At 64.6% G+C, this 54,497-nt stretch carries 60 protein-coding genes (1 of these 60 running past the window's edge); 33 read left to right on the top strand and 27 right to left on the bottom strand.

What is annotated here, in order from left to right; all coding sequences use genetic code 11:
- The 3 genes from PU724_RS04755 to PU724_RS04745 all read right to left on the bottom strand — a co-directional run.
- Positions 1-210: the start of a bifunctional diguanylate cyclase/phosphodiesterase gene (locus PU724_RS04755; RefSeq protein ID WP_354420568.1), read on the bottom strand. The gene continues 2,418 nt to the left of window position 1, outside the view; the window shows 210 of its 2,628 coding nt (coding positions 1-210); its start codon is at positions 208-210; its stop codon lies off the left edge, out of view.
- Between the two features lie 168 nt (positions 211-378).
- Entirely contained in the window at positions 379-1,272 is an 894-nt protein-coding gene (locus tag PU724_RS04750) for a hypothetical protein (protein WP_354420567.1), read from the bottom strand.
- A 94-nt stretch (positions 1,273-1,366) separates the two neighbouring features.
- Positions 1,367-3,019: an acyl-CoA synthetase gene (locus PU724_RS04745; protein ID WP_354420566.1), complete on the bottom strand. Its 1,653-nt coding sequence runs from the start codon at positions 3,017-3,019 to the stop codon at positions 1,367-1,369.
- 284 nt (positions 3,020-3,303) lie between these two features.
- Between PU724_RS04745 and PU724_RS04740 the strand changes: the two genes are divergently transcribed.
- Positions 3,304-4,860: a serine hydrolase gene (locus PU724_RS04740; protein ID WP_354420565.1), complete on the top strand. Its 1,557-nt coding sequence runs from the start codon at positions 3,304-3,306 to the stop codon at positions 4,858-4,860.
- A 170-nt stretch (positions 4,861-5,030) separates the two neighbouring features.
- A complete protein-coding gene (locus tag PU724_RS04735; RefSeq protein ID WP_354420564.1) occupies positions 5,031-6,098 on the top strand; it encodes a cyclic nucleotide-gated potassium channel in 1,068 nt (355 codons plus the stop codon).
- A 122-nt stretch (positions 6,099-6,220) separates the two neighbouring features.
- Here PU724_RS04735 and PU724_RS04730 read toward each other — a convergent pair whose 3' ends face one another.
- Together PU724_RS04730 and PU724_RS04725 are read right to left on the bottom strand one after the other, a co-directional pair.
- Complete coding sequence (locus tag PU724_RS04730) at positions 6,221-6,556, bottom strand: hypothetical protein (RefSeq protein ID WP_127283915.1); 336 nt, start codon at positions 6,554-6,556, stop codon at positions 6,221-6,223.
- A 95-nt stretch (positions 6,557-6,651) separates the two neighbouring features.
- A complete protein-coding gene (locus PU724_RS04725; RefSeq protein WP_354420563.1) occupies positions 6,652-7,587 on the bottom strand; it encodes a hypothetical protein in 936 nt (311 codons plus the stop codon).
- A 164-nt stretch (positions 7,588-7,751) separates the two neighbouring features.
- Here PU724_RS04725 and PU724_RS04720 point away from each other — a divergent pair, with 164 nt between their 5' ends.
- Positions 7,752-7,985, top strand: coding sequence for a hypothetical protein (locus PU724_RS04720; protein WP_189340710.1), 234 nt, complete (start codon positions 7,752-7,754; stop codon positions 7,983-7,985).
- Between the two features lie 45 nt (positions 7,986-8,030).
- On the opposite strand, the gene PU724_RS04715 is transcribed toward PU724_RS04720, so the two are convergent.
- The gene (locus PU724_RS04715; RefSeq protein ID WP_127283918.1) at positions 8,031-8,240 is read right to left on the bottom strand and encodes a cold-shock protein; all 210 of its coding nucleotides are present in this window, start codon (positions 8,238-8,240) and stop codon (positions 8,031-8,033) included.
- Between the two features lie 468 nt (positions 8,241-8,708).
- Between PU724_RS04715 and PU724_RS04710 the strand changes: the two genes are divergently transcribed.
- Positions 8,709-9,803, top strand: coding sequence for a KamA family radical SAM protein (locus PU724_RS04710; protein ID WP_426213046.1), 1,095 nt, complete (start codon positions 8,709-8,711; stop codon positions 9,801-9,803).
- Between the two features lie 89 nt (positions 9,804-9,892).
- Positions 9,893-10,600 carry a BA14K family protein gene (locus PU724_RS04705; protein ID WP_354420561.1) on the top strand — a complete coding sequence of 236 codons (708 nt, stop codon included), beginning with the start codon at positions 9,893-9,895 and terminating at the stop codon, positions 10,598-10,600.
- 8 nt (positions 10,601-10,608) lie between these two features.
- Here PU724_RS04705 and PU724_RS04700 read toward each other — a convergent pair whose 3' ends face one another.
- Positions 10,609-11,733 carry an alpha-hydroxy acid oxidase gene (locus PU724_RS04700; protein WP_245493399.1) on the bottom strand — a complete coding sequence of 375 codons (1,125 nt, stop codon included), beginning with the start codon at positions 11,731-11,733 and terminating at the stop codon, positions 10,609-10,611.
- Positions 11,734-11,949: 216 nt separating this feature from the next.
- Between PU724_RS04700 and PU724_RS04695 the strand changes: the two genes are divergently transcribed.
- Positions 11,950-12,573 carry a TetR/AcrR family transcriptional regulator gene (locus PU724_RS04695; protein ID WP_354420560.1) on the top strand — a complete coding sequence of 208 codons (624 nt, stop codon included), beginning with the start codon at positions 11,950-11,952 and terminating at the stop codon, positions 12,571-12,573.
- Between the two features lie 69 nt (positions 12,574-12,642).
- On the opposite strand, the gene PU724_RS04690 is transcribed toward PU724_RS04695, so the two are convergent.
- Entirely contained in the window at positions 12,643-14,025 is a 1,383-nt protein-coding gene (locus PU724_RS04690) for an FAD-binding oxidoreductase (RefSeq protein ID WP_354420559.1), read from the bottom strand.
- A gap of 143 nt (positions 14,026-14,168) precedes the next feature.
- Positions 14,169-15,392, bottom strand: a complete 1,224-nt coding sequence (locus PU724_RS04685) for an acyltransferase family protein (protein ID WP_354420558.1) — start codon at positions 15,390-15,392, stop codon at positions 14,169-14,171.
- Between the two features lie 247 nt (positions 15,393-15,639).
- Here PU724_RS04685 and PU724_RS04680 point away from each other — a divergent pair, with 247 nt between their 5' ends.
- From PU724_RS04680 to PU724_RS04660, 5 genes are all read left to right on the top strand, one after another.
- Entirely contained in the window at positions 15,640-15,963 is a 324-nt protein-coding gene (locus PU724_RS04680) for a DUF2934 domain-containing protein (protein WP_127283925.1), read from the top strand.
- A 220-nt stretch (positions 15,964-16,183) separates the two neighbouring features.
- Positions 16,184-16,378 (top strand): hypothetical protein, encoded by a 195-nt coding sequence (locus PU724_RS04675; protein ID WP_292172226.1) that lies wholly within the window; start codon positions 16,184-16,186, stop codon positions 16,376-16,378.
- Between the two features lie 120 nt (positions 16,379-16,498).
- On the top strand, positions 16,499-16,783 hold the full coding sequence (locus PU724_RS04670; protein ID WP_354420557.1) for a PRC-barrel domain containing protein: 285 nt from the start codon (positions 16,499-16,501) through the stop codon (positions 16,781-16,783).
- A 46-nt stretch (positions 16,784-16,829) separates the two neighbouring features.
- Positions 16,830-16,979 carry a hypothetical protein gene (locus tag PU724_RS04665; RefSeq protein WP_127283928.1) on the top strand — a complete coding sequence of 50 codons (150 nt, stop codon included), beginning with the start codon at positions 16,830-16,832 and terminating at the stop codon, positions 16,977-16,979.
- 25 nt (positions 16,980-17,004) lie between these two features.
- Positions 17,005-17,226 carry a KTSC domain-containing protein gene (locus tag PU724_RS04660; RefSeq protein WP_127394276.1) on the top strand — a complete coding sequence of 74 codons (222 nt, stop codon included), beginning with the start codon at positions 17,005-17,007 and terminating at the stop codon, positions 17,224-17,226.
- Here the strand turns inward: PU724_RS04660 and PU724_RS04655 are convergent.
- From PU724_RS04655 to PU724_RS04640, 4 genes are all read right to left on the bottom strand, one after another.
- Entirely contained in the window at positions 17,183-17,560 is a 378-nt protein-coding gene (locus PU724_RS04655) for a hypothetical protein (RefSeq protein WP_354420556.1), read from the bottom strand. The genes PU724_RS04660 and PU724_RS04655 overlap by 44 nt on opposite strands.
- Positions 17,557-17,742 carry a hypothetical protein gene (locus tag PU724_RS04650; protein ID WP_354420555.1) on the bottom strand — a complete coding sequence of 62 codons (186 nt, stop codon included), beginning with the start codon at positions 17,740-17,742 and terminating at the stop codon, positions 17,557-17,559. Before PU724_RS04650 ends, PU724_RS04655 begins: the two co-directional genes overlap by 4 nt.
- Entirely contained in the window at positions 17,739-17,924 is a 186-nt protein-coding gene (locus PU724_RS04645) for a DUF3606 domain-containing protein (RefSeq protein WP_128346458.1), read from the bottom strand. The genes PU724_RS04650 and PU724_RS04645 overlap by 4 nt, the downstream gene beginning before the upstream one ends.
- A gap of 211 nt (positions 17,925-18,135) precedes the next feature.
- Positions 18,136-18,789 carry a group I truncated hemoglobin gene (locus tag PU724_RS04640; protein WP_354420554.1) on the bottom strand — a complete coding sequence of 218 codons (654 nt, stop codon included), beginning with the start codon at positions 18,787-18,789 and terminating at the stop codon, positions 18,136-18,138.
- 452 nt (positions 18,790-19,241) lie between these two features.
- Here PU724_RS04640 and PU724_RS04635 point away from each other — a divergent pair, with 452 nt between their 5' ends.
- The 3 genes from PU724_RS04635 to PU724_RS04625 all read left to right on the top strand — a co-directional run bounded on the left by PU724_RS04635 (position 19,242) and on the right by PU724_RS04625 (position 20,470).
- On the top strand, positions 19,242-19,691 hold the full coding sequence (locus PU724_RS04635) for a hypothetical protein (RefSeq protein ID WP_354420553.1): 450 nt from the start codon (positions 19,242-19,244) through the stop codon (positions 19,689-19,691).
- Positions 19,692-19,725: 34 nt separating this feature from the next.
- The gene (locus tag PU724_RS04630) at positions 19,726-19,911 is read left to right on the top strand and encodes a hypothetical protein (protein WP_354420552.1); all 186 of its coding nucleotides are present in this window, start codon (positions 19,726-19,728) and stop codon (positions 19,909-19,911) included.
- Between the two features lie 133 nt (positions 19,912-20,044).
- Positions 20,045-20,470: a globin family protein gene (locus PU724_RS04625; protein ID WP_354420551.1), complete on the top strand. Its 426-nt coding sequence runs from the start codon at positions 20,045-20,047 to the stop codon at positions 20,468-20,470.
- A gap of 126 nt (positions 20,471-20,596) precedes the next feature.
- Here PU724_RS04625 and PU724_RS04620 read toward each other — a convergent pair whose 3' ends face one another.
- Complete coding sequence (locus tag PU724_RS04620) at positions 20,597-21,754, bottom strand: sulfite oxidase (protein ID WP_354420550.1); 1,158 nt, start codon at positions 21,752-21,754, stop codon at positions 20,597-20,599.
- 410 nt (positions 21,755-22,164) lie between these two features.
- Between PU724_RS04620 and PU724_RS04615 the strand changes: the two genes are divergently transcribed.
- Positions 22,165-22,626 carry a phasin gene (locus PU724_RS04615; RefSeq protein ID WP_354420549.1) on the top strand — a complete coding sequence of 154 codons (462 nt, stop codon included), beginning with the start codon at positions 22,165-22,167 and terminating at the stop codon, positions 22,624-22,626.
- A gap of 71 nt (positions 22,627-22,697) precedes the next feature.
- Here PU724_RS04615 and PU724_RS04610 read toward each other — a convergent pair whose 3' ends face one another.
- Positions 22,698-23,153 (bottom strand): hypothetical protein, encoded by a 456-nt coding sequence (locus tag PU724_RS04610; RefSeq protein ID WP_354420548.1) that lies wholly within the window; start codon positions 23,151-23,153, stop codon positions 22,698-22,700.
- A gap of 367 nt (positions 23,154-23,520) precedes the next feature.
- On the opposite strand from PU724_RS04610, the gene minC reads away from it, so the two are divergent.
- The 4 genes from minC to PU724_RS04590 all read left to right on the top strand — a co-directional run bounded on the left by minC (position 23,521) and on the right by PU724_RS04590 (position 27,400).
- On the top strand, positions 23,521-24,279 hold the full coding sequence (minC, locus tag PU724_RS04605; RefSeq protein WP_127310578.1) for a septum site-determining protein MinC: 759 nt from the start codon (positions 23,521-23,523) through the stop codon (positions 24,277-24,279).
- Between the two features lie 115 nt (positions 24,280-24,394).
- Positions 24,395-25,210 (top strand): septum site-determining protein MinD, encoded by an 816-nt coding sequence (minD, locus tag PU724_RS04600; RefSeq protein ID WP_127286477.1) that lies wholly within the window; start codon positions 24,395-24,397, stop codon positions 25,208-25,210.
- Complete coding sequence (gene minE, locus PU724_RS04595; RefSeq protein WP_127286476.1) at positions 25,207-25,479, top strand: cell division topological specificity factor MinE; 273 nt, start codon at positions 25,207-25,209, stop codon at positions 25,477-25,479. Before minD ends, minE begins: the two co-directional genes overlap by 4 nt.
- Positions 25,480-25,984: 505 nt before the next feature.
- Positions 25,985-27,400 carry a coiled-coil domain-containing protein gene (locus PU724_RS04590; protein WP_127286994.1) on the top strand — a complete coding sequence of 472 codons (1,416 nt, stop codon included), beginning with the start codon at positions 25,985-25,987 and terminating at the stop codon, positions 27,398-27,400.
- Between the two features lie 67 nt (positions 27,401-27,467).
- Here PU724_RS04590 and PU724_RS04585 read toward each other — a convergent pair whose 3' ends face one another.
- The 5 genes from PU724_RS04585 to PU724_RS04565 all read right to left on the bottom strand — a co-directional run bounded on the left by PU724_RS04585 (position 27,468) and on the right by PU724_RS04565 (position 34,347).
- Complete coding sequence (locus PU724_RS04585; RefSeq protein WP_354420547.1) at positions 27,468-29,246, bottom strand: ABC transporter ATP-binding protein; 1,779 nt, start codon at positions 29,244-29,246, stop codon at positions 27,468-27,470.
- Positions 29,243-30,235 (bottom strand): glycosyltransferase family 2 protein, encoded by a 993-nt coding sequence (locus tag PU724_RS04580; protein WP_354420546.1) that lies wholly within the window; start codon positions 30,233-30,235, stop codon positions 29,243-29,245. The genes PU724_RS04585 and PU724_RS04580 overlap by 4 nt, the downstream gene beginning before the upstream one ends.
- Before the next feature lie 313 nt (positions 30,236-30,548).
- The gene (locus PU724_RS04575) at positions 30,549-31,658 is read right to left on the bottom strand and encodes a glycosyltransferase family 2 protein (protein WP_354420545.1); all 1,110 of its coding nucleotides are present in this window, start codon (positions 31,656-31,658) and stop codon (positions 30,549-30,551) included.
- Complete coding sequence (locus PU724_RS04570) at positions 31,655-32,794, bottom strand: acyltransferase family protein (protein ID WP_127287232.1); 1,140 nt, start codon at positions 32,792-32,794, stop codon at positions 31,655-31,657. The genes PU724_RS04575 and PU724_RS04570 overlap by 4 nt, the downstream gene beginning before the upstream one ends.
- Positions 32,795-33,351: 557 nt before the next feature.
- Positions 33,352-34,347, bottom strand: coding sequence for a YihY/virulence factor BrkB family protein (locus tag PU724_RS04565; RefSeq protein ID WP_320254388.1), 996 nt, complete (start codon positions 34,345-34,347; stop codon positions 33,352-33,354).
- Between the two features lie 111 nt (positions 34,348-34,458).
- Between PU724_RS04565 and PU724_RS04560 the strand changes: the two genes are divergently transcribed.
- The 4 genes from PU724_RS04560 to PU724_RS04545 all read left to right on the top strand — a co-directional run bounded on the left by PU724_RS04560 (position 34,459) and on the right by PU724_RS04545 (position 38,025).
- Complete coding sequence (locus PU724_RS04560; protein ID WP_354420544.1) at positions 34,459-34,818, top strand: low affinity iron permease family protein; 360 nt, start codon at positions 34,459-34,461, stop codon at positions 34,816-34,818.
- A 112-nt stretch (positions 34,819-34,930) separates the two neighbouring features.
- Complete coding sequence (locus PU724_RS04555) at positions 34,931-35,818, top strand: EamA family transporter (protein WP_354420543.1); 888 nt, start codon at positions 34,931-34,933, stop codon at positions 35,816-35,818.
- Positions 35,819-36,590: 772 nt separating this feature from the next.
- Positions 36,591-37,031: a hypothetical protein gene (locus PU724_RS04550; RefSeq protein ID WP_128276151.1), complete on the top strand. Its 441-nt coding sequence runs from the start codon at positions 36,591-36,593 to the stop codon at positions 37,029-37,031.
- Between the two features lie 520 nt (positions 37,032-37,551).
- Positions 37,552-38,025 (top strand): hypothetical protein, encoded by a 474-nt coding sequence (locus PU724_RS04545; RefSeq protein WP_127285198.1) that lies wholly within the window; start codon positions 37,552-37,554, stop codon positions 38,023-38,025.
- 130 nt (positions 38,026-38,155) lie between these two features.
- Here PU724_RS04545 and PU724_RS04540 read toward each other — a convergent pair whose 3' ends face one another.
- The 3 genes from PU724_RS04540 to PU724_RS04530 form a co-directional block, all read right to left on the bottom strand.
- On the bottom strand, positions 38,156-38,800 hold the full coding sequence (locus tag PU724_RS04540; protein WP_128276152.1) for a response regulator: 645 nt from the start codon (positions 38,798-38,800) through the stop codon (positions 38,156-38,158).
- Positions 38,797-40,152, bottom strand: coding sequence for a sensor histidine kinase (locus PU724_RS04535; RefSeq protein WP_127285203.1), 1,356 nt, complete (start codon positions 40,150-40,152; stop codon positions 38,797-38,799). The genes PU724_RS04540 and PU724_RS04535 overlap by 4 nt, the downstream gene beginning before the upstream one ends.
- 433 nt (positions 40,153-40,585) lie before the next feature.
- Positions 40,586-40,807, bottom strand: a complete 222-nt coding sequence (locus PU724_RS04530; protein ID WP_127393940.1) for a hypothetical protein — start codon at positions 40,805-40,807, stop codon at positions 40,586-40,588.
- 275 nt (positions 40,808-41,082) lie between these two features.
- Here PU724_RS04530 and PU724_RS04525 point away from each other — a divergent pair, with 275 nt between their 5' ends.
- From PU724_RS04525 to PU724_RS04510, 4 genes are all read left to right on the top strand, one after another.
- Positions 41,083-41,988, top strand: coding sequence for a ketopantoate reductase family protein (locus PU724_RS04525; protein ID WP_354420541.1), 906 nt, complete (start codon positions 41,083-41,085; stop codon positions 41,986-41,988).
- 32 nt (positions 41,989-42,020) lie between these two features.
- Positions 42,021-42,755, top strand: coding sequence for a class I SAM-dependent methyltransferase (locus PU724_RS04520; RefSeq protein WP_187331177.1), 735 nt, complete (start codon positions 42,021-42,023; stop codon positions 42,753-42,755).
- A gap of 16 nt (positions 42,756-42,771) precedes the next feature.
- Positions 42,772-43,500 carry a GNAT family N-acetyltransferase gene (locus tag PU724_RS04515; RefSeq protein ID WP_426213043.1) on the top strand — a complete coding sequence of 243 codons (729 nt, stop codon included), beginning with the start codon at positions 42,772-42,774 and terminating at the stop codon, positions 43,498-43,500.
- 75 nt (positions 43,501-43,575) lie between these two features.
- A complete protein-coding gene (locus tag PU724_RS04510; RefSeq protein ID WP_354420539.1) occupies positions 43,576-44,955 on the top strand; it encodes a pyridoxal phosphate-dependent decarboxylase family protein in 1,380 nt (459 codons plus the stop codon).
- A 27-nt stretch (positions 44,956-44,982) separates the two neighbouring features.
- Here PU724_RS04510 and ade read toward each other — a convergent pair whose 3' ends face one another.
- On the bottom strand, positions 44,983-46,692 hold the full coding sequence (gene ade / locus PU724_RS04505; protein WP_354420538.1) for an adenine deaminase: 1,710 nt from the start codon (positions 46,690-46,692) through the stop codon (positions 44,983-44,985).
- A gap of 294 nt (positions 46,693-46,986) precedes the next feature.
- Here ade and PU724_RS04500 point away from each other — a divergent pair, with 294 nt between their 5' ends.
- From PU724_RS04500 to PU724_RS04490, 3 genes are all read left to right on the top strand, one after another.
- Positions 46,987-47,751 carry an outer membrane protein gene (locus PU724_RS04500; RefSeq protein ID WP_354420537.1) on the top strand — a complete coding sequence of 255 codons (765 nt, stop codon included), beginning with the start codon at positions 46,987-46,989 and terminating at the stop codon, positions 47,749-47,751.
- The gene (locus PU724_RS04495) at positions 47,679-48,653 is read left to right on the top strand and encodes an outer membrane protein (RefSeq protein WP_354420536.1); all 975 of its coding nucleotides are present in this window, start codon (positions 47,679-47,681) and stop codon (positions 48,651-48,653) included. Before PU724_RS04500 ends, PU724_RS04495 begins: the two co-directional genes overlap by 73 nt.
- A 432-nt stretch (positions 48,654-49,085) precedes the next feature.
- Complete coding sequence (locus PU724_RS04490; protein WP_127286807.1) at positions 49,086-50,153, top strand: glycosyltransferase family 2 protein; 1,068 nt, start codon at positions 49,086-49,088, stop codon at positions 50,151-50,153.
- A 101-nt stretch (positions 50,154-50,254) separates the two neighbouring features.
- Here the strand turns inward: PU724_RS04490 and PU724_RS04485 are convergent, their stop codons facing one another.
- The gene (locus PU724_RS04485; protein WP_127286806.1) at positions 50,255-50,695 is read right to left on the bottom strand and encodes a lipid-binding SYLF domain-containing protein; all 441 of its coding nucleotides are present in this window, start codon (positions 50,693-50,695) and stop codon (positions 50,255-50,257) included.
- Between the two features lie 412 nt (positions 50,696-51,107).
- Between PU724_RS04485 and PU724_RS04480 the strand changes: the two genes are divergently transcribed.
- Complete coding sequence (locus PU724_RS04480; protein ID WP_127310501.1) at positions 51,108-51,389, top strand: hypothetical protein; 282 nt, start codon at positions 51,108-51,110, stop codon at positions 51,387-51,389.
- Between the two features lie 43 nt (positions 51,390-51,432).
- On the opposite strand, the gene PU724_RS04475 is transcribed toward PU724_RS04480, so the two are convergent.
- Positions 51,433-52,164, bottom strand: coding sequence for a class I SAM-dependent DNA methyltransferase (locus PU724_RS04475; protein WP_354420535.1), 732 nt, complete (start codon positions 52,162-52,164; stop codon positions 51,433-51,435).
- Between the two features lie 228 nt (positions 52,165-52,392).
- On the opposite strand from PU724_RS04475, the gene PU724_RS04470 reads away from it, so the two are divergent.
- Positions 52,393-53,379 carry a DMT family transporter gene (locus tag PU724_RS04470; protein WP_292350274.1) on the top strand — a complete coding sequence of 329 codons (987 nt, stop codon included), beginning with the start codon at positions 52,393-52,395 and terminating at the stop codon, positions 53,377-53,379.
- A gap of 156 nt (positions 53,380-53,535) precedes the next feature.
- Positions 53,536-53,979 (top strand): SRPBCC family protein, encoded by a 444-nt coding sequence (locus tag PU724_RS04465; protein WP_354420534.1) that lies wholly within the window; start codon positions 53,536-53,538, stop codon positions 53,977-53,979.
- A gap of 89 nt (positions 53,980-54,068) precedes the next feature.
- Here PU724_RS04465 and PU724_RS04460 read toward each other — a convergent pair.
- Positions 54,069-54,497, bottom strand: a 429-nt coding sequence (locus tag PU724_RS04460; protein ID WP_426213040.1) for an ISAs1 family transposase, incomplete at its 5' end; no start/stop codon positions are given.

Here is a 54,497-nt window from a genome sequence, read left to right as displayed (position 1 = left end):
GCCGTTGATGTTGCCCTCGAGCTTGGCCCGGATGATGTTGACCTTGGCCAGGACATCGGCGCGCGCCAGCTGATCGGAGACCTTCCTGTTCTGCTGGTCGGCAACGACGGCGCAGACCAAAAGCACGACGAAGGCTATCGCCGCCGGCAAGTTGGCGAGGGAAAAAACGGCCTGCCTGACGCGGCCTATGCTGAAATCCGTTCTGGCCAATTCGACCCGAATGCCTTTCCTGGACAATGGCCCATCGGTCGAACTTAGTAGAAAGTGCTTAAATTTAGACTTCCATGCGGGCCAGAAGTTTCAGTATTGGTCCCATTGCTACAGGCACAGCAACCGGAGGAGCTGAAGGGGAAGCGGGGCGCCGAAGCCGCGCCGCGCCTACTTTCCCGCCATGTGATCGGCGAGCTCCTGCGCGTGGGCAAGCAGGGCAGGGAAGGCCGCGTCGCCGGGCAGGTGCTCGCCCATGCAGGCGCGGTAGTCGCCGTCGCCTTTTTCCCAGGCGGCGTTGGCGGCATCGTAGGCCTTTTCGTCCTTGAGTTCCGAAGCCTGGTAGGCCTCCTGGAATTTCTGGGCGGCGGCGTCGGCCGCGGTCCACAAGGCATCGCAGGCCGCGATCTTCGGGACGGGCGGCGCGGCAGGCGCCTCGGCGATCAGCACGCGATCGCCCTTGACCAGCGTGACGATGACCTGCTGGTCGTAGATCGGCCCGACATCCTGGGTCCAGCCGCCAAGCCGCGCGAACGCCATGTCGGCGCCTTCCGGTTTCTTCAGCGGAAAGTCGAGCGTGCTGACGAAGGCGGCGTCGGCGCCGATGGCCTGGGTGTAGAAGGCGTCGAGCTTCAGCGCCGCGTCGATGCCGGCCGGCAGCCTGAGGTTCTCATCGGTCTCGTCGGCCCTGGACTTGAGCCACCGCTCGGCAAGCCCGCGCGTCGTCGCGACAAGGCTCGGGCCGTCGTCGCTGGTAGTGTATCTCAGCCCGTCGAGCATGCCGAAACCGATATCGGAGTCGCTGAGGCTCTGCAGATTGATCGTGCCGGCTGCCGGAAAATCCTTGACCGCCAGCGGGCCCAGCAGGGCCGAAAGACGCGTCTGGAGATCGGCCATCGCCTTCGTATTCTGGGCATCGAGCGTTTCCACGGCAGCGTTCGCGCTTTCCTGTGCTGCGATGTCCGAAATCGCCTTGTCACGCGCGGCGATATAGTCGTCCTCCGGCGAGGCAGCGAGTGCCGCGCTGCCCGCAAGCATGAAGAGAAGTGTCCAGATCAACCGCATGACATAGCCCCCAAGTTAGCGATCAAAAGCCCTTGCGAGCCTTCGCCCGACTTGGCGGCTTTTGCGTGGCGGAAATCAGCGGATCGCCAATTCTTTATCCGGCCTTCCGCTTCTCCACTTCCGCCTTCCTGAGCAGGAACCGCTGGATCTTGCCGCTCGGCGTCTTCGGCAGTTCGGCGACGAACTCGACCTCGCGCGGATAGGCATGCGCCGAGAGCCGTTTCTTCACATGCTGGGCAAGCTCCTCGGCCAGCGCCTCGCTGCCTTTGAAGGCCGACGCCAGCACGACGAACGCCTTGACGATCTCGGTACGCTGCGGATCGGGCACGCCGACCACCGCCGCCTCGTTGACCGCCGGGTGCTCGATCAGCGCGCTCTCGACGTCGAACGGCCCGATGCGGTAGCCGGCCGAGGTGATGACGTCGTCGGCGCGGCCGATGAAGGAGACCGAACCGTCCGGCTCGTATTCCACCGTGTCGCCGGTGCGGTAATAGCCGCCGGCGATCGCCGGCGTTTCGGCCTGGTGGTAGCCTTCGAACCAGCGCAGCGGCGATTTGGCGATGTCGACGGCGAGGATGCCCGGCTGGTTCGGGCCAAGCTCGTTACCCGCCTCGTCCAGAACCACCATGCGGTAGCCCGGCATGGCGAAGCCGGCCGAGCCAGCGCGCACGCTGTGCGCCAGCCCATGATGGTTGTTGACCATCATGCCGTTCTCGGTCTGGCCGTAGTGGTCGTGGATCGGCGCGGCGAGGTTGGCATCGAACCAGCGGATCACTTCCGGGTTGAGCGGCTCGCCGGCGCTGCTCACCACGCGCAGCTTACCTTTGACGCGAGCGGCAGCCGCGGCGCCTTCCGCCATCAGCAGGCGATAGGCGGTGGGCGAGCCGGCAAGGCTGGTAACGCCCAGCCGCTCGATGATGTCGTAGGTGCTTTTGGCGTTGAAGGCGCCCTCGTAGAAGGTGGTGGCGATGCCGAGCTGCAAGGGGCCGGTGATGGCGTAGTAGAGCCCGTAGGCCCAGCCGGGATCGGCGATGTTCCAGAACACATCCCCGGGCCGCAGCCCGATCGCGTCGCGCATATAGGCGCCGAAGGCGAGCAGGGCGCCGAGCGGCACCGGCACGCCCTTTGGATGGCCGGTCGTGCCGGAGGTCGACATCATCATGAACAGGTCCGAGCCTTTGCGCATCACTGGCTGGCAATCGGCGGAGGCGGCGGCAACGGCAGCGCGGAAATCGATGTCGCCGGCGGGCAGGGCCTCGCCCGCGCCAAGGATGGTGGCGATAGGCGGATGGTTCTCCACCTCGTCGAGTTTGCGGCGATTGGCCGGATTGGTGACCACCAGCTTTGCCTTGCTGTAGCTCAGGCGATGCTCGATCGCTTTCGGCCCGAAGGCGGTGAACAGCGGCTGGTAGACCGCGCCGATGCGCCAGGCGCCGAGGATCAGCGCCACCAGCTCGGGAATGCGCGGCAGCATGCCGGCGACGACGTCGCCGGGGCCGACGCCAAGCGCCTTCAGCATATTGCCGGCGCGCCCCGACATGTCGGCGAGATCGTCGAAGCTAAACTCGCGCAACTCCCCGCCCGCCGAGATGGCGCGCAGCGCCAGCCGGTTTTCGCCGGTGTAGCGGCCGCAGCACTCGACATAGGCATTGATGCCGGTCGCCGGATCGCCATGCAGCCGGGCGACTTCATCCTCGATGCGGAAGCGCTCGACGGCGTCCTCGTAGCGCGGCAGCGCGTTGGTCATGATGGTTTCTCCTAGGCGGTCATTGTGGCGAAATCGATGGGCGTAGCAAGCGAGCGATGATCGCGCTCTACGGCGCCCCCTCTGTCCGGCAGGACAGAGGGGGGCGCGAAGGAACGCCAGCTTCCGTGTCCAGACACCTCAAAAGCACTGTCGATCAGCAAGCTGGCGCCGGTTCCGGAATCAACGCCTGAGCGTATGTGCGCCTCCGATAGGACTGACGGCAAGGATTGGCCTCGCCCGCGCGGCCCTGTACTATCGCACCGTCAATGCAGGGAGGGGCGCGCATGCGGCTTGATCGGAATCTCTGTCATTTGAGGAGTTGGGCTGTCGTCGCGGCCATGGCGCTTTGGCCGCATGCCGCAGCGGCGGAGCCAATCTCACCCGAGCGCATCGCCGCTTCCTTGCCAAAGCTCGAAGCGCTGGCCGAGGCCGCCGTGACGGACGGTGCCGTCCCCGGTCTGGCCATCGCCGTCGTGCATGGCGACGAGGTGATCTTCCTCAAGGGGTTCGGTCATCGCGAGGCCGGCAGACCCGAATCCGTCGACGCCGACACGGTGTTCCAGATCGCATCGCTGTCCAAGCCGGTCTCCGCCACCGTCGTCGCGGCATTGGTCAGCGATGGAGCCGTGTCCTGGAACTCCAAGATCGCCGATCTCGATCCGGCTTTCCGCCTTGCCGAGCCCTATCCGACCAGCGAGCTCACCATCCGCGACCTGTTTTCACACCGCAGCGGCCTACCGGGCACCGCCGGCGACGATCTCGAGGACATTGGCTACGACCGCGCCGAGATCCTGCGCCGCCTGCGCTTCGTGCCGCCATCGTCGAGCTTTCGCGCCGGCTATTCCTACAGCAACTTCGGGCTGACCGAGGGGGCCGTCGCCGCCGCAATGCCGACAGGCAAGTCATGGGAGGAGGTCGCGGAGGAAAAACTCTACCGCCCGCTCGGCATGGCCTCGACCAGCTCGCGTCATGCGGATTTCGTCAAGCACGTGAACCGCGCCGCACTCCACGTCAGGGTCGATGGCGCCTGGGCCGCGAAGATCAAGCGCGATCCGGATGCGCAGGCGCCCGCCGGCGGCGTCAGCTCCACCGCGCGTGATCTCGCGCAATGGGTGCGCCTGCTGCTGGGCGACGGGGTCTATGCCGGCAAGACGCTGATTGCCCCCGACGCGCTCGACCAGACGCATGTGCCGCTGATGACGCGCGGCAAGAACCCGGTGGCCGGCGGCGAGTCCTTCTACGGCCTCGGCTGGAACGTCGAATTCGGCCGGCACGGTTTGAGCTGGGGCCATGCCGGCGCCTTCAGCGTCGGCGCGCGTACACTGGTGACGATCTTCCCGAAGGAGAAACTTGGCATCGTCATCCTCGCCAACGCTTTTCCGACCGGCGTCCCCGAAGGGCTGTCCGACAGCTTCGCCGATCTCGCCTTCGACGGTTCGGTCGAGAAGGATTGGGTCAAGGCATGGGACGCGATCTATTCCGGCATGTTCGGTCCGGTGGTCGAGGCGGCCAAGGCCACCTTTGCCGCGGCACCGTCGCCCTCGAGGCCGGCCCGGCTGGCCAGCGCCTATGCCGGCCGCTACGCCAACGACTTCATCGGCGAAGCGGACGTGTCGAGCGCGGGAGACAGCCTTGTCCTCAAGGTCGGGCCGGCCGGCGCCCGGTCCTATTCCCTGACGCATTTCGACGGCGACCTGTTCCTGACCTACCCCGATGCCGAGATGCCGGACAGGCCGACGGGCGTCAGCTTTGCCGTCGGCCCCGACGGCAAGGCATCGGCGATCACCATCGGGTTTCTCGACGACAATCATCTCGGCACGCTGCGGCGGGTGGGCGACTAGATTGGCCGAGACAGGTCATCCTCGTCGGCCTGCCTGTTCACGCCGGGTCGCGAAGCAATCGCGGACTGTTGGTTCACCGTGTTGATGCACGTCGCAGCGATAGCAAGCACCTTTGCGCTTGCCTTGAAGGCATTCTATTTTGCAGGGTGGTAGCGGCTCGTGGGCATAAAATGTCGGTACTGCCTTTCCTGAGAATTTACGCGCCGCTCAACGCAGTGCTGGCTGCGCCTGGGCTTCTGGCGGTGGCTGCGCTCACGATACCCGACATGTCCGGACGCAGCAGACTGGCCCTGGCTGCCGTGCTCTCTGTCATTTGGGGCGCCTATCTTCTGCAGCTGGCTGGGACGCTGCTCAAGCGCCGGGCGGGAGACGCGCGGAACAGGACGCCCGAAATCGCCATCGATGTGCTCGCAGTCTTGGTTCCACTCGCCGCATTTCTGCTCGTCCGTACGCCCGACCGCAGCCTCTACTGTGCTGTGTGGTTGCTGAAACCGCTGCGCGACTCGACTTTCTTCCCGGTGCTGGGCAGGGTGCTGGCCAACGAAGCGCGCAATCTGATCGGCGTCACCACGCTCTTCGGCGTCGTTCTGTTCGGCGTCGCGCTCGCGGCCTATGTCATCGAGCGCGACATCCAACCGGAAAAGTTCGGCAGCATCCCCCAGGCAATGTGGTGGGCGGTGGTTACGCTGTCCACCACCGGCTACGGCGACGAGATTCCGCAAAGCTTCGCCGGCCGCGTCCTTGCCGGGTTGGTCATGATGAGTGGCATCGGTATCTTCGCGCTCTGGGCCGGCATTCTTGCCACCGGCTTCTATCAGGAAGTCCGTCGCGAGGATTTCGTCCGCAATTGGCGATTGGTCGCCGCCGTGCCGTTGTTTCAGAAGCTCGGCCCGGCCGTGCTGATCGAGATCGTGCGCGCGTTGAGACCGCGCACGGTGCCCGCGGGCGCCGTGATCTGCCGCATTGGCGAGCCTGGTGATCAGATGTTCTTCGTCGCGGAGGGGCGCGTCAGCGTCGCGACGCCGAGCCCGGTGGAGCTTGGCCCTGGCGCCTTCTTCGGCGAGATGGCGCTGATCAGCGGCGAACCGCGTATGGCAACCGTCAGCGCCGCAACGGCGGTCTCGCTCCTGTCGCTGCACTCGGCGGATTTCCAGATGCTGTGCAGCAGCAGCCCGGAGATCGCGGAGATCATCCGCAAGACCGCGCTCGAGCGGCGCGGCGCGGCACCGATGGCTTGACCGCAGCTGGTGTGCAGTCCCGGACTGTTTCATCGATCCTGAGTCCTCACGAAGAGGATGCGACGCGGAGGTTGCCAATTGCCTGCCGATGCAGATCCTTGCTGCGACACGTAGTATTGGCTTCAACGTGGGAGCAGCAAGGAGGAGACCTTGACGCGAGGCGCGAAAAAGCATCGCAAATACGGCTGATTGGTTATGACGTATGTATTCTCGCAGATGTGGTATTGGCCGTCCGGGGATTCCTGGACGCGCTCGCGCGGAATGTTGAAGCCATGCGGCAGGTAGGTGTACCCACCGTCGGTCCTTGACCGAACCGAGGACTGAGGTATGGCGCGGCAATCATGACCACCGCAGCACTTGAATTTCGTCAGCGGGTCAATCTTGTCTTCGTACCAGTCATGCGCGTTGGCGCCCGTCGTGGCGGCGATACATATTGCCGAGAAGATGAGCCGTCGCATGGCGTTCCTCACGCATTCGGCGGGCGCTGCTCGCTCGCGCGTCCATGTGCAGGTGACGCTTCACTGAAAATAGCATGCCCCCGCCCGTCGTCCACTCACGACGCCTGGCCGTAGCGGAGCAGTTTGAAGCAATCGCCGCTGCCCGACTTCGTCTGCGCCAGCAGCGGCTTCGAGCGCTCGATCCATTCCTGCTGCGACCTTGCATCGGCCTCGATGGCGTCGACCGGGGCAAGGGCGACAAAGCCCTTGCCCTTGCTGAACAGCCAGCAGGCGCGGGCGAGAAATCGCCTGCTGCGCTGGCGCAGCAGGTCGGCGTCGTAGAGGATATCGAGCATCTCATGCTTGATCTTGCGCTCCTTGTCGGGATTGGCGACAGCAGCCTCGATCGCCTCGCCGCCGATAGCATCCTGCAGGTCCTTGTAGTCCAGGGCGAGCTGGGTGGTGGCGTATTTGATCTCGTTCTCGTCGCGCACGATGTTGAACCACAGCGTCGGATCGAGCTCGTTGACGACGAATGACGTCTCGAAGTCGCGCGACAGGTTCAGGATGTCGAAGTCGCGGACATCGACGTCGCGCTCGACGAGCTGGATCTTGGCGACCTGCTTGCCAAGCTCGGTTCCTTCGGCGCTGATCGCGGCGTTCTTGCCGCCGAGCTCGGGACTGACATAGGCGCCGCCTTCATCCAGCACCTCGTCGAATTCGCCAAGCGTTTCGACGACGGGCGCGCCACGCGCAAGGCGCGCCGCCAATTTTGCCATGACCTGCTGCAGTTCCGTCTCGCGTCTGCGCTGGTCCTGATAATTCTGCTGGAAGAAGAAGATGAACAGCGACACGCCGATGCCGATCAGGATCACGCCCAGCTGCGAAAAGATGTTGCGGTAATATTCCAGCAGCTTTTCACGATGGCGCACGTCGTCGCGCACGCTGTGCGCCACGCGCAGATTGACGATCAGCGACAGGATCAGCAGCCCGGCGCCAACCAGGATGAGGCCGCCGATGAGAAGGTAGCCATGGCCTGCGCTGAAATCCATTGGCTTGCCCCGAAAGCCCAGCCTGCGCAGATTAATACCATTTCGCTCAAATACCTATGGGCAGGGACGCTTCGGCGCCCGACTTGTACCGCCTACGCCTGTTTGCGCCTGCCCGTTCGCTTCTTCGCCGGCGACCTGGCCGCGGGGCTGGCTGCCTCGACAGCTTGCATGGCAAGCCTGGCCTGCCTCAAGCGTTCGGTCTTTCGCTCGCGTTCGGCCGCTTCACCATCGATGATCTGGCGGGCCGCCCTGGTCGTGGCGTCCTGCTTCGTTTCGATGGCAGTCGGCTTCGGCTTGAATATTCCTTCGGGTACCGGCTGTTGTCGCATATGACGGTCTCCAATGATGAAAAGAAAAAAGGCCGGGCGAAACCCGGCCTCTCCTATGCGCCTCGATGATCGGTGCCAGTACATCCGTGGTCAACGACCAGAAGCGCAATCTCCTTACGCGGCCTGAAGGTTCTCCGCCGAACTCTTGCCGTTGCGGTTGTCCTTCACGATTTCGAAGCTGACCTTCTGTCCCTCGACGAGGGACCGCATGCCGGCGCGCTCGACGGCCGAGATGTGCACGAAAACATCGGGCTGGCCGTTGCCGACCTCGATGAAGCCAAAACCCTTGGTGGCATTGAAGAACTTCACGGTTCCAGTATTCACGACGATATCCTTTCAATCATCCATAGATAAACTGCTCGCCGCACAGCCTGCGCGGCAAACGATTCCAGATCGATTTTGAGAGGAAGATCGCCGAGAGCGCGGATTGCGCCAGAACAAGGTTCAACAAGCAAGATCGATACTTGCAACATAGAGCGTTGTGGGTCCGCGAACAAGGCGTAGTGTGAAAATAATTCTTTTTCTCAAAAAGATAGGCCGGTTTCGGTTTGGCTATTTTCATCCGCCTGGAGTGACTCGGCCACCATGGGCCAGGGGTCGGAGACACCAGCCAGGCTGTCAATCTACCCCAAGCTGAGAAGATGCCCGCAGGGCAGAGAGGGGCGCGAAGGATCGCGGCGATCGACCAACAGCAGCGACAGGCAGTTGACCCGGCCGGCCATACGCTCGATAGCTGCGCGCGAACCGCTACCGAGCAACTCCCCGATGACGACAGACGCCAAATTCAACGACATGAACGCAAGCGATCAGCGCGCCGCCGATCCCGCCTGGCAGGACGATGTCCGCGCCGGCGTGCGCCATGTGCGCGATCTCGTCGCGCTGCCGCTGTCGCCCGCCGAGCGCGCGGCCGCGCAGGAAGCCGCGGTGAACCATAAGGTGCGCATCCCAAAACCCTATCTCGAGCTGATCGACTGGAACGATCCGAGCGACCCGCTCCGCGCGCAGGTGATCCCGTCGCCGGACGAACTGGTCGAGGCGGAAGGCGAGCTCGACGATCCGATCGCCGACCATGCCTACAGCCCGGTGCCGCGGCTGACGCATCGCCACGCCGACCGGGTGCTTTTGTTCCCGACCTATCAATGCGCGGTCTATTGCCGCTTCTGCTTCCGCAAGGAGTCGCTGACCGCGATCGGCCGCGGCTACACCCGAGAAGCGCTCGAAGAGGCGTTCGCTTACATCGAGGTCCATCCGGAGATCCGCGAGGTGATCCTAACCGGCGGCGACCCGCTGTCGCTGCCCGACAAGGCGCTTGGCGAAATCCGCGCCCGCATCGAGGCGATCCCGCATGTGCGGCTGTTGCGCATCCACACCCGCGTGCCTGTCGCGCTGCCCTCGCGCATCACCGCCGGGCTGGTCGGGGCGCTGGAGGGCAGGCTGATGGTGACGGTGGTGACGCACTTCAACCACCCGCGCGAGATCACCGACGCCACCGAAGCCGCTTGCCGCCGGCTTAGGCAGGCAGGCTACGTGCTGCTCAACCAGAGCGTCCTGCTTAAAGGCGTCAACGACAGTGTCGAGGTGCTGGAGGAGCTCTGCCGCGAGCTGATGTACCGGCTCGGCGTCAAGCCCTACTACCTCCACCACGGCGACCTCGCGCGCGGCATGGCGCATCGCCGCACGACCATCGCCGAAGGCCAGGCGCTGGTGAGCGCGCTGCGAGCGCGCCTCTCCGGCATCTGCAACCCGACCTATGTCATCGACCTGCCCGAAGGCGGCGGCAAGGTGCCGCTGGGACCGAGCCACATCGAGGGGTGTGACGGAGAGACCTGGCGCATCCGCGGACAGGATGGGAAGGCGAGGGCGTACAGGGAGGTGGTGAGGGAGTAAGTTCGCTGGAAGCGCTTGCCTCTGGCTCCTCCGTTGGAACCAGCCTTACGGCTCCGCATTTTATGAGCGGGGGCTGAAGGAAGCGTGGCGTGAAACCTCTGTTGGGAATTCTGGGCGGCTTCGTGCTGACCCTTTCGATCTTCGCCAGTGGCCTGGCCTTCGCTACCTGGCTGCTGGCCGCCAAACCGGTAGGCGTGGTCGCGCCGAGCCAAAGCGTGGCCGAGCTCTGGACCAGAAACGCCGAGCCGGTCGGCGCGGCCAAGCAGGCTCTCGAGCGCGTTCCCGCCCGCCCGGTTCCGGCCGACCCCAAGCCCGCCGATGCCGCAAAGCCCGAGATCGGGCCCGAGGTGACCGCCTCGATCGAGCCGCGGGCGGACGACGGTCAGGCTTCTGGCGAGGCGGTGGCCGCAGCCGGGGAAGGCGCGGAGGCCACGATGGACCTGCCGGCCTCTCATGTCGAATGGTGCGAAAGCCGCTACCGCTCCTATCGCCTCGACGACAACAGCTACAGGTCCTACAGCGGCGAGCAGCGCCCCTGCGTCTCGCCTTACCTCGACGCCGGCGCCGCCGACCAGGGTTACGTCAAGGTGCGGGACACTTCCATGAAGGCCGCCGCGATGGATGGCGTCGCCACCACCTATCAGGGCTGGCCGGGCGACGACACGTCGGGCGAGGGCGCCTCAGCCGGGGTTTCCGCCGACCATATCGACTATTGCTTCAGCCGCTACCGCTCCTACCGCCCGGAAGACAACAGCTACCAGCCCTACGACGGCGGCCCGCGCCAGCAGTGCGAGTAGGTGCCCCGCTAATCCAGAACCCTCTCGTCGATCTCGTCGACGCTTCTCGTCCCGGTCAGCGCCATGGTGACGGATAGCTCCTTGCGCAGGATCTCGATGGCCGTCGCCACACCGGCCTCGCCGCCGGCGCCGAGGCCGTAAATATAGGCCCGTCCGACCAGGCAGCCGCTGGCGCCGCGGGCGAGTGCCCGCATCACGTCCTGGCCCGAGCGCACGCCGCCGTCGAACAGCACCTCGGTTTCTGAGCCGACCGCCTCGACGATCCGCGGCAGCTTGGAGATCGTCGACGGCGCGCCGTCCAACTGGCGGCCGCCATGGTTGGACACCACGATGGCGCTTGCGCCGGCCTTGCTGGCGGTGCGTGCGTCCTCGGCGTCGAGGATGCCCTTGATGATGAGCTTGCCCGGCCAGATGCTCCGGATCCATTCGACGTCGCTCCAGTTGAGCGTCGCGTCGAACTGGTGCGACACCCAGTCGGCCAGTTCCTTGACGCCCCGCTCGCCTTTCACATGGCCGGCGAGATTGCCGAACGTCCAGCGCCTGGCGCTGAGCATGCGCCAGGCCCAGCCCGGCCTCGCCGCCATGTCGAGGATGTTGCGCAGCTTCAGCGACGGCGGCACCGCAAGCCCGTTCCTGATGTCGGCGTGGCGTTGGCCCAGCACCTGCAGGTCGACGGTGAGCACCAGCGCGCCGCAGCGCGCGGCGATGGCGCGCTCGACCAGCGAGCGCACGAAGCCGCGATCCTTCATCACATAGAGCTGGAACCAGAATGGTTTTGCGACCGCCTCGGCGACGTCTTCGATCGAGCAGATCGACATCGTGCCGAGCGTATAAGGCACGCCGGCGGTCTGCGCGGCGCGGCAGGCGAGGATTTCGCCATCGGCCCACTGCATGCCGCCTAAGCCGATCGGCGCCAGCGCGATCGGCAGCGCGGCTTTTTCGCCCAACATCGTCGTCGCGGTGTCGCGTTGCGCGACATCGACCAGCACCCGTTGGCGGAATGTGAGCCGCTCGAGATCGGCGCGGTTGGCGCGCAGCGTCTGCTCGGAATAGGCGCCGGCCTCGACATAGTCGAAAAAGGCTTTTGGCACGCGCCGGCGGGCAGCCTGCCTGAGGTCCTCGATGCAGGTCATGCCCTTGAGCGGCGCCGGCGCGGGTGACGCCCTGGCCCGGTCGCCAACCGCTGCTGCTTCACTCGATTGTTGGAGTTCGGGTACCGCGTTGATCAGCCTGTCCATCGTCGTCTCCCAACGAATATTAGCCATTGCTGATAGTGCCGACCCATTGAATGCGCCGTCGCCGGCGATGTAAACTCACTAGCGAGTATACATTCGAGCGCTCCCAGCCCCGTGCCCCGATCGTCCGACCAGACCAGACCAGCGATACTGCAGGCGGCCTACAAGCTGTTTCGCCGCCGGGGGTTCTTCCGCGTCGGCATGGACGAGATCGCGGTCGCCGCCGGCGTCACCAAGAAGACGCTCTACTACCATTTCGACAGCAAGGACGCGCTGCTGACGGCGGTGCTCGCCTCGCAGCACGAGCGCGCCTTCGCCGAGTTCCAGACCTACGGCATCGACCTGTCGGGCGGCGCCGAGCAGCTGATCGACAAGCTGTTCAAGGGACTGGCCACATGGTCGGCCAAGCCGCGCTGGGCGGGATCGGGCTTCACTCGCCTCGCGATCGAGCTCGCCGACCTTAACGGCCATCCCGCGCGCTCTATGGCGCGCGAGCACAAGGCGCTGATGGAACGGCAGCTGGCGAGCCTGCTTGCCGAGGCGAAGGTGCCGTCGCCCTGCGAGCGGGCGCGAGAGCTGTTCCTGCTGGTCGAGGGCGCCATGGTGATGATCCTCGTACACGGCGACCGCGACTACTGCACGGCGGCAGCGGAGGCCGCGAAGCGGCTGGTGATGGGACAGCCGGCAGGTTCCTTGGCGATCGGCGAAATCGATGGAGCGAGTAATCTCCCCCCTTGAGGGGGAGATGGTCGGCAGACCAGAGGAGGGTGCCTCGGGCCGGTTTCTCAGAGCGCAACGCCCACCACCCTAGCCGGCGATAATCTTCCCCGGATTCATCACATTAGCCGGATCGATCATCTCCTTGATCGCCCTGGCCAGCGCCTGCTTGACCGGGTCGACGTGGCGCTCATAGGCGTCGCGCTTGTCGAGGCCGACGCCGTGCTCGGCCGAGAACGAGCCGCCGCTTGCCTGCAAGCCTTCATAGAGCACGTCCTCGATCGCCTCGTGCAGCGCGTGCGGGACCGGCCCGTCTGTGTTGATCGAGATGTGCAGATTGCCGTCGGCGAGATGGCCGAACACGTAGGGCGCATAAGTCGCGTCGACTGCCTTCAACCCGGCCTCGATGCGCGCCACATAGGTATCGAGCCCGCCCGCCGGCACCGACACATCGAAGGAAGGCGGCAGATGGTGCATGCGCTCGATCATCTCGGTCTCCTCGCGCAGCCGCCAGATCGCCTCGGCCTGCGCGACCGAGCTGGCGACAAGCCCGTCGACGATGCCGGCTTCCTCCCAGATCGCCGCCAGCCCATCCTCCAGCGCTTCTCGCGCGGCCTCGACGCTGTCCGCTCCGAGCTCGAGCACCAGCAGGCAAGGGGCGTCCAGCGGCAGCTGGCCGGGCGCGAAGCCGAGCATGCGGTTCATGGCGGCGGCGAAACGCTGCCACAGGATCTCGGCGGCGTTGAGCCGCGTCTGGGTACGCTCGAGGAAATGCCGCACGATGCGCTGCGCGCTGGCCGCGTCCGGCACGCCGACCAGCGCCGTGGCGCTGGCGCCCGCCACCGGATCGAGCCGCAGGGCGACGCGGGTGACGATGCCGAGCGTGCCTTCGGCGCCGATGAACAGGTGCTTAAGATCGTAACCGGCGCTGGTCTTCAGCACCCGCGTCAGGTCGGAAAATATGCTGCCGTCGGGCAGCACTGCTTCGAGGCCGAGCACGCGATGGCGCATCGTGCCGTTGCGAAAGGCCATGATGCCGCCGGCATTGGTGGAAACCATGCCCCCGATGGTGCAGGAGCCGCGCGCCGCAAGGTCGATGCCGGGATCGAGCCCATGCGCGGCCGCCGCCTCCTGCAGCACCGAGAGCGGCGTGCCGGCTCCGACGATCGCGACACGCCCGAACGGGTCGATCCCTTCAACCCTGTTCAGGCCGCCGAGGTCGCAGATGATCTGGCCTTCCACAGTCGCAGCGGCCCCCGTCAGGCCGGTGCGCCCGCCCTGGGCGACGAGGCTGAGGCCGCGCGCCGCGCAGAATTTGACCAGCGCCCCGACGCCTGCGGTGTCGACCGGCCGCACCAGCGCGGTGGCGCCGAAATTGCGGGCATCGAAGCCAGGATCGCGGGAGGCGAGCTCGGTGGAGTCCCAGACGGTGGCGTTGGGGCAGGCGGCGCGGAGGGAAGGCAGGAGGGACATGCAGGCTCCAGGGGTTTGGGCGCTCTGACGGCAAATGACCTCACATTCACAACCGCGCTGGGCTGTGATGCGCTGGCCGCTCACACTTGACCGGTGGCTTAGCCAAGTAGAATGCCGACGACAATCATCATCTGAGGCCGAGGCTAGCCCAAATGGCCTTTGAGATGGCGTGTCACAGGCGCTTCGACATAGCTGAAGATGAATACGGCGACGATGGTGACAAGCAGGGGTGTGGCCACCAGGACGAGGACATGAACGACGCGCGAGGTCGGGTCGAGCGACACGATCTTCTCGGACGCACCATTGACGAACTGGTGGCATAGATAGATGGCAAAGGTGCATCTGGCGACGAAATTGACCGACGCCGACCGCACGACATGGCCCGACCGCTCCAGGATCACCGTACCGAACAGCAGCAGCGCTGCCGGCAGGCCAAGCCCGACGAGCCGTGGCAGGTCCGCCCAGAACATCGGCCTCAGCACCACCGCCGCCATGCCGATGCCGAGCGCCAGCAGCGCCCATCCGACGGCGCGGTCCTGCGCCGGCCAGCGCTGCTCGCCTCCAAGCGCCTTGTAGATCAGGACGCCGAAGGCGAAGTCGATCAGGATCGGATCGGTATAGGCCGCAAGCGCGGGGTTCTCCGGCTGGAACATCCTGCCGAGCAGCACAAGCAGGACGACGAAGGCCGAGGCCAGGTAAGCGGCATTGCGACGGCTCACCGCAAGGCAGGCGGCCATGACCAGGCTGAACTGGACGATGATCACCAGCGTCCAGGTCGGATGCAGGATCGGATAAGGTCCATAGGGGATAAACAGCATCGACATCACCAGCTCGCGCACGGTCGGCGTGCCGTAGCCCGTCACCCAGTCCTTGGCGAAGAAGGCCGCCAGCGTAAACAGCCAGTAGAGCGGCAGGATGCGAATGGCCCGGTCGCGCAGATAGGCCGGCGCCGTCCTGCCCGGACGGCTGAGCACATGTGCCGAAAGGAACCCCGACACGACAAGGAAAAGGTCGGTTCCGAAGCGCAGCATATCGACGATGGTCGACCCGGCGCCGATGGCGATGAAGACAGGCTCGAGATGGACGTAGACGATGCCATAGGCGGCTATGAGCCTGAGGATCTGGATATTGTTCCAGAACAGCTTTTCCCGCGACGCCGAAATCTGCCTGGTGGTGAGCTCGTATTCCTCGCCGATCCGTGACGAGACCCCCGCCACTCGATTGCTCGCCGTCCCCGGCAGCGGCGAGCCGGGCAGCCGGCCCCGGTCACCATGGAGGGCCGGATAGGCCCGCAGAAGAAGCATGAAGAGCATGCTTGCGGCCAGCGCCGCCAGCCCCAGGGTGACGAATGCGAACACAGCCCTCATCGGGTCAGTCCAGGGTCACGTGCTTTATGTAGCGGCACGTGTTGCTCCGCCGGGTTGCCACACCGTGGCCGGACTCTAGGCGTGTCGCGCCGGGAAAAGAACAGGCGCATAGGTATATACCCATATGCACCGCGCTACCGCTTTCGGATGCTGGATCATCCGGGCATCAACCGATGATTGCGTAGATTCCTGGGATCGTTCGGCCGCGCCGGGCGTTTGAGCAAAAGCTGAAATGGAGGAACCGACAATGGGTGACGATCGGCTGGAGAAGATCAGGCAGCGTGCCTATGAAATCTGGGAACGCGAGGGCCGTTTGTTCGGCAATCACGACCGGCACTGGAGCCAGGCCGAGGCGGAAATCGACCGCGAGGCGGCCTTGCCGCTGACGGCCGATGACGCCCTGCCGGAAACCCGCAAGATCGCCAGCACCGACATACTGACGGTCGAGGAACTGGCCATGCGCACCGGCATAACCGGCGACGAGGCGCAAGAGCTGATCGACAGGCTGGGCAGCGACCGCGCCGCGATCGAGGCCGCCGCCCGCAGCCTCAAGGCGAGACGGCGGCTCTAAAGCAATTCCAGGAAAAGTGCGTGGCGGTTTTTCGTCCGGAATAGGCGCTTGGCGAAAGCAATTCCAGGAAAATGCGCGGCGGCTTTCCGTCTTGCAACTCAGGAAAAATGAGCGACGGCCTTCCGCCCGCAACTACGCACGAACAAATAGCTCCGGGTTGCTGAGGAAGCCGGGAACAGGGTGGCGTCGCTGTGCGTTGATCTCTGCAAGGAGATCAAAAATGTCTATGCCGAAAACGTCTGTGCACAAGGAAGACTATCGGACAAATCGGGCCGACTACCTGATCGCCAAGGCGCCGATCCCCAAAGCGGAGCCGAAACTGAAGAAGAGGTCGTCGCGGCTTGGAGAGCAGCGCTCGGCCCGGCTCTCGGAGAGCCCTTCGGAGACGGTGGCGAGACCGCAACCGCGCCGCTAGCCGCCTTTCGCCGGTGGCCGGCGGGGCCGTCTTGGCCCGTGCTGACCACGTCCTCTGTTCTGTCGGAACTCTTGGTGCCTTCGCAGGTTCATCCTTCATAACCCCGAAGGAGACCACGCCATGGATCACACCAACCACGTAAGGCTCACCAATGCCGAGCTGACCCCGGCCATCCTCGAAGGCGCGACCATCTACGGCCCTGACGACGAGAAGATCGGCTCCGTCGACCACATGCATGGCAGCCAGGTCGTCATCGACGTCGGCGGCTTCCTTGGCATCGGCGCCAAGCCCGTCTCCGTTCCCGCCACCCAGCTCGATTTCATGCGCAACGAAGACGGCGACGTCCACGCCGTCACCTTCTGGACGAAGGACCAGCTCGAGGACATGCCCGAGCACCAGGACTGAAAGAGGGGCCCGGCACGGCCGGGCCTTCCTCTTCGGGAGAAACACGATGATCCGAAAACTCAAATCCGGAAAGTACCGGCTCTATTCGCGCAAGAAGGACGAAAAGACCGGCCGCCGCCGTAACCTCGGCACCTTCGACAGCCGCGAGGCGGCCGAGAAGCACGAGCGCGAGGTGCAGTATTTCAAGCGGCATTGAGCGGCAAGACCAGGAATTGGCAGGCATGCCGTCAACCTCGATACGCAAGACCGATTACGATCCGGAACGCCGCATCCTCTCGGTATGGTTCGTGGCAAGCGGCAAGCACTATGAGTTTCAGGGTGTTCCGCCGGAGACGTTCGCGGCATTCCGGGCCGCCTTCGCCAAGGGCCGGTATTTCAACGACCACATCCGCAATCGCTTCAGCCACCGTCTCGTGCCCGCCGGCAACGCCGATCCCGAATGACCGCGGCTCCGGCTTCAGTCCGGTTTGTCGTTACGCGCCACCGGGGGACGGGGCGGTTCGTATCCGTCACCAGCTTCACCTGGTCCAGATCGACCGTCACGACCGGCCGCAGGTTCACCGTCACCTTGCCGGCCTGCTCATCGATGCGCGTGACTTCCCCTATCAGCTCGATGTTCTGGCCGTTCCTGGCCGTGCGGTCGGCTAATGAATGCGGATGCTCATAGGTCGGAATACTGACACTTACGCGCTCCTCGTCGATCCGCCGCAGAACGGTGGCATGGATGGCAACCTCATCGCCGACACCAACGCCTCTCGCGGGTCCGCGCCTGGTCATCGGTCAATGTCCAGCCGCTCATGTTCGGTCCGCTGATGCCAGATCACCTGGCGCAGGTCGCGCATGTCGACCGACTGGCCGCATCTGGGGCAGAGATAGAAATGACAGGCCGGATATCCGCCCGGAGGATTTCCGCGCCGGGTGCCGGCGTTGGGCGGCCCGAGATCGGAAAGTTTCGTCATCCGCGCAGCTTCCTGGCCTCCCGCGCCAGCCTTTTCCGGTCATTGCCGTGCTCGCGTATCAGCGCGCGGACCTCATCCGGCGTGATGCGGTTCTGCTTGGCGAAATATCTGACCTCGTACTCCTCGTCGGCTGAGACGAGACTCTGGTCGCGGAAGCCGCGGTTGCTTTTGTCGTCGGCCATTGGTTTCTCCCGAGATATCGTTGCTGCGCTCTGGCTAATAAAGCCGGCACGCGGACCCGGGTTCCATGCGTAGGCCGGCAGTGGCCGGCCAGGCACCCCTTGAGCGGCGGAGCCAGCCGCGATTTCCCGCAGCAGAACTGGCGACGGCGCGCGACGCACTCTGCAAGCCATCGGCGACAACATAATTGGGCATCGCCTTGCGGGCCGGGCTTCAGCCCTGTTTGTCGTAGCCGGCGGTAACCTCGCCCTTGTGTGCGGCGAAGGCTTCAAGCACCTCGGTCTTCTCGGCCTTCGGAACCTTGAAGTGATCGAGCGTCCGCCCGAGTTCGGCCGCGACCTCATCGAACTCCGCCGGCGAGATCCGCAGGTCGCGATGGGCTTCCTCGAGGCCGAGCGGCGTCGTGCCGGGCTTGGTGGCCACGAACTTGAGCGGGCCGCCGGAAACGTCGCAGACCCACAGCGTGCGCATGAATTTGAGGCCGGGCAGCCGTTCGAGGTTCTTGGTGTGCCATTTCCGCAGCTGCGCATTCTTGGATTTCTGGCCGACGATCGGGTTCTTCACGATGGCGTCGCTGAAGTGATCGACCACCGCCGCGATGGCGAACACGCCGCCCAGTCGCTCGTACAGGCTTTTCTCAGGCTTGGCCTGCTCCTGCGCGAGCGCGTTGTTGGTGGCCACTACAGTCGTCGATGCGGCGGCGACCGCCAGCGCGACGACGCTTCGTCTTGTGAGAGAGGTCGAAACAGCCGTTTTCATCTCTGGTTCCTTCGCGTTGAGCCAAAGCAAGCCGCGGCTTGTTGTGGCGGCGTCAAATTTGATTTTCGGATATGTCCACTTTGCCTTGCCCGGCATGGTCCGCGGCATTAACGAGCGCCGCGCCCGACTAGTTCCGTTCGAGCCGGGCTGGGCGAAGGACCTGCAGCGCGAAGGCGAGGGGCATGTTTGCAAGCGGCATTGACCATGCCGGCGCGGTTGGGGCTCGAAACGGTCCCTGCCTACCAAGCGCACCGCTGGCTTCGCAGCTCCGATTGCGCGGCGATCGCCGGCATCGCGACGTTGTATCCGGCAGTCTCACCCGGTCGGCGCGATGGCATCAGGCCGCCCCGGGGTTCATGCGTCCTGTCGACCCGGCGGCGGATCACGCGAAGTCTGCCTTTCTCGTTCACCCCAAGCAATCCCATGGCTTTATGGGTGCAGGTGGGCGCGGGGTTGGAAAAACGACGACGCAACGTGCGCTGATCACATGCGTTCTATTGGGAGGACCGTGCCCGATCTGACGGGCCGGCCTCATACGCTGAAAGATCGGAGGCATCGGGATGTCCAAGTTCAAAGAAGCTCTTGAGCGCGGAAAGGAAGCCCGTAATCAGAAGGGGAGAGGCGCCGACAATGCGAGGGCTGCGGAGCGAAATGTGCCTGTGGCGGACTTTGAAGCGCAAGCGAGGGCCTGGCTGGATGACGTCGTGGTTGCATCGTTGCAAGCGGCCAATGCCGAGGTCGCTGGCGAGGTGGCTTTCGACATAGACACCGCATCCGATCGCTTGGTCAAAGCATCGACACCGTCGATGCGGTTCGAGATCTACAGGAAGCGGCAATCGGAAAATGCGGTCAGAAGGATGTTCACAGTCAGTGTCGAGGTGAGCGGAGCGGTGTCCGTGTCGGCCCCCGGGATGGTAGCGAAAGACGTCGGAAACATAGGCGACAAGTCTGACGCAAAGTTCCGCAACCTGGTCGCGGAATTGATCGAGGAGGCGGCAAAGGGCACCTAGCCAGCCCTTCGCGCCTGCCCTAGATACCCGCGCCATGCCCCAACGCTACGGCATAGAAGAGACACCTGAAGGCACGTGGGACATCGTCGACGTCTTCACCGGTTTGCCGGTCGTCGAGGACGGCGTCCCCCTGATCGACATGCCCGTCGAAGACGCCGACGATCTGGTCGGCCTCCTCAACCGTCGCGACAGGGAGCAGCGGGGCAAGAACGGCATCTGATCCCGCCGCGAAAAGCGGCAGCCTGCCTGATACCGGATTGTGACAGCGCTGAAACACGTCGCCGCCAGCGGCGGCATCCCTGCGAAACGCCGTGGAGGGAAAGTCGCCGCTAACCAATCCCAGGAGCACGCCGATGACACCCGACCAAATACGCCTTGTCCAGGACAGCTTTCGCGAGGTCGTCCCGATCCGCGTGGCCGCAGCCGCCTTGTTCTATGAACGCCTGTTCGCCATCGACGGCAGTCTGCTCGCGCTGTTTCCGGAGCGCGACATGACCAAGCAGGGCGCCAAGGTGATGGCGGCGCTGGGCTTCGTCGTGCACGGGCTGGACCGCGCCGAGACCATCCTGCCCACCGTGCGCGATCTCGCCCGGCGCCACGTCGGCTACGGCGTCGAGGAACATCACTACCCGATCGTCGGCCAGGCCCTGATCGAGACGCTCGCCGCCGGCCTCGGCGACGCCTTCACGCCGCCGGTGCGCGAGGCCTGGGAGGCAGCCTATGGGCTGCTGGCGAGCGTGATGATTGAGGCAGCGAGGGAGGTGCAGATCGCCGCCTGAGGGAGTGCGCGATGCACTGCAGAGGACGTCCCGAATGGTCATGCCGCGCAGCTGCGTCGGCATGACCATTTTCGCCAGGTCGTTGGCCTCCTGCAGGCTTTCCGACTCTGTGGGCTTCGATGTTCCTCAAGCGATCTTGACGTGCCGCGTCACCTGGCCATTGCTCTCCCAGTACGTATGCTTTTTGGCGATCACGGGATCATCCATTGCTGGTTGGATCTGGCCCGTGGCGCTGACCGCGCGCGAAGTCACCGTGTGTTCTCCCGGCGAGGGGTTTGCCCATGTCAGGGACCAGATTTTCCAGGCGTGTTCGGCCTCCTCGCTGTGGTCGATAGTCGCTGGCGCCCAAGGCTCTTGATCGATCTGCACTTCGACCCGATCGATGGGTGCCCCCCAGGCGGCCCCGATGATCGAGTAGTCCGAGCCTTTCCGGGTGACCTTCGCGGGGGCCGACTTCAGCAGCGCTCGGCCCACCGAGTTCTCGGTCCATACGGTCTCGCCATTGTGGTCTTCCTCCCGGATGGTGACATAGTCGCGGGCCATCAGAAGGCTCATGAACCTGGTGTCGCGAACCTCGATGCGCTTCAGCCACTTGACGTTGGCGATCCCGTACCAGCCCGGAGCAATGAGCCGTAGCGGGAAACCGTTGGCCGCCGGCAGCGCGACGCCATTCATTTCATAGCAGAGCAGATTGTTGGGATTCATGGCGTCGGCGAGCGACATGCTGCGCGCGAAGTTCTGCTTCATCTTGACGTCGCGTATCGGGATCTCGCTTTCGTCAGTCCCGAAGAAGACGACCTCGATGCCCTTCTCCAGAACGCCGGCCTCCTCGAGGATCGGCGCGAGCGGCGTCCCTGCCCAGCGTGCATTGCCGATGCCGCCGGTGAAAAAAGGAAACCCGTGGTTGCCTGAGCATTCCACTGTGAACACGACCTCCTGGCGCGGTCGCGCCCTGATGTCGGCGAGCGTCAACTTCAAGGGCTTCTTGACCAGCCCTCCGATCTCCATTGACCACGTCTTTTCATCGATCGTTGGTCGATTGAAATGCGAGATGCTGAAGAACTTGTCGTTTGGCGTTATCCAGCTATCCAGATCCTCCCAGACAAGCTGGCTTTGGATACCTACCGGATCGGGATTTTCGGTCGGCTGATCCAGCCACGGAATGGTTTCCTCGCCCGCCTGTGCTGGAAAAGCGTAAGCCCGACGCGAGGCATGGAGAGCAGCGATTGCGACAAGAGCCGCACTTCCTTGAACGAGAAGTTCTCTGCGTTGAAGGCTATGCATGTTGTTACCTCCCAGTTGATTCCGGAGCAGGCTGCAACGTGCGTTAGGCCGTAGCCTGACCGCGGATATGCGACACAATGAAAACTCTGCCCAACCGAAAGTATCCGGCGGGTGAGACAATCACCGACGCACCTCAAGCATGTGAAGCGTTGGGCGAAACTAGACTGCGTTTCGCAATCCAAGAGTGCGCCCATGAAGAGGACGTGTCCACAACTTGGACGTGACATGATCACTTTGTGGCATTGTACTTTGTGGCATTAGACACCCGGTATGGCATCTGTTTGCGCAACGCCGGACGCAGCCCGCTCGCCCAAATTCATGCGGGCTTCATAAATCCGTTGCGACGGTTTCGTACGTCAAGGGGGCGGTTCTGATTTGAGGCCGCCGCCCCTGGAAAAAGGATGGAAATAATGTCCAAGCTCCCCGCCAAGACCGAAACCATCGAAAACGTCGAATCCCCTGCCTTCGACCCGTCCAAGGCTGTCGAGCAAGTCCGCGCTGTCGCAGAACAGAGCGTCGAGCAGTCGAAGGAAGTATTTTCCAAATTGAGTTCAGAAGCCGAAACGAATCAAAAGGCCGTTGAGTCGACCCTCGAGATGGCCAAGACCACCGGCAACGAGGTCTCCCTGCAGGTGATTGCCGCTCTGCGCACCAATGCAGAGGCCTCCTTCGCGCACCTCGAAGCACTGGTGGCCGTGAAGTCGCCGTCCGAGTTCCTCGAACTGCAGACCGCTTTCCTGCAGAAGCAGATCGAAAAGTCCGCCGAGCAGGCCAAGGCGCTCCAGGCATTGATGCTGAAGGCTACCGAGGACGTATCCAAGCCGATCAAGGACGCCTTGGAGAAGGCCCTGAAGGAACGCAAGGCGGCCTGATTGCCTGAGGCACCCGAGCTGGCGCCTCGCGCCGGCTCGGCGCCTGGCAGCCGCCGGCCATTCGTAGTGGACTAATTCGTCCAGATCGAGCATGCAACCTTTTGGCCGGTGGCGGGGTCGCGGACGATTTTCGCGGCGATGCGGTGTAGGCCAACACGGTTGGATTTGACTTCCTTGCTGGCGAGGTAGGTCGGATCGCCGACTTCCCAATGATAGCGTGTGTTAGCCGGAGCGCGCTGCCAGGTGAACTTCGAGGCGTAAGCCACCTGGCCCGGAACGGTGTGGTCGAAGCGGCAGTCGATGGTTGCCGGCATCAGTCCCTTCGCTGCCATCGCATTGATGACCGCGTCGGCATTGGCCGCGGTCAACCATGCGTCTATGCCGCTGGTCTGGAATGTGTCTCTGCCACTCGTCCGGTACGTCATGCATCCTGCAAGGGATGCCAGCAACAGCGCGCCAATTGTTGCGCTTGCTCTGCCTGCCCACTTGCTGCCTTCGCGCCTGCTGCCTGCCTGATTGATGCGCATGCCCCGTCTCCTTCCGAAAAGGTGGAAATCAGCCGGGTCAGACTGTGCCCGGTGCGGCATACCTGCGTATATTAGGAACTTCACATGCTGCAGCCGTTCATCGGGCCGCGTCAAAGATGCTGAAAGCTGCCAGGACGTGTCCAAGCCGAGCCTGGCCGCGCGCCGTCGCGCTGCGCCCAGCATATGGACCGAATTTGCGTCCGTCGATCTTATGATTTTGATCAGGCGCCGCCGCGCAGACGCCCGTGTGGCCGCCCCGCCACAAAAGGTTAGCCAAGCCATCTCTTAACGGTCCTTACCCCCAAAATTAACCATTCGTTAACCATTCGGCCCCTAGCGTTTACCTATCAGTAAGGAATCGCTTCCCGTGACCTTCGCAGCCCCCGTCGAGACCAAATCCATCCGTTTTCGCGCCCGTTCTTTCGTCGCTTTCACGCTCACCCCCGAAGCGCCTCTGGATGTCTGGCTGGAGAGCCTGGACCGCTGGATCGGCAACTCGCCGGGCTATTTTGCCGGGCGGCCGGTGGTGCTCGATCTCAACACCTTGAAGCCCGATGTCGCGGCGATCGATTCGCTGGTCGGCGTGCTCGGCCAGCGCGGCATTCGCGTCTATGCCATCGAGATGGATGGCGGTGCCGAGCTTGGCTCGCACCTGCCGCCGAAGCTGATCGGCGCCAAGGAGGCGACCAGCGACGGATTGCTCTTGCATCCCGGCCGCAAGAAGGCGGAAGAGGGCAAGGCTGACGAGCAAAAGCCGGAGGACGGCAAGGCGCCGGCGAAGCCCGCGCTGCCGGGCGGCGACACGCTGATGGTGCGCACGCCGATCCGCTCCGGCCAGTCGATCTTCCATGCGCATGGCGATGTCATCGTTCTCGGCTCGGTCGCGTCCGGCTCCGAGATCGTCGCCGCCGGCTCCATCCATGTCTACGGCACGCTGCGCGGCCGCGCTTCCGCCGGCGCGCTCGGCAACATTGCGGCGCGCGTCTTCTGCCGCAGGAACGAGGCCGAACTGATCTCGGTCGACGGCTGGTACACCACCGCCGAGGAGATGGAGAAGGTTTCGCGCGGCAAGGCGGTGCAGGCCTTCCTCGAGAACGACGTGCTGTGTGTGGTGCCGCTCGGCTGACCCCGGCCGATCTGGGGCGGCGCAATCGTAAGCCTGGGACCGGTTTCGCGTGCGATGGTCCTGCAACACCGTGCCTGGCACGGCCGAAACAACAATCGCCAAACGGAGGCATTTCATGGGCAAGGTAGTGGTGGTCACCTCAGGCAAGGGAGGCGTCGGCAAGACGACGTCGACGGCGGCGCTGGGCGCCGCGGTCGCCAAGACCGGCAAGAAGGTGGCGCTGGTCGATTTCGACGTGGGCCTGAGAAACCTCGACCTGATCATGGGCGCCGAGCGGCGCGTCGTGTTCGACCTCGTCAACGTCATCCAGGGCACGGCGAAGCTCTCGCAGGCGCTGATCCGCGACAAGCGGGTCGAGACGCTGTTCCTGCTGCCGGCCTCGCAGACGCGCGACAAGGATGCGCTGACCGAGGAGGGCGTCGGCGAGGTGATCGAGCGGCTGCGCTCGGTGTTCGACTATGTCTTCTGCGACAGCCCGGCCGGCATCGAGCGCGGCGCCCAGCTCGCCATGCGCTTCGCCGACGAGGCGGTCATCGTCACCAACCCGGAAGTCAGCTCGGTGCGCGATTCCGACCGCATCATCGGCCTGCTCGACGCCCGCACCATGAAGGCCGAGCAGGGCGAGGCGATCGCCAAGCACGTGCTGGTGACGCGCTATGACGCGGCGCGCGCTGCGCGCGGCGAGATGCTGTCGATCAACGACGTGCTGGAGATCCTGTCGACGCCGCTGCTCGGCATCATCCCCGAAAGCCAGGATGTGCTGAGGGCCTCGAACCTCGGCTCGCCGGTGACATTGGCCGATCCGGCCAACGTCGCCGCCAAGGCCTATATCGACGCCGCAAGGCGACTGGAAGGCGAAGACCTGCCGGTGGTCGTGCCCTTCGAGCGCAAGGGCCTGCTCAACCGTCTGCTCGGAAGGAGGGCGGCATGAACATTCTCGACCTCTTCAAGCGGCGCACCAGCGCGCCGGTGGCGCGCGAGCGGCTGCAGCTGCTGCTCGCCTACGAGCGCCAGAGCCGCGGCCAGCCCGATCTGGTCTCCATTCTGCGCGAGGAGATCATGGCGGTGATCGCCAAGCATGTGCAGATCGATCAGGATTACCTCCAGGTCTCGATGGAGCGCGGCAAGACCATGTCGACGCTGGAAATCGATATCCAGATCCCCAACAAGAGCGCCACGCCGCTGGCGCTGGCGGGGTAGCAGGTGCTTTACCTCTCCCCCGCCAGAGGCGGGGGAGAGGTGGCCGCGCAGCGGCCGGAGAGGGGGCCTGCGACGCCGGCGGGTTCCCTCTGATCGATTTCAAGGCCGGCGCATCTCCCCTCTCCGTCTCGGCTTCGCCGAGCCACCTCTCCCCCGCCTTCGTGGGGGCGAGGAACCGGAGCCTCCCCAGTGGTTCCTGCGATCCTTCGCACCCCCCTCTGGTCGGCCGGCCCCTGCGCCCTAGATCGAAGCTTTTCGAGCAACTCACTCCTCAAACTTCGAGCAACTCACTCCTCAAACGATGAATTGGCGACAGGCAGGCATGACAGCCGGATTCCCCCTCGAGGGCGATGTCCGGCAGGCCACGGGCGGGCGCTGTCGCGCCGTTCTTGCCGTGCGCGCTAGTCCTATCGGGGGACTTCCCTAGCGGAAGCGAGGGATGTAGAAGCCCATATTAGCTAATCGTTAATTATCCGAAGTGCGTTTGAGTTGGAGGTGTTCGGTCATGAACTTCAAGAAACTTATCAAGCGTGCCGATGAGGTGGACAGAGCTTTCGAGGAGCTCCAGACGGATTTGGCGGAAGCATTCGATGCGTGCCTCGACGAAGAATCGTCGGAGGAGGTCAGCGCCGCGGGGCCGGATTCCGTGCCGGAAGAGGACGCTCCAGGGCCGGAGGCCGAAGTGCAAGCGGGCGAGAATCCACAGCGCCTGACCCCGCACACGCAGACCAGGCTTGCCGCGCTTGGCGCCCTTGATGGGCTGTTCCGCGATGCGCAGGGGCACCTGGAGGAAATCAGCGGCAAGCTCTCGGAGATCGCCACCTCGCAGCATTTGACGCGCGAGTTCCTCGGCATCCTGCATGGCGACATCCTGCGCGCCAACGAGATGGAACTTACCAATGCCGGGCTTTCCGGCGAGCAGCGGGCGCTGTCGGAGCAACTGGTCGAGGCGGCGCGCAAGCAGCGCGAGCGCGACGGCGCGTTCGAGGCGCTGCAGCAGCGCGAGGCGAGCCTGGTGCAGGAGCGCGAGGCGCTGCGCGCCGCGCTCGCCGCGGCGAGGCTCGAGCTCGTCGAGGCGGCCAATGCCGGCGCCAGGCGCGAGGCCGAGTTCGGCGACATCGCCAAGCAGCTTTCGGCGAAAGCCGTCGAGGCCAACCGAAGCGCCAGCGAGAGCAAGATGCTGCGCGAAAAGCAGGTCAGCCTGGCGGTCGACCTCGACCAGTCGCAGAAGCGCGAAGCCGAGGCGCGCCACAAGATGGACGAGGTCGCGGCCATGCACGCCACCGACATGGCGCGGATCACCGATCTGGCCGCCGCGCTCGGCAGGAGCGAGAAGGAGGAGGCGCGGCTGCAGAAGGCGCTGGAGAGCGCCCAGGCGAGGCTCCAGGAATCGGCAGAGGCGACCAGCCTCACCGAGGCCGATCGCGAGGCCGAGCTTGCCCGCGGCCAGGCCGAGATGCGCGGCCTGCGTTCTGAGATCCAGGACCTGCAGGCGCGGCTGGAGCGTGCCGCGAACGAGAACGGCGAGGCGGCAAGCGAGATCGCCAGGCTCAAGGCGCAGGCCAGCGACGCACTCGCCGAAAAGCAGATCGCCGACGAGAAGCTGGCCGTGCTGAGGAGCGAAAGCGAAAGCGACAAGATGAACCTCTCGGCCGTCAACGCCAATCTCTCGCAGCTATCGCTGCAGCAGGCCTCCGAGCAGATCGAGCTCGATATCCAGAAGCAGGAATGCGAGGACCTGCGCGCCGAGGTCGCGACGCTCAATGCCCGCATCAAGGAGCTCTTACCCTTTGAGCGCCTGCACCGGGTGACCGCCGCCAGGACCCGCGAGGACAATGTCGTCGAGATAGCCGGCGTGGTCGCCGACCCCGCGCACCCCACCCACCGCCGCCGCGCGCGCCGCCGGCTGCACGCCTCTTAGGATTGGCGAAAACCGCAGAGCTGCCGATCTCCCCGCGGGGGAGAGATTGGCAGTTTCAGCGTCGCCCTCACTCCGGCTGGTAAAGCTCGTCCATGCTGAGCGCGGCCAGCGTGGCGAACGGCGCCTGCTTCTTCACCCTGCCATGGTCGAGGATCACCACGTCGTCGCAGAACGAGATCGTTGAGTGATGGTGGCTGATGACCAGCGTCGTGCGCCGTCCGGCGCGCGATTTCAGCGTTTCGACGATCGCCGCTTCCGACAGCCCGTCGACCGCGTTGGTGGCCTCGTCGAGGATTAGTATGTCGGGGTCGCGCACCAGCGCGCGCGCCAGCGCGATGCGCTGCCGCTGCCCGGCCGACAGGTTGACGCCGCGGTAGCCGGCGACGGTGGCGTAGCCCTGCGGCAGGCGCTCGATGAACTCATGCGCCTCGGCGAGCCGCGCGGCGCGCTCGGCGTCTTCCACTGACGCGGTGTCATGGCCATAGGTGATGTTGTCGAGGATCGTGCCGTCGACCAGCTCCAGCTCCTGGCTGGCCAGAGCGATGTGGCGCCGCCAGTCGGACGGATCGATCTCGCCAAGCGGCGCGCCGTCGATGAGGATTTCGCCGCCGTCCGGCTCGACGAAGCGGCACAGAAGATTGACGATCGTCGTCTTGCCGGCGCCGGAGCGGCCGATCAGCGCCGTTGAACGGCCCGCCCGGATGTCGAAGGTAGCGGCATGCAGCACCGCCGCGCGCTGCTCCTCGCTGGCATAGGTGAAACTGACGCCCTCGAAAGCGATGCGTTCCTTGAGCCCCGGAAACGGCAGGCTGCCCTGCGGCGGCGCCGGCTTGCCGGTGGGGTCGAGCAACCAGGTCACCTCTTCCAGCGATCCGGAGAGCCCCTGCAGCTGGCTCCACGACATCTGCAGCGCCCGCATATGCGGCTGCAGCCGGTAGAGCAGGATGAGGAAGGCGGCGGTCAGCGGGAAGCTGACATCGGCCAGCCAGGCGCCGATCACCGTCGCCAGGAACAGCATGGCATGCAGAACCTCGGTCAGCGGCGGCAGCGCGCCCTGGCGGGTCGAAAGCACGAAGGCGGCATGGCGCACGCCGTCGGAGGCCCAGTCGAACGCCGCCTTCTCGCGCGCCTCCTGACCGAAGATGCGGATGAGGCGCCCGGCATGCACCAGATGCAGCATCCGCGAAGCGAGCGCGCTGTTGCGCGAGGCGACGCTGCGGCTCGGCGCCTTGAGATGGGCTGACAGCATCGCATGCGCCACCTGGACAAGGGCCAGCCCCAAAGTCACCAGCAGCGTCATCTTCCAGGACAGAAGCAGCAGGAAGGCGAGCAGGATGATCGCCGCCGAGGCGCTGACGATCGAGCCGAGCAGCGCCTGGATGGCGTCGGAGGCGCGCCAGGATTCATTGGAGATGATGTTGAGCAGTCGGCCCGGGCTCTCGCGCAGGAAGAAGGGATAGCCGACCCTCAAGAGCTGTTCCGACAGCGCGCTGCGGATGGAAAAACTCGCCTTGCCGTAGATGTGGGCGGTCAGCACCGTATTGGCGAAGCCGAGCAGGTTCTTGAGCAGGATCGAGCCGAGGATCGCCGCCGAGATGGCGATCAGCCGCTCGCGCTCGCCGAGACCGGCGCCGACCTTCTGCAGCAGGGCGGAGAGACCGCCCATGCCGGAAGCGTCGCCATGACCCATGATGATGCCGAGCAGCGGGATGATCAGGCCGATGCCGAGGCCCTCCAGCGCGGCGCCGGCAAGCCCGAGCAGCACCACGATCGGCAGCAGGCGCCGCAGCCCGCCGCCGAGCGCGCGCCGCAGGATCGAGAGCGCCGGTGGCAACGGCCGGATCATCGCGCCCTGGCCTCGGCTTCGCCGGGCTCGGCGCGCCGCAGCGGTTCGGGGGCCGGCCGCCTGGTGATGACAAGCAGCGCGAATTTCGCCGCCCCCGCCAGGTTCATGGCGACGACGGGCCAGTGCGACAGCCTGAGCTCGGGATCGAACCTTGGGCCGCCGACAAGCTCGCGCAGCGCCGCGCGCACCGCCCAGTAGAAATGCCTGAGCAGCCAGGGCGCGCGGCGGATATGCTTCAGGCAGAGCGCACCATTGCCGAAATGATAGTCGCGGTGCAGCCGGTCGATCGCCTTGCGGTCGCGCCGGCCGTGATGGTGGAAAATTGTCATGTCAGGCACATATTCGACCGGCATGCCGAGCAGCATTGCCCGCACCAGATAGTCGGTGTCCTCGGCCGAGCGCAGCGCGCCGCCGGCGCCGAAGCGCTCGTCGAAGGGGCCGATGCGGGCGGCGACGTCGCGGTGCATGGTCATGTTGCAGCCGAGCACGAAGCCGCCCGGATGGACGGCCGGCGTCAGCCGCTGGCGCTGCTCGCAGCGCTTGATGGTGAAGGGGAGGTCGCGCGCGTCGCCGAGCTCGACACGGCCACCGCGGATCAGCCACTTCTCGCCGCTCGCATAATGCTGCTGCAGGTCGCGGAGATAGGTCCGCTCGAGCTTGCAGTCGTCGTCGACGAACACCAGCACGCGGCCGCGCGCCCGCGCCAGTCCGGCATTGCGCGCCGCCGCCAGCCCGGGCCGTGGCTCGGAGAGGGCGGTGATGGGCACCTGCGATTTCTCGGCGATCGAGGCCAGGCGTTCCGGCGTGCCGTCGCGCGAGCCATTGTCGACCACCACCAGCTCGGCCGGAAAGGCCGAATAAGCCAGGCAGGCCGCCTGGATCGAGGCGATGCAGGCCTCCAGCACGTCGACGCGGTCGCGCGTGCAGACGACGAAGGAAACCTCCGGCCGATGGCGGGCAGGGGCGGGCGGGGGCAGTCGTTGGTTCATGCCGCGCCCCCCGCAGGGTGGTCATGGTTGCCGATCGTAAAGAGGGCGCCGACGGCGAAGCCGCCGATCTCCCCCCTTGCGGGGGAGATGGCCGGCAGGCCAGAGGGGGGTGGGAAGGAACGCTGGTCTTCGACGTTGGCTTTTTCCAACCGAAGATCAGGCTTGCGCCGCGAAAGCCCATGGCTGACACGCCGGCGGGACAGCACCCCCCTCTGCCCTGCCGGGCATCTCCCCCGCAAGGGGGGAGATTGGCCGTCACACCGGCTTTCGCCAATCGCCAGCGCCGGAGAGATTGGCAGTTTTAGTGACGCGCTCATGCCCCCACCCGATACGGTTTGAGCACTTCGGCTTCCGGCCTGGTCTTGAGATAGTAGGCCAGCCAGTCGGCCTTCTTGCCGGCGGTGATCGAGGCGAGGCTGAGCCAGGGAGCCCAGTGCCCGGGGCTGAGCGCGTATTTCTCGCGGCGGCGGATGGCGTCCCACTTCGCCGTCCGCGTCAAGAGTTCATGCGTCAGCGGCGGCTTATTCTCGTCGCCGACGAGCTGGTAGAGGAAATAGAACAGGTTGAGCGCGCCGGCGGCGAAGCTTGGCCGCGTCTCGTCCGGCAGCGTGGCGATCCGCTGCTCCAGCGCGACGATGAACCGGGCCGCGCGGGCGACCGTGTCGAACGAGACGTCCTCGCCGATGTCGCGAAGGTCCCGCGTCGCTTCTGCCAGGCCTTCGCGTTCGAGGTTTTCGGCCACGATCCTGAGATGCGTGCGGCGCATCTCCTTGGCATGCCGGCTGGTCACGCTGCCCGGATGGATGCGGTAGACGAGCAGATTCTCCGGCATCATCGCCGCCGGATAGCGGGCGGCCAGCCGTCGGAACAGGTCGAAATCCTCGGCGTGCCGGTAGCCGGGATCGTAATACAGGCTGTCTTCGCCGATGACCTCGCGGTTGTAGACCACGGTCGGGTGCATGAAGATGGTGAAGAACTGCGACAGGATTGGGATGCGGCCGATCTTGAACACCGGATCGAGCTCGCCGCTCTTGATGCGGCGGTGCTGAAGCATGTCTATGCCAGCGCCGCAGAATCCGAGCTCGGGCCGGTCGGCGAACAGCGCCACCTGGCGCGACAGGCGCCACGGATAGGCGATGTCGTCGGCGTCCATGCGCGCCACCAACTCGCCCTGGGCGAGCTTCAGCCCCTCGTTGAGGGTGGCGACGAGGCCGCGGTTTTCGCGCGAGATCAGGGTGACGCGGCTGTCGGCCTTGCGGTGGCGTTCGAGGATTTCCAGCGAATTGTCGCTCGAGCCGTCGTCGATCGCGATCACTTCGAGGCGCACATAGTCCTGCCGCAGGATGGAGCCGATCGCGGCAGCGAGATAGGGCCCGGCATTGTAGACCGGCAAAAGCACGGAAACGAGCGGCGCGGCGGTCATTGTCTGGCATCCGTTCGCTGCAGCGACGGCACAGGGCCGCCCGCCGGCCGTCCGGACCACGCCGCGCTGCGCCCGCGCGCGACATAGGGAAAATGCCGCTTGAGGCCATTGAGCGGCTTTTCGAAAACCATCCACGACATTGAAGCCACGATGACAGTAGCCGTTCCCACGACCAGGAACCGCCCCGGCCCCTGTTCTGAGACATTGAGGGGGATCCAGGGCTGAAACATGACGGCAAGCGCCAAGACTATGTTGTGGTACAGATAAACACCGTAGCTGATCCGGCCGAGGGCCTGCAGCGGTGAAAGGTCGAGAAGCCGTCCCCGATAACCGCCAACGCCGGACGAACAGCTTGCAACGACCATTAAAAGCGGCGCGAGAGGCAAGACTTCCAGGAGCAACCAGCGGCCCCATTCCTGCACGGGATTTTCCGGCACCGGACCAAACCACTGCAAGACGAAAAACGCGGCCGCGAGCGCCGGCCAGCCAAGCCGCAGCCACTTCGGCAAGTCGGCGGCTCTGGATCGCCAAGCGGCGAGCAGCGCACCCGATGCCAACGCATCCATCGACGCCGGCGGAAGCAGGTCGCGTGCAGGGCCAGGGGTGCCGACGATCGGCCAATAGAAGCGAAACGACAGAGATAACAGAATGACGCCAATGCAGATCGACCCGAGGCGCCGGGGTGGCGCCAGCAAGACAATCAGTGGCCAAGCAAGATAGAACTGTTCCTCTATGCTCAGGCTCCAGAGATGGGAGAGGACCCAAGGGCTCCATTCATTGTGCAGCGCGTACCAGAAATTGGAGAGGTAAAGCGCATGCCAGACCAGCGATCCCCTCGACGATTGGTCCGGGTTAACCAGCCAGACGAGGCCGAGCACCGCGAAATAGGGCGGGAAGATTCGCAGCATGCGGCGGATGTAGAAGGCCCGCAGCGCCGGCCCGGCCTCGAACGCGGCGTCATTGCGCGCTTCGAGCAGCAGCCGCGTGATCAGGAAGCCGGAGAGAACGAAGAACAGCCGGACGCCGAGATGGCCGAGGAAGGACGTCCCGCCGGGCGCCAGGAAATGCGCATAGAGCACCATCGTCACGGCGACGGCGCGCAGCGCATCGAGCTGTATGTCGCGCGCGTTCGCCATCAGCGGCTTCCGCCGACGTCATCCGCTAAGGCTGGATAGAAATCAATGCCGGTCAGCAGAAGGCCCAACTGCTCAGCTCCTCCACGGCACATTCGCAACTGCTAACGAATGTAGCACGGAATGCTGCGCCGCAACACAAAATGTTTACCGTGTTGAAATAAAACTGTGATCTCGGACCCGACAAAAGGCACAGATTCGCCCATATTTCGCCTTTTTTTGCCAATTGCGCGCGCCAGTGCGTCGGGAGACGTGCTGAAATCCGACGCTTGTTCTGTTTCGTCTATAAGTATTCAAGGTTTAGTTCTGAGTAAGTTGCGCGCAACTTGTGCGAGTGCTTGTTTGATATTTGATCATAATTTCCGGATGGTTGCCTTGGCGAATGGGTCAAGGGCAGTGCGACGTTGTGCAACGCAGCAAGATATGGTGCGAACCGAAGCTACGAGCATGCCGCCGAGCGAGCTATAACAAATGTTGTCGCGCAGAACGGAGGCGAGGCGGCGGCTGCCGTTTGCCTCTTTCAGCACGGCCTTCGCAATGAGACAGAATTGGCGGCGCGTTCATTGATCAGCCCGGCGGTCCCGGTCGAGCATGAGCGCGACTATCGAGCCGGCGCAGGCCGAAATCAGGATTGAGACCCAGGTGATGCCGCGAGATGGCTGCTCGGGTTCGGCGACGGCAACCGCCTTTTCAGCGGCCACGGCCTGCGCTACGACCGGGCCCAAGTCCGGTCTCGTCCCGCGGCGGATCGAATAGGCGCGCGTCAGCTCGGCGCCGAACAGGAAGATCTGCGAGGAATAATAGACCCACAGCAGCGTGACGATGAGGCCGCCGGCGGCGCCGTAGGATGAGGCGATCGTGCTGGCGCCCAGGTACCATCCGATCGCCGATTTGCCGACCGTGAAGAGCGCCGCCGTCACCAGTGCGCCCAGGCCGACATCGCGCCACGCCAGTGACCTGTCCGGCAAGACCTTGTAGATCGCCGCAAACAGCACCGCCGTCAAAATGAACGACAGGACCGTGTTGAGCACGCTGGCTATCGTCTCGCCAAATGGAAGATACGCGTTCAGCATCGCCGCCAACGCCGAGATCGCCGCGCTGGCGATCAGGGAGACCAGCAAAAGAAAGCCCAACGCGCCAACCAGCCCGAGGCTCGCGGCGCGCGCCCTTACCATCCTCGACAGGGACGTGTCGGTCGGCGGGACTTTCCATATCGTGTTAAGCGCAAGCTGCATCTCACCGAAAACCCCGGATGCAGTGGCGATCAGCGTCACCAGTCCAGCCAGTGCGGCCCATGTTCCGCTTGTCTGGTTCGACGCCGACTCCAGTGTGGCGCGGAAAAGCTCCGCGCTCTGTGAGCCCATCAGCCCGGAGATTTGCGCCGACAGCGCGAGTTCCGCCGCCTGGTGCCCGATCGCGATCCCTGAGATTGCCACCACGATCAGCAGGATCGGCGCCAGCGAGGTCGCGGCATAGAAGGCGAGCGCGGCGCCCCGGCTCAAGGCATTGTCGTTGACGAAGCCGGTCGCGCTCTCTTTCAGCAAAGCCCAGATCATCGACATGAACGCCCTGGCACGCCGGCAAAGCAGCCGGCCTGATCCTCAATCTGCCGTCTGCCATTTTGTTCCCGAGGCAACCGAACTGCCTTTGCGGCATTGAAGGCAACAATGGGAGACACAATCATGGAGCGGCCGCTCTATTTTCTTGCCGAGTTCTTTTCGAAGCCGCCGGGCTTCTATGTCATGCTGGCCGCCGCCCTTTCATGCGCCCTTGTGGCGAGCTCGACGGTCGGGACCTACATCCTCTCGATTTCGGCCATTGCCTTGACCGGGGTCGTGCTGATCCAGAACTACCGTGACACCTCGGCCATGCAGGCCAAGCTCAACGAAATCATCGTGGCGCTGGATGCCGCGAGAAACGACGTCGTCGGCCTCGAGCACGGTTCGCGGGAAGAGATCTCCGCCAAGCTTGAAGCCATCGAGCAACGTGCAGAGGGCGCGGCCAAGAGCAGATCGGGCGCGGCCTAGCAGCGCTGGCGGGGATCGGCATCCTGCCCCATCAACCATGCGTCCGTGCCTCACGACAGGCAGGCCTTTTGACCCTATCTCCGACACATCGCTCAAGAGGCAGGGGAGAACCGTGACGTCGGCGCCAATCACCAAAACGGGAGCCGAAGCCGGCGCCTTGCCCGTCCTCGGGCTGCTGGCGGCCATGCTGTCGGTTCAGGTGGGCGCTGCCTTCGCCAAGGGCCTGTTTCCGGTCGTCGGCGCCCAGGGCACGACGACGTTGAGGCTCGTCGCCGGCGCGCTGATGCTGGCGATGGTGCTCAGGCCCTGGCGGGTAAGGCCCTCCCGCGCGGTGCTGCCCTGGCTCATCGCCTATGGCGTCACGCTCTGCTTCATGAACCTTCTCTTCTATGCCGCGCTCACCAGGATCCCCCTCGGTATCTGCGTGGCGCTCGAATTCACTGGCCCGCTGCTGGTCGCGACGCTGACGTCGCACCGGGCAAGGGATCTGGCCTGGGTGGCGCTGGCGCTGGCCGGTGTCGTGCTTCTGTCACCCTTCGCCGATGTGCGCCAGGCGCTCGATCCGATAGGCGTGCTGCTGGCACTTGCCGCCGGCGGGTGCTGGGCGCTTTACATCGTCTTCGCGCAGAAGGCCGGCGCCGAGCTCGGCGGCCGCACCACGGCCTGGGGCATGGCGATCGCCGCCGCCCTGTCGCTGCCCTTCGGCCTAACCGACATCGTACCCAAGATCGCCGAGCCGCATGTGCTGGCGCTGGCCGTCATAGTCGGTCTGCTCTCTTGCGCGCTGCCGTTCTGGCTGGAGATGATGGCGCTGACCAGGATACCGGCCAGGGTCTATGGCATGATGGCGTGCCTGGAGCCGGCGCTGGGCGCGCTGATTGGCTTCCTTTTCTTGCACGAACGGCTGACGGCGCTGCAATGCGCGGGCATAGCGGCTGTAATCCTCGCCGCTTTCGGCACGGCGATCACGGCAAGGCCGCCGGTGCCGTCGCCAGCCTAGAAATCGGCTTGTTGCTGGCTTTGTCAGCCGGCCCCGTTGATGATCACGGAACCGCCATTGACCGCGGTGACCTGCGAGAGCTTGTCCTTCTTGACGAGCTCGGGCTTTGCGTAGGGTTTCTTGCTCATCCCACCCTCCAAAAATTGTCGGGCGAGTTTGCCAGACCAATCGAGCCTGTCAACTTCCGGCTCGCCTTGCCCGGCTGGCCAAGTCAGCCTTGCGCTTTAGTTGCTTCAGCAGTTGCAATTAAGCAGTTGTTTTTATGTCTACTTTTGCCAGCAAGGTTGCTGGTGTTCAAGGCTCGGGTCGCGGATCTGCCTCTGGCTGAAATGCTCGGCACGCAGCCTTGCCTCGATGGCTTTCAGGCGGTCACGCCGCCGGCGGCTAGCTCTCCGGCGATTTCGGCCAGGTCGGTGTCGCCCGGCTTTATTCGCTGCCGGATGCCCGGTGGTCGCTAGCGCCGGCAACGGTCGATGGTTGCCGAACGGAGTGCCTGACTCGTCGATCGCCGGTTCCGGGTTGGTGCGGCGTTGCGGCTTGCGGGAGCCTTCGCAGGACTACATCCCGAGGTTGAACTAGGACTTTGGTCTGACGTCGTTTGTGCAAAAGTCCGAATCGTCAAGACATGGGTCGTGGGCCACTTCCGCAAGGCGTTGCGATTTGTGAATGTTTTCGCATCGACAATGCCGTTGGGGTTTCGGCTGGGTTCGGGCCGGTTGACCGGCATGGGGAGAATGGGATGCGCGTACCGCGCATGGGCTGCAGGCTGGTCTTGCGGGCGCTGGCGGCGCTGGCGTTGACTATCGCACCTTTTCATCTCTCGATCGACGGTCCCGTCGCTTCCAAGGCCCAAGCCGGCAAGGGCGGCAATGGCAATGGCGGCGGCAACGGCAACGGCGGCGGCAATAGCGGCGGCAACGGGAACGGTAACAGCGGCGGCGGCAGCAGCAACGGAAACAGCGGCAACAGCAACGCCGGCGGCAACGGCAAGGGTAACAGCAAAGGCACCGGCGAGAATGCCACTGTCGATCATGTCAACGCCGTAACCGGCGACAAGGTCGAAGTCGACGGCAAGAGCATCAGGGTCACGCACCCCAACGGAATGACGGAAGAAATCGAAAACGGCCGCTTCAGGATGGAGGACGCGCTCGGGCGCACCATCGTCGATAGAAGGGCAACCGCTGCCGATGTGGCGCGGCTGAAGAGTTTTTGAACGGTTTGTGAGAGCGAGGTTCTATCTGGAAGTGATCGTTTCGGGACCGAAGGTCAGCGCTGCAAAATCAGGTTGCCACCTTTTGCTTCGTCTCTTCAGTCCTTGATCATCGGTTGACAGGACTTTCGCTGCTCACCTTGCCCCCGCCTTCTGGCGGGGGTATTTTTTTGGGGTCCGCCTTGCATTCCCGCAGGGCAACCCTTGGCGCATCGCGGCTCGTTGGCGCGGTCCCGGCATTTTTCACGCGCGCTATAGTCTTAGAGAATTGCGTTGCGCTTTCCAAGAGGTTTGGTTAACGCGCCGCAACCTTGCCGCGTCCTGGCGTTGCCGTTCGTCGCGCGGGTCGCATTGCGCCGGCATTGCGACATAGGTCCGGCAGAGGCGCAAAAAAAGGTCCGAACCGGCAGGGCAAGGGTCGTGGGCCGCTTTCGCGCGCGTGCCCATGCATGGATGCTCTCCTCTTCTCAATCATGCCGGCCGCGGTCTGCCAGACCGGAGAGAAGACCGGCAGGGAGAGGAGATGCTCACACTGTCCTTGAACCGGCTGAGCCGGCTTGTCCTGGGGGCCTCGACGGTGCTGGCGCTGACGATCGCGCCTTGCCACGTCAAGCTCTATGGCGCCGCCAGGATCGTTCCTGCATTGGCCTATGCCGATGCCGGCAACGGCAATGGCGGCAATGGGAACGGTGGCGGCAACGGCAACGGCGGCGGCAATTCAAGCTCCGGCGGCGGCAACAGCAACAATAACAGCGGTAACAACAACTCAGGCAACAACAACGGCAACCGCGGCAACAGCGCCAGCCACAACAGCCACGTCAACGCGGCGACCGGAGACAAGGTCGAAATCGATGGCGACACAATCAAGGTCGTCCATCCCGACGGCATGAAGGAAGAAATCCGGAACGGCCGTTTCGAGATGGAGGATGCTCTTGGCCGAACCATCGTCGAGCGCCAGGCGACGCCCGAGGATCTGGCGCGCCTGCTGGGCTTGTGAGGGCAGGGAGCTACCCCCTTTCTGTCCCTCACGCACCCCCGTCCTGAGGACGGGGGTGACTTTTGTGAATAGATAGTGAATGGATGAATGGTGAATAGTGTTGGCGCCTATCCATTCACCATTCACTAATCTAATTCTTCTCCTTCGCCTCATGCATCAGTAGCGCCGCCTCCGTGCGGTTGCGCACGTTGAGCTTGGCCAGCACCCTGGTCATGTGATGTTTGACCGTCTTTTCCTGCAATGACAGCCTGGCGGCGACCTCCTTGTTGCTGAGGCCCTCCGCCACCAGACGCAGGATCTCCGCCTCGCGGCCGGTGAGCTGGCTGAGCGGGTCGGGCTTGCGGCTCGCCGGCTGCAAAAGGTCCGACAGCAGTCTTGCCGACAGCGTCGGCGAGACATAGCTCTGGCCAGCCGCGACCTCGCCGAGTATTTCGGCCAGCGTCTTGGAGCCGACGCCCTTCAGCACATAGCCGCGCACGCCGGTGTTGAGTGCCTGGGCGACATCGGCATTGGTTTCCGACACTGTCAGCATGACGATTTTCTGCCCGGGGTGGCCGGACAGGATCCGAGCCGCGGCGTTGAGCCCGCCGCCCGGCATGCTGATGTCGAGCAGGAGGATGTCGGGTGCGGTCGTCTGCACCAGCCTTTCGGCGTCGTCGGCGCTGGCGCCTTCGCCGACCACCGCGAAGCCGCCGATCTCGCCGAGGCTGCGCGCCACGCCCTCGCGAAACAGCGGATGGTCGTCGACAATGGCGATACGGATGGTTGCGGTCACGGCTGCTCCTCGACAGATAGTGTGATCACCAATCGCGTGCCTTGCGGGCCGGACAGTGTTTCGAACTGTCCGCCGATGCTTTCGATGCGTTCCCTCAGGCCCGCGAGCCCGAGCCCCTCGCTCCTGCTGGGATCGAAGCCAGGACCACCGTCCATCACCTCCACCATCAGCCTGCCGCCTTTCATGCCGGCCCGCACCGCCTGATCCTTGCCCTTTCCATGCCGCCACGCATTATTCAACCCTTCCTGTACGAAACGGTAAATGCTGATCTTCTCGGAAGTGCCGAGTTCCGGCAGGCGGCCGGGAAGCGTCAGCGCCACCTTGCTGCTCGTGCGCCGCTCGTGTTCCTTCACCGCCAGCGTCAGGATGTCGACTACGGCCTGCGTCTCGATCTGCGGCAGAACCAGGCCGTTGCAGATGCCGCGTATCTCGCGCATCGCTTCGCCGAGCGTCTTGTGGATGCCCGATATCTCGGCCTCGCGCAATTCGCTCGAGGCGGCTGGATCGAGCAGCAGCGGGCTGTCCATCCTGAGCGCGGCCAGCGCCACAAGCTGCGCCGGCCCGTCATGCAAGTCGGCGCCGATGCGCCTGAGATAGCGTTCATTGATGGCGGTGGCGCGGCGCGAGGCCCGCTGCACGCGCTGGCGCAGCGATGAGTTCTGCGACAGCGCCGACTGCAATTCCGTCACCTTCGCCTCGAGTGCGGTGCGTTGCGTCTCGATGGTGCGGCTGCCGCGAAAGACGATTCCGGACAACAGCGCCAATGCCGCCGCCGTGGCGCCAGCCACCACCAGCCAGGTCGACCACAGCGCCGCGTTCAGCGTTTCCTGGAAGTCGTCGGCGATCTCGTAGAACTCCGACACGGCGACGACTTCGCCCGACCAGGGTTCGCGCACCGGATTGTAGATCTCGAACAGCGGCGCGTTCACCGTTTTCTCCTCACCGGCTTCCGGGTCGTCGTCGAGGTCGTTGTATTCGGCCATGACATTGCCCGCGAAAGCCGAAATCAGGTTGTGGTTGGGCGGGAAGGTCTTGCCGATCAGCTCGGCGTCGTCGGCATAGAGGATCATGCCGTCGCGCCGCCAAAGCTTGAACGAGACCAGCCGCTTGCCGAGCGCGCCCTGGCCCAGCGTCTCGTCCAGCGCCCGCTTGACGGTGTCGCTGAGCTCGCGGCTCTTGCGCATGTCGGGCAAGAGCGGCGCGATCACGCTGTCGACATAGAGCGCCGTGGTGGCGGCGGAATTGCGCATGACGCCGTCCCGGATCTGCGAAGTCACCCAAAGCCCGACCAGCAGCATCGCGGCCAGCAACCCGACGCCGCTGGCAATGAAGAACTGCAGCGCCAGCGACAACCTGCCCCATCGCCGCAAAAATCCCCCCAAGAAAGTCCCGAACAATCGCACACCTCTCCCCTGGCTGCGAAGACTATAGACTTAGTCCGGCGTTTGCGACATCGACCTTGGTGTGGGCCACGCGGGAGCGACCGTTGGCATCGTGCAGTCTCTTGGTGCGACGCAATGCGGTCACTCCGGGCTGCTTCAGCTTCCGCCCCGGGCGCTGGCGAAACGGTTCGGGAAGCCCTGGGAGGTGACGTCCGTCAAATGGACGAGACGGGCCGATGGCTGGCATGCCGGCTCATCCCTTCGTGGGCTACGCACTCAGGCTTAATTGAGTGATTGCTAATATGTTTGTAGGGTCCGTGGCGCGGCGGGCGTGCGACACCCGAACCCGCAGTGGCCGGTGCGGCTTGCCCCCCGAAGCCCAAGCCCCAAGCTGCGCCGGCCATTATGGCGGGGTGCTTCGCCCAGTGAATTCCTTGCCGGGTTCGCTTTGTGCCGTTCGCTCGATGAACAGCTTGGCATGTTCGGCCCAATCGGCCGCCGTGACGCCATGCTCACGGGCCGATTTCTGGAAAGCCTCGCGCAGAAGGTCGAGGTCGAAGGCCGAAAGCCGCTTGTTGTCCGATACCTGATTGCGCGCCACCGCTACCCCCCGGAAGCGAGTCATATACTTCTCTATATCTTTCATATGCCCCGCGAGTTGGGGCTTTCAAGCGCATGTCCTGACTTCTTTTGGGTGCAATTACGTCCCGTGGGCCGGTATCACTCACCGTTGGCCGCGCCGGATGGCTCGGTGCGATCTGCTTGCCGCCGGACATCCGCCCGGTCCGGCTGGCTGGGTCCTCAAGGAAATGCTAATATTGATCGCGCCGATGCAAGCATTTGCAGCTTCGCGCGGCCAGTGGCGGCGGTTGCCGTCGAGGGGACGGCCTGCGGATCGCAATGATAGGAGCGGGCGGCATCGGCGGCTATGTCGGCGCCAGGCTCGCCGAGGCGGGAGGCGACGTCAGCTTCATTGCTCGCGGTGCCCACTTGCAGGCAATGCGCGAGGGCGGCCTGCGGATTCAAAGCGACATCGGCAACATCTTTCTGGCCGATGTGTGCGCGAGCGACGCGCCGGCCGATATCGGTCCCGTCGATCTCGTGATCTTCGCGGTCAAGCTCTACGACAGCGAGAAGGCCGCCGGCGCGCTCGGACCGCTCGTCAGCGGGAAAACGCGCGTCGTGACGCTGCAGAACGGCATCGACAGCGTCGGCATTCTCCGCCGCCATATTCCCGGCGACAGCGTCATTGGTGGCGCCACCTATCTATCCGGCTTCATCAAGCAGCCGGGAGAAGTCGTCCACGCCGGCGGGCTGCCTCACATTCTCGTCGGCGGGCATGGCGATCCTCTCATCAAGGATCTTCAGGCGCTATGCGATCGCGCTATCGGGCTGGAGCTGAAGCCGGTTGCCGACATCGACAATGTGCTGTGGGAGAAGTTCGTGACATTGGCTGCCTTCTCCGGCGGAACGTCGCTGATGCGCTCGGGGATCGGTCCGATCCTCGACGACCCCGAGGCGCGTATCTTCATCGAACAGCTGCGCGATGAGGGAATAGCGATTGCCGCGGCGGCCGGCCATCCGCTGGCCGAGGGGTTCGAAGGACGCGTCACGACCAGATGGTCCGCATTCCCCCCGCATGTGAAATCGTCGATGGCCAACGATCTCGAAAGAGGGAAACCGATCGAGGTCGCCTGGCTGTCCGGGCGGATGCACGAGCTGGGCATCAAGTTCGGCATAGCGACCCCTGGCCACACGGCGGTCTTCCGCGCCTTGCATCTCCACGCAGCCGGTGCCGTCCCCTAGCGGCATCCCATCGACCTTCCATGGAGGGCGTCATGACATCGAGCGAAGGCATGCCGGTGACGACAGGGAGCGAGGCAACAGGCTCCCAAAATATGTTCAACCAGGAGCTCGAGACCTACCGCAGGATCGTGGCGGCGAACCTGATGTTCCATCGCGAGGTCTATCGCCTGCTGCGCGACGTGCTCACGGAGCTTGCGCCTGCGTCGTTCCGGTTTCTCGACATTGCCTGCGGCGATGCCGGCGCCTCGGCCGCGACGTTGAGGACGACCACGATCGGCAATTATGTCGGCATCGATTTGTCCGAAGCATCGCTGCGGCTTGCGGCGCGAGAGCTCGATGTCCTGCCTTGCCCCGTTGAGCTGCGCTGCAGCGATTTCGTGCATGCGATGGCGAAGTGGTCGGAACCCGTCGACGTGATCTGGATCGGCATGTCGCTGCACCACTTGTCGAGCGAGGGCAAGGCCCGGCTGATGCGCAACGTCCGCAGGGCCCTGGGAGGGATGGGCCTGTTCGTCATATGGGAGCCCGCTTTGTTCGAGGGAGAGGATCGCGCTGCCTGGCTCGCGCGCTTTTCCTTGCTGCGCGATGAATGGTCGGCCGTCTCCGACGAGGAGTTCGCCGCCATGGAACGGCACATGCTTCTGGCCGATTTCCCGGAAACCGCAGCGAGATGGCTCGGCATGGGGCGCGAAGCCGGCTTTTCCCATGCGGAGGAGATATTCGTGATGCCGAACAGAATGGGTAGGATGTTCCGGTACTGGAACTGACCAAGGGCGCGCGATGATGGCATCCAAACTGAAGCCGGACGACATTGAACCGGGTGATGCGCCGGTTCCCTCGGCAATCGAGCTTGTCGGCCGCTGGGGGCGGCTGCGGCCGCTCGACGCCGCGCGCGACGCGGCAAGGCTCTATCCGCTCTCGCATGACGAGCACACGCAGGCCACCTGGATCGACATGAAGGTGGGGCCGTTCGCCACCGAGCGGGCCTTCGCCGAACATGTCGCCGCCCTGGTGGCGGATCCGAAGCGCGCCTTCTTCGCCGTCGACGGTCCCGACGGCGGGCCACTCGGCTGGCTCTGCCTGATGGAGGCAAGGCCCGCGCATCATGTCGTCGAGCTTGGCTACGTACTCTACACGCCGCCGCTGCAGCGCACCCGGCTCGCCACCGAGGCGCTCTATCTCATCCTGCGCCACGTCTTCGACGATCTCGGCTACCGGCGGCTGGAATGGACCTGCACCTCGACCAACCAGCGCTCGCGCAGGGCGGCAGACCGTCTCGGCTTCGTCTATGAAGGCATGCTGCGCGAGGGCCTGTTCCTGAAGGGCGAGCCGCGCGACATCTGCATGTATTCGATGCTTTCCAGCGAATGGCCGGCCCGCCGCGCCGCCTTCGAGGCCTGGCTCGATCCCGCGAACTTCCGCGATGGGCGGCAGGTCTGGTCGCTGACCGAAATACGCTCGGCTGCCGGCCATGATCCTGTCGAGCCGGCGGATCCGCCGCTGCCGGTCTGACGGAAAACCCTTGCCGGTGACGATGCCGGTTTCGTGCTAATCAACTCAGTGGTTTCGCATGCAGGGGGCAGGCCTATGAAGGCGCTCGAAATCTCCAACCAGGACTTGTCGCGGCTGGCGGACGAGGCGATGGACCTCGCCCGGACCTACTGGGCCTCGCTCGACGACCGTCCGGCCTATCCGTCGACCAGCGGCAAAGAGACGACGGAGCTCTTCTCGCGGCCCTGGGCCGAGGAGGGCAGGGGTGGGGATGTCCTGCACGACTTCAAGCTGATCGCTGCGCATGCGCGACCATCGACCGGCAGGTTCTTCGCCTACGTGCTCGGTTCGGGCGAGCCGGTGGGCGCGGTAGGGGAATTGCTGGCGGCGGTGCTCAATCAGAACGTCACCTCGTGGCGATCGGCTCCGGCGGCGACGTCGATCGAGCACGCCGTCGTCGGGTGGCTGGCGCAGGCGGTCGGCTGCGCCGGGTTCACAGGCAGCCTTTGCGGCGGCGGCTCGGCGGCAAACCTGATGGCGCTGGCGATGGCGCGTGAAGCAAAGCTGCCGGCCAACGAAACGGGAGTGCGCGGCGGTGTCATCTATGCGTCCGAGCAGGTGCACATGTCCATTCCCAAGGCGGTGGCGCTGCTCGGCATCGGCAGGTCCAACCTGCGGCTGGTCGCCGTCGACGATCAGTTCCGGATGCGGCCAGATGCCCTCCAGGCAGCCATCGCCGCCGATCGCGCGGCCGGACGAAACCCGATCGCGATTGTCGCCACGGTCGGCACCATCGTCTCCGGCGCCATCGATCCGCTGCCCGAGATCGCCGACGTCGCCGGGCGCGAGGACCTATGGCTGCATGTCGACGGCGCATATGGCGTACTGGCCGCCCTGGCCCTGCCGGAGCGGCTCAATTCGCTGGCGCTGGCGGATTCGCTTTCGCTCGACGCGCACAAATGGCTCTATCAGCCGCTCGACTGCGGTTGCCTGCTGCATCGCCACCCGGACATCGCGCGCAAGACGTTTTCGCACAGCGACGACTATGTCGGCCTGCTGAGTCAGGATCCGACGGAAGGTTTCGCCTTCTTCGAGGAATCGTTCGAGCTGTCGCGGCGTTTCCGCGCACTGAAGCTTTGGCTGTCGCTGCAATATCACGGGCGCCGCGCCTTTCGCGACGCGATCGCCGAGGACCTGCGCCATGCAAGGCTGCTGGCGGAGGCGGTCGAGGCGCATCCGGAGCTGGAGCTTCTGGCGCCGGTGGCGCTCAGCGCGGTCTGTTTCCGCCATCGCGCCAAGGACAACAGGGCGATCCTGAGACGCGTGAATGCCCGCGGTCGCGTCTATCTGTCGAACGCGACGGTCCGCGACCAGTTCGCGCTCAGGGCGTGCTTCGTCAACCACCGCACGACGGACGGCAATGTGTTGGAAATCGTCTCGGAGGTGATCACGGCGGCCGGCGAAGTGAACGATTGAGGTAAGGTTCGCCGGTCGACGATAATCTCACTCGACGAAGCCGAACCTGTCGACGTCGAACAGGCCCATGTCGGTCAGCTTGAGATGCGGGATGACCGGCAGCGCCAGGAACGCCACCTGCAGGAACGGCTCAGGGATCGTGCAGCCGATCGCGCGTGTGGCCTCGCGCAACTGGTGCAGTGCATGGGTGACAGTCTCGAAGGAGTCGAGGCTCATAAGCCCGGCCAGCGGCAGCGCCAGCTCGGCGGTGATGACGCCATTGTCGGCCACCGCCATGCCGCCGCCCATCGCGATAAGCCGGTTGACCGCCACCGCCATGTCGGCGTCGGTGGCGCCGACCACGGTGATGTTGTGGCAGTCATGGCCGATCGAGGAGGCGATGGCGCCGCGCTTGAGGCCGATACCTCGCACAAAACCCTTGCCGATATTGCCGTTCCTGCCGTGCCGCTCGACCACGGCGGCCTTGAGGATGTCGGCTTTGGGATCGGCCTGCAGGGACTGGTCGAGGACGGGCAGGGCGGCGTCCTCGCGGAAGGTGATGATGAGGCCGGGCTTGATCGCGATCACCGGCGTCTGGTTGCGGCCGGCCCTGGCCTCGACACGGAAGGCGTCCGCCGTGACCGGCCTCGCCTTCACCGAGCCGAGGCCGACCGGCGCCACCGTCCGCCGCGTCTCGAACAGCGCCGGGCTCACCAGCCGGCCGCCCGCGATGACGTCGCTGACGCGGCAGTCCTCGAGGTCGTCGAGCAACGCGATGTCGGCCCGCCAGCCGGGTGCCACCAGGCCGCGGTCGGTGAGACCGAAGATGCGGGCAGCCGAATGGCTGGCGGCGCGGTAGACGTGATGCAGCGGCCGGCCCTTGGCGATCAGCCGCCGGATCGAGGAATCGAGATGGCCCTCCTCGGCTATGTCGAGCGGATTGCGGTCGTCGGTGCAGAGCGCGACGAAGCTCGACGTGTCGGCGTCGAGGATCTCGGCCAGCGCGTCAAGGTCCTTGGAGGCCGAGCCCTCGCGGATCAGGATCGCCATCCCCTTGGCGAGTTTTTCGCGCGCCTCGGCGGCGGTCGTGGTCTCGTGGTCGGTGCGGATGCGCGCCGCCAGATAGCCGTTGAGCCGCTGGCCCCTGAGCAGCGGCGCGTGGCCGTCTATATGGCCGTCGGAAAAGGCGTCGAGCTTGGCGATCATGCCTTCGTCGCCGGCGAGCACGCCGGGAAAATTCATCACCTCGGCAAGCCCGACCACCTTGGGGTGGGAACGGAAGGGAATGAGATCCTCCGCTTCCAGCCGCGCGCCCGAGGTCTCGAACGTCGTCGACGGCACGCAGGACGACAGGTTGACGCGCACGTCGAGGATGGTCCGCTCTGCGCAGTCGAGGAAATAGCGGATGCCTTCGACTCCCAGCACATTGGCGATCTCATGCGGGTCGCAAAGCACGGTGGTGACGCCATGCGGCAGCACGCAGCGGTCGAATTCGAGCGGGCTGACCAGCGAGGATTCGATGTGGAGATGCGTGTCGATGAAACCGGGCACGGCGAAGCGGCCGCGACCGTCGATTTCCTCGGCCGCCTGATAGCGCGCATGGGTGCCGACGATGCGGTCGGCGACGATGGCGATATCGGTTTCGCTCACCGTGCCGGTGACGACATCGAGCAGCCGCACGTTGCGGACCACCAGATCGGCGGGCACCTCGCCGGAGCCGGCGCGGATCATGCGGGTCAGCAGTGTCTTCGAATCCATCGGGTGCTCGCTCGGGTGGGATGCTCGTCCACGCTCGGCTGAAGTGCTGAAGCGGTCAAGGGCCGATCAGCAGAACGCGGACATGACGATGAGCAGGTCTGTCATATGGAAGGCTGAGGCCTGCGCAGAGCGCTGCCATGAGGCTGGCCGTAGTGATCCTGATGCAACCGGAAGCAACCTTTTGACGCGCAAAATGCAATGGCCTGTTGCATTTCGGCCATACGTCTGTTCACGAATACGTGATATCAGCTACTCCGATATTAGCTACCTTTAATATTGGTCCGGGGGGATCTCATGCATTTCGTATCGTCGGCGAAAGCCGCGTTTGCTGCTGCTTGCCTCGCGAGCGTGGCGCTTCCAGCCATGGCCAGCGACTGGTCGGGTTTCTATGTCGGCGGCGGCGCGTCCTTCCGCAAGCACAAGGTCGACTTTCCGAACGGCATGGACCGGGTGATCATGGACGACACCACCGCGCCGGGCATCAGGCATTTCGAGAAGACCCCCGATCTCTCCCATGAGGGCAATACGGTCGACGGGCATGTGCTGGGCGGTTATCTCTTCCAGAAGGACCGCTTCGTGTTCGGTGCCGAGGCCGATTACGAGATCGGGTCCAGCTTCTCGGACGGTCGCACGCCAGGCATCCCGGCCTGTGCCAATGAGCCCGTCTTCACCACCGGCCATTTCGGCTGCGTGGGTCTCTCGACCTTCTTCGACGACGTCAAGACGCTCGGCCATGTGCGCGGCATCGCCGGCGTCGAGATCACGCCGAGCCTGCTCGGTTTCGTCGCCGGCGGCCTCGCCATCGGCAAGAGCCCGGAGACGATCGGCGCCAGCGCCGGCGGCATGATGGCCTCTCCGCCGAGCACGCCGCTGATCGGTGCCGCCACCGTCCAGAGGTCCAACATGGCCGAGACCATCTATGGCTGGACCATCGGCGGCGGCCTACAGTCAAGGTCGGGCACGGCTTCCGGCTGCGCGGCGAATATATGTACGACAAGTACAAAGGGCACGACATCGCCGTCGGCGGTGCCGGCTTCGGCGGAACCATCGGCGAGCTGACCACCAACTCCTTCACCAGTCCCGGCAACCGCGTCGACTATTCCAGCCACACGGTGCGTCTGGCGGCCATCTATTCCTTCTCGGAAACCGACGATCCGGCCGAGCAGCCCGACTATCTGAAGAGCGACTGGTCGGGCGCCTATTTCGGCGGCGGCCTCTCGATGAGCCGCCACAAGGTGGGTTTCCCCGACGCCACCAACTTCCTCAACATGACCAACAACGTCACACAGGGCTCGCTGCGGGTCGAGCCGTCCAACGAATTCGAGGGCGATTCGACCGGCGGCCATCTTCTCGCCGGGTACCAGCACCAGTTCGGGCGTTTCATCTTCGGCGCCGAGGGCGACGTCGAGCTGAACAACGTCTTCGATCACCCGAGGGGCCCCGGTGGCCCGGCCTGCCTGACGCAGCTCATCAATTTCCAGCAGCTCGGCTCGGGCCATGCCGAATGTATCGGCACCCAGCTGATCTTCTCCGACGTCAAGTCGCTCGGCCATGTCAGGCTGAAGGCGGGCTATGAGGTCACGCCCGCCCTGATGGCGTTCGTTTCGGGTGGCCTGGCCATTGGCAGGAGCCCCGACCAGATCGGCGCCGGCGCCTTCGGCTTCGTCGCCAACTCGCCGAGCTCGCCGCTGCTTGGCGCCGCCACCGTGCTTAGATCCAACATGGCCGAGACCGTCTACGGTGCCTCGATCGGCGGCGGCCTGGAGATGAAGGTGAGCGAGAACCTGCGACTGCGCGGCGAATATCTCTACGACAAGTACAAGTCGCTGGACATCGCCGTCGGCGGCGCCGGCTTCGGTGGCACCATCGGCGACATCACCACCAACTCCTTCGTCAGCCCCGGCACAAAGGTCGACATGTCCAACCAGACAGTGCGACTGACGGCCATCTATCAGTTCTAGAAGCAATACCAGGAAAAGTGCGTAGCGGTTTTCCGTCCGGAATTGTGTAAGTCAAATACTGGAGCCGCGCCGCTCCAGCCGGAAAGGCGGGCGCAATTGACGCGCGGGGCTTGTTGCGGCCGCATTTCGCGGTCACACTCCGGCCATGCCTTCGGGGCGCGCGACGGACCGTCCCAAATCGAATGACGGACAATTCCCGTCGAGGCCGGCCGCCATGCCATGCCGGCCTGACCGGATCCCCGACCGCCTCGCGCCGCATGCCGATGTCTGCGGCGGATGACCCTCGAAGGCAATCGCGGCCGCTCAGCTGACGTCGCAACGCAACCCGTCTCCCCGGGCAAGCGCAAGCTTTGCCCCCGGGAAACTCGTGGGGCTAGAGGCCTGTTCCTGCGGGTTCCGCTGAAACCAAAGCAAGACGCGAGGTCAAACGCGATGCATCCGATGCCCAGCCGGATTCCGGTGTCCATCATCATCCCGAACTACAACTACGCGCGCTTCCTGGAACGCAGCGTCGACAGCGCGCTCGGCCAGGACCATGACGATGTCGAGGTCATCGTCGTCGACGACAGATCGAGCGACGGTTCGGCGGCGGTCATAGAATCCTATGGCGACTCCATTCGCGCCTGCCTGCGGCCAAGGAATGGCGGCCATGCCGCCGCCTTCAACACCGGCTTTGCGGCAAGCTCGGGCAGGATCGTGCTGTTCCTCGACGCCGACGACTATCTCTACCCTGACGCCGTCTCCAGGATCGTCGACGCCTGGGATCCGGCGACCGCCCAAGTGCAGTCGCGGCTGCACATCGTCGACGAAGAACAGCACGTCAAGGATGTCTTCCCGCCGCCGGAACTTCCCTTCGACGACGGCGACGTGGTGCCGAAGCTGCTGCACAAGGGGCGCTACCAGACGACGGTGACCAGCGGGCTCGCCTTCGACCGCTCGACGCTGGAGACCATCATGCCGATTCCCGAAGCCGATTTCCGCCAGGGCGCCGATGGCTATCTGGCGACGCTGGCCCCGCTCTACGGCCAGGTACAGTCGATCGAGGAATGCGTCGGCGCCTACCGCATCCACGGCGCCAACCATTCCGTCTTCGGCGCCAAGCTTGCCGAGCGGGCGCGCTGGCGGGTGGCGCATGATTTCCACCGCATGGCGGCGCTGTCCGGCCAGGTCTCCGGCGTCGGCCTGGCGGTCGAGCCGTCCGAGACCGTCCTTCACGATACGCTTCATCTGGAGGAGCGGCTGGCCTCGCTCTGCGCCGACAGGGACCGGCACCCGGTGGCCAATGATTCCAAACTGGCGCTTGCCGCGCACGGCGCCGTCGCCAGCCTCGAAATGACGGCCTCGCTCAGGCGCCGAGCCATGCTCGCCGCCTGGTTCCTGTCCGTCGGCATGCTGCCCGGAAAGATGGCGCTCGCCGTGCTGTCCTGGAAGCTCGACGCCGCCTCGAGGCCGGCCTTCCTGGCGCGCCTCGCCAAAACCATCCGCCAGGCGATGGGGTAGGGGCGGCAGAAACGGCGCGGCAAGATCATGCCGGCGGTTCTGCGGCCCACATGGCGTGCTGTCGCTGATCTGGCAAGACCCGCGGCGGCGGCAGACGGCCCTTACTTCAGCGCGATGCTCATGCCGCTGAGATCGGCATTGATTTGCAGGCCGACCTGCTTGCCTGAGAGTTCGAGTTGGGCGCCCCTGTCATTGGTCATGACGATGACCTGGGCGCCTTTGCCGAGCGCCCCGCCACCGCCTGCCGCACCGTAGACTCCGGTCACGTCCCGGGCGCGGCGAATGTGGCGCACGGTGCCGTGGAAATAGGTCTTGGAAGCCCCGAAGGCGAGGCCGCCCGAGACAGCGCCGACCGAGATGGGATAACGGCGACCATGGAAGGTGAGGGTGCCTTCGCCTCCGGCACCGCCGATGAAGAAGGCCGCCTTGTAGATGGCGAAGCGGATCGTGCCGTTGTCGGCATGCGCGACGCTGGCGACGCTGACTGCCCCGGCGGCGATGACGGCAACCGCGACTGAACGAATTCCGGACGAAATGTTCATGATGAGAACTCCTCATGATCGCCGCTTGCCCGGCCGGACCGGGCTCGTCAGCGTCGTATCAAGGTTACTGCTGAACAGTCTCGCTCCTCATTGGTTCCAGGCACGCCGCCTAAATCTGGCTGCGAGCGGTCGGCCACGGCTAACCGGCCCAGACAGGAAGGCGCGGCGCTGGTCCGCGCCGTCTCGTCTAAGAAACGCTTAAGATGTGACCGCCCTTGTTAACCATCGATTAACTATCCGGTCGCCTTTAATTGGATGTTGGAGCATACTGTTTTGGTAGCGAACAAGAGAGCGATTGCCCCTCAAGCGCGACTGTCACTTTGTCGGTGCGCGAGATGAGGAACTAGAAAAGCAGCGGAACACCGTTGTCTCCCGGGGAGGCGCCATCATCAGCGTTGATGAGGAGCGCCAAATGCAGATCGAAGAAGCAGTCAGTGCAGCGACAGCCGACGCCAGCGCGCTTCTGTCCTGTCTCGGCCAGCCGGTCGTCGCCTACCATGTCACGGAAATCATGCGGGAGACGGACGCCGCGCACGCGCGGGCGATGCAGCTCGCCTTGATGCGGCGAAGCATCGAGGCTCTCGTCGACGATGGCCTGGAGAACGTCGAAGCCGAACGATTTGCATCGCAGTTCCATGGCCGGATTGGTTTGACCTGGGAACTTTTGCACCCGTCCAGCGGCGCATCGCACTGATCTCGACCAGGCCGGTGTCGATGCCGGCTCTGCCGCCTGCGGGCTATCTCTTCCGGTAGACGCTGATGTGGCGCCAGCTGCGGGCGTCAAACGGTTCGCGCTTCCAGCCGCCATATCGCTGCTCGAGCTTCAGCCCGGCGCATCTCGCCATCAGGTCGAATTCGGGCGGATAGGCCAGCCGCAGCCTGAGCGGAACCATGCGGACCATATCATTGCCGATATCGATGTGTGACAGGTCGAGCACCTGACTGACCGGATCATATCTGCACGCCGCGATGTGGACCGATCCGGTGCCGGGATGTGAGACTTCGACGAAGCCGCCGTCGTCCCGCTTCGGCGCCGTGGGGACCCGGCATTCGAGCAGGAAAACGCCATCCTCATCAAGGTGCCGGGCCGCATTCTCGAAGCACTTGACCTGACCGTCCTGGGTGATCACGTTGCCGATCGAATTGAACACCAGATATACGACGCCGTAGCGGCGACCCATGTCGACCGCCGTCATGTCGCCATTGACGACCTCGATCTCCGATCCGCCCGGCTTCTCCCGCAGTACCTCGATCATGTCGGGCGAAAGTTCGATGCCGTCGACCCTCAGGCCGACGGCTGCCAGCGGCAGGGCGATCCGTCCTGTGCCGACCGCAAGCTCCAGGCAGTCGCGTTCACCCGCGATCTCCTTCAGGAATTGAACGGTCTCATCCTCGTCGCCGCGCAGCTCATCGTCGTAGCGCTTCGCAACGTCGCCGCGAAAGCTGTCTTCAGGCCTGAACCCTTCCATGTCGTATTCTCCGGTAACCGCCGCACCCCGCAAGGATGTGCAACGCCTCCGGCAAGCCTCGCGTTCCCGTGGAAATTCGCCAGGTGCTTCCCCGCATTTGAAGTCTGGACTTCATGTGAGAGAAGCATCTCCGCGATCGCCGTCGATGCTCGGACATATGTAACATCCCAAGATTGAGATATATTGCTGCCGCGTCCTTGGTCGGACGTTCGTGGAAGGGGGCACGACATGCAGGCAGTGCCGATATCGCATCCGGGGGAGCAACCTGCGGTCGGGACCATATCCTCCCTGACCGGATCCTCCCCGACCTTGTCATCCTTTACCGGCTATCCGGCCGCCGTGCTGTGCTGGCTTCTGTCGGCTGGCGTCTATATCGCGGCCAAATGGGTGGCGCCGGAAATGCCGCCCTGGGGGCTCTGCTTCTGGCGGCTGACGCTCGCCTGCGCCATCCTGCTGCCGATCGTGCATCGCCACCACGGCGCGATGATAACGCTGCTGCGGGCGCGGTCGCTGGAGATCGTCGCCGTCGGCGCCATCGGCCTCACGCTCTGCCAGGGCATGATCTATCGCGGCCTCAACGAGACCGATGCCAGCACCGCAGGCATCATCATGGCGCTGTCGCCAGTCATGACGATGGTGCTCGCCCGTTTCGTGCTTGGCGAGCCGCTCGGGCTTTGGAAGTCGCTTGGCGCGCTGGCCGCCCTTGCCGGGATGCTGGTGATCGTCGCGCATGGCGACCTGACGGCGCTGCTTCGCCTGAGCTTCAGCCCCGGCGAATTGTGGATCGTCGGCAGCGCGTTCTGCTGGGCCCTCTACACCGTGCTCGTGCGGCGCGCCAAATTCGGCATCGAGCTCCTGCCGTTGGTCGTGCTCCTGTTGGGGGCAGGCGCGCTGGTCGCCTTGCCTTTCCATTTGTGGGAATTGTTCAACGACGAACGCTCCGCCATGAATGGCGACGGCTTGCTGGCACTTGCCTATCTGGCGGGCCCGGGCGGCGCCTTGATGTACTATCTCTACAACCGAAGCGTGGAAACGCTCGGCGCGAGCAGGGCGAGCATGCTGCTCTACCTGCAAACCGTGTTCGTCGCCATACTCGCCTACCTGCTGCTCGGCGAGAGCCTGCATGACTACGATCTCGTTGGCGCGGCCTTCATTGTCGCCGGGATCGTGCTCGCCACCGTGGTCAAGCCCGGCGCAATTCCAGGAAAGGCGTGAGGCGGTTCCCGTCCGCAATCGCGCAAAACCCAAGCCGATCCCGCCCGCATAGGGTGGCTGCGGCCCGCGCCTCAAAAAATCTGATAGCCTGTGTCGGACTGGCCGGGCCCCGCCCGTCCTTGGGGCATCGGACAGCAATCAGAAAGGACATTCGATATGCCGAGCACCGTACGTTTGCACCGCGTTCTGGCGACCAAGCCGGAGAAGGTCTACCGCGCATTCACGGAAGCGGACGCGCTGGCGAAATGGCTTCCGCCGAACAGTTTCACCTGCACGGTGCACAGCTTCGACGCAAAGGTCGGCGGCACGTTCAAAATGTCCTTCCGCAACTTCACGACGGGCGACAGTCATTCTTTCGGCGGCGAGTATCTCGAACTCGTTCCGGGCGAGCGCCTGCGCTACACCGACAGGTTCGACGATCCCAACCTTCCGGGCGAGATCCAGGTCACCGTGATCCTGAAGAAGGTATCGTGCGGCACCGATCTCGATATCACGCAGGCCGGCATCCCGGACGCCATCCCGGTCGAGGCCTGCTATCTCGGCTGGCAGGAGTCGCTCCGCAACCTGGCAAAGCTCGTTGAGCCCGAGATCAATCAGTAGGCGCTTAAAGCCGCCGGGCACGAAAGCTGGAAAGAAGAATTGATGGCGCCGAGGCCGAAACTGCTGATCTCCCCCCTTTGTGGGCAGGGCTATCGCATATGGGTTAGCGCCTGGATGAGATAGTCGTCGTTCCACGCGCATTTCTTGATGCGGTGGCTGATGGGGACTTTGTCGGCATCGGCTGCCTGGAGGACGTTTCTGGCGATGCGGGTGAGGATTGCGGTGTTGGCCGGAGCATGGTCCTTGCGGGCTCGGGATTGATCTTCGCCCAGATGAACGTCGAGCACCCAATGCAGCCCGTTCTCGATCTGCCAATGCGCCCTTGAGAGGTCGAGGGCTTGCTGTGGCGACAGCAGTGTCGAGGCCATGAACAGGCGCGTCAGCGGTTCGCCCTGATCGCGCCGGCTGGAGATGCGGATGAAGGCTTTATGGCCAGGCATCAGCGGCTCGGCAGCGGCCACGACCTCTGCCTGCCGCCACTCGTCGCGGCCATGGCTGGTCTCGGTCCGCTCCGCGAC

This window comes from Mesorhizobium abyssinicae (assembly GCF_049887195.1).
Classification (GTDB): Bacteria; Pseudomonadota; Alphaproteobacteria; order Rhizobiales; family Rhizobiaceae; genus Mesorhizobium; species Mesorhizobium abyssinicae.
Note: the sequence above shows the minus strand (reverse complement) of the source record. Positions and strands in the feature narration are given on the sequence as shown.

Coding starts and splice junctions, on each gene's coding strand:
- PU724_RS04750 (WP_354420567.1), bottom strand. CDS start 1,272: ATGCGGTTGATCTGGACACTTCTCTTCATGCTTGCGGGCAGCGCGGCA.
- PU724_RS04745 (WP_354420566.1), bottom strand. CDS start 3,019: ATGACCAACGCGCTGCCGCGCTACGAGGACGCCGTCGAGCGCTTCCGC.
- PU724_RS04740 (WP_354420565.1), top strand. CDS start 3,304: ATGCGGCTTGATCGGAATCTCTGTCATTTGAGGAGTTGGGCTGTCGTC.
- PU724_RS04735 (WP_354420564.1), top strand. CDS start 5,031: ATGTCGGTACTGCCTTTCCTGAGAATTTACGCGCCGCTCAACGCAGTG.
- PU724_RS04730 (WP_127283915.1), bottom strand. CDS start 6,556: ATGCGACGGCTCATCTTCTCGGCAATATGTATCGCCGCCACGACGGGC.
- PU724_RS04725 (WP_354420563.1), bottom strand. CDS start 7,587: ATGGATTTCAGCGCAGGCCATGGCTACCTTCTCATCGGCGGCCTCATC.
- PU724_RS04710 (WP_426213046.1), top strand. CDS start 8,709: ATGAACGCAAGCGATCAGCGCGCCGCCGATCCCGCCTGGCAGGACGAT.
- PU724_RS04700 (WP_245493399.1), bottom strand. CDS start 11,733: ATGACCTGCATCGAGGACCTCAGGCAGGCTGCCCGCCGGCGCGTGCCA.
- PU724_RS04690 (WP_354420559.1), bottom strand. CDS start 14,025: ATGTCCCTCCTGCCTTCCCTCCGCGCCGCCTGCCCCAACGCCACCGTC.
- PU724_RS04685 (WP_354420558.1), bottom strand. CDS start 15,392: ATGAGGGCTGTGTTCGCATTCGTCACCCTGGGGCTGGCGGCGCTGGCC.
- PU724_RS04680 (WP_127283925.1), top strand. CDS start 15,640: ATGGGTGACGATCGGCTGGAGAAGATCAGGCAGCGTGCCTATGAAATC.
- PU724_RS04675 (WP_292172226.1), top strand. CDS start 16,184: ATGTCTATGCCGAAAACGTCTGTGCACAAGGAAGACTATCGGACAAAT.
- PU724_RS04670 (WP_354420557.1), top strand. CDS start 16,499: ATGGATCACACCAACCACGTAAGGCTCACCAATGCCGAGCTGACCCCG.
- PU724_RS04665 (WP_127283928.1), top strand. CDS start 16,830: ATGATCCGAAAACTCAAATCCGGAAAGTACCGGCTCTATTCGCGCAAG.
- PU724_RS04660 (WP_127394276.1), top strand. CDS start 17,005: ATGCCGTCAACCTCGATACGCAAGACCGATTACGATCCGGAACGCCGC.
- PU724_RS04655 (WP_354420556.1), bottom strand. CDS start 17,560: ATGACCAGGCGCGGACCCGCGAGAGGCGTTGGTGTCGGCGATGAGGTT.
- PU724_RS04650 (WP_354420555.1), bottom strand. CDS start 17,742: ATGACGAAACTTTCCGATCTCGGGCCGCCCAACGCCGGCACCCGGCGC.
- PU724_RS04645 (WP_128346458.1), bottom strand. CDS start 17,924: ATGGCCGACGACAAAAGCAACCGCGGCTTCCGCGACCAGAGTCTCGTC.
- PU724_RS04640 (WP_354420554.1), bottom strand. CDS start 18,789: ATGCCGCGGACCATGCCGGGCAAGGCAAAGTGGACATATCCGAAAATC.
- PU724_RS04635 (WP_354420553.1), top strand. CDS start 19,242: ATGTCCAAGTTCAAAGAAGCTCTTGAGCGCGGAAAGGAAGCCCGTAAT.
- PU724_RS04630 (WP_354420552.1), top strand. CDS start 19,726: ATGCCCCAACGCTACGGCATAGAAGAGACACCTGAAGGCACGTGGGAC.
- PU724_RS04625 (WP_354420551.1), top strand. CDS start 20,045: ATGACACCCGACCAAATACGCCTTGTCCAGGACAGCTTTCGCGAGGTC.
- PU724_RS04620 (WP_354420550.1), bottom strand. CDS start 21,754: ATGCATAGCCTTCAACGCAGAGAACTTCTCGTTCAAGGAAGTGCGGCT.
- PU724_RS04615 (WP_354420549.1), top strand. CDS start 22,165: ATGTCCAAGCTCCCCGCCAAGACCGAAACCATCGAAAACGTCGAATCC.
- PU724_RS04610 (WP_354420548.1), bottom strand. CDS start 23,153: ATGCGCATCAATCAGGCAGGCAGCAGGCGCGAAGGCAGCAAGTGGGCA.
- minD (WP_127286477.1), top strand. CDS start 24,395: ATGGGCAAGGTAGTGGTGGTCACCTCAGGCAAGGGAGGCGTCGGCAAG.
- minE (WP_127286476.1), top strand. CDS start 25,207: ATGAACATTCTCGACCTCTTCAAGCGGCGCACCAGCGCGCCGGTGGCG.
- PU724_RS04590 (WP_127286994.1), top strand. CDS start 25,985: ATGAACTTCAAGAAACTTATCAAGCGTGCCGATGAGGTGGACAGAGCT.
- PU724_RS04585 (WP_354420547.1), bottom strand. CDS start 29,246: ATGATCCGGCCGTTGCCACCGGCGCTCTCGATCCTGCGGCGCGCGCTC.
- PU724_RS04580 (WP_354420546.1), bottom strand. CDS start 30,235: ATGAACCAACGACTGCCCCCGCCCGCCCCTGCCCGCCATCGGCCGGAG.
- PU724_RS04575 (WP_354420545.1), bottom strand. CDS start 31,658: ATGACCGCCGCGCCGCTCGTTTCCGTGCTTTTGCCGGTCTACAATGCC.
- PU724_RS04570 (WP_127287232.1), bottom strand. CDS start 32,794: ATGGCGAACGCGCGCGACATACAGCTCGATGCGCTGCGCGCCGTCGCC.
- PU724_RS04565 (WP_320254388.1), bottom strand. CDS start 34,347: ATGATCTGGGCTTTGCTGAAAGAGAGCGCGACCGGCTTCGTCAACGAC.
- PU724_RS04560 (WP_354420544.1), top strand. CDS start 34,459: ATGGGAGACACAATCATGGAGCGGCCGCTCTATTTTCTTGCCGAGTTC.
- PU724_RS04545 (WP_127285198.1), top strand. CDS start 37,552: ATGCTCACACTGTCCTTGAACCGGCTGAGCCGGCTTGTCCTGGGGGCC.
- PU724_RS04530 (WP_127393940.1), bottom strand. CDS start 40,807: ATGACTCGCTTCCGGGGGGTAGCGGTGGCGCGCAATCAGGTATCGGAC.
- PU724_RS04525 (WP_354420541.1), top strand. CDS start 41,083: ATGATAGGAGCGGGCGGCATCGGCGGCTATGTCGGCGCCAGGCTCGCC.
- PU724_RS04520 (WP_187331177.1), top strand. CDS start 42,021: ATGACATCGAGCGAAGGCATGCCGGTGACGACAGGGAGCGAGGCAACA.
- PU724_RS04515 (WP_426213043.1), top strand. CDS start 42,772: ATGGCATCCAAACTGAAGCCGGACGACATTGAACCGGGTGATGCGCCG.
- PU724_RS04510 (WP_354420539.1), top strand. CDS start 43,576: ATGAAGGCGCTCGAAATCTCCAACCAGGACTTGTCGCGGCTGGCGGAC.
- ade (WP_354420538.1), bottom strand. CDS start 46,692: ATGGATTCGAAGACACTGCTGACCCGCATGATCCGCGCCGGCTCCGGC.
- PU724_RS04500 (WP_354420537.1), top strand. CDS start 46,987: ATGCATTTCGTATCGTCGGCGAAAGCCGCGTTTGCTGCTGCTTGCCTC.
- PU724_RS04495 (WP_354420536.1), top strand. CDS start 47,679: ATGTACGACAAGTACAAAGGGCACGACATCGCCGTCGGCGGTGCCGGC.
- PU724_RS04490 (WP_127286807.1), top strand. CDS start 49,086: ATGCATCCGATGCCCAGCCGGATTCCGGTGTCCATCATCATCCCGAAC.
- PU724_RS04485 (WP_127286806.1), bottom strand. CDS start 50,695: ATGAACATTTCGTCCGGAATTCGTTCAGTCGCGGTTGCCGTCATCGCC.
- PU724_RS04480 (WP_127310501.1), top strand. CDS start 51,108: ATGCAGATCGAAGAAGCAGTCAGTGCAGCGACAGCCGACGCCAGCGCG.
- PU724_RS04475 (WP_354420535.1), bottom strand. CDS start 52,164: ATGGAAGGGTTCAGGCCTGAAGACAGCTTTCGCGGCGACGTTGCGAAG.
- PU724_RS04470 (WP_292350274.1), top strand. CDS start 52,393: ATGCAGGCAGTGCCGATATCGCATCCGGGGGAGCAACCTGCGGTCGGG.
- PU724_RS04465 (WP_354420534.1), top strand. CDS start 53,536: ATGCCGAGCACCGTACGTTTGCACCGCGTTCTGGCGACCAAGCCGGAG.